Below are 57,671 nucleotides of genomic sequence, written 5' to 3' on the forward strand. Positions count from 1 at the left end.
CATGAGCGCGAAGCTGAAATTATTGCGAATGCTGGTACGAAAGGTGCCGTAACAATCGCGACGAACATGGCTGGTCGTGGTACGGACATTAAACCTGGAGAAGGTGTTTTGGAGCTTGGCGGTTTAGCTGTCATTGGTACAGAGCGTCATGAATCTCGTCGTATTGATAATCAGCTACGTGGTCGTTCTGGTCGTCAAGGGAACCCAGGGATTACGCAATTCTATCTGTCACTAGAAGATGAATTAATGCGTCGTTTTGGCTCCGATAATATGAAGAACATGATGATGAAATTGGGAATGGATGATTCACAGCCATTACAATCAAAAGTTGTTTCAAGAGCAGTGGAGTCAGCTCAAAAACGTGTTGAAGGTAATAACTTCGACGCTCGTAAACGTTTATTACAATATGATGATGTGTTACGTCAGCAACGTGAGATTATTTATCAAGAGCGTTATGACGTATTAGAAACAGAAAACATGCGTGTCCTCGTTGAGTCGATGATTCAAGAAACGATCGACAACGTTGTTGCATTGTATACGCAAGGTGAGCAAAAAGATTGGCACTTAAAAGCAATTGATGACTATGTATCAGCAAACTTATTAGATGAAGGCGTTCTGAAGGTGGAAGATTTCCAAGGTAAATCTGCAGAAGAGATTAACCAATTAATTTCGAACGCTGTCCAAGTACGTTATGATGAAAAAGAAGAACAGCTTACATCAGAGCGTATGCGTGAATTCGAAAAGGTTATTTTACTACGTTCAATTGATACGAAGTGGATTGACCATATTGATGCGATGGATCAGCTACGTCAAGGTATCCATCTTCGTGCCTATGGTCAAAATGACCCGCTTCGTGAGTATCAACAAGAAGGCTTCGCTATGTTTGAAGATATGGTTGCTTCCATTCGCGAAGATGTAGCAAAATATGCGATGAAGGCAGAGATTCATAATAATTTAGAGCGTGAGGAAGTTGCAAAAGGTCAAGCAGTTAATCCGAAAGAGGATGGCGAATCCGCTCCGAAAAAGAAACCTGTCCGTAAAGCTGAAAATATCGGACGTAATGATTTATGCCCATGTGGCAGCGGTAAGAAATTTAAAAACTGCCATGGTGCAGCACAATAAGTGTATGATGACGGAAAAGATCATTTTAACAGTATGTTAAAATGATCTTTTTTTATGTTTTAGGATAATTGCTAGTCAGTCAGCGGGAGAGTGAAGCGAATTTTCAATCAGAGATAAAATAGATTTAAATATTCGAAAATTCAGATAAAAGATACAAAATACTACAACAATAGGTAAAAAGTTCAATGAAAAGGGTAATGTTTATAACTTTTTTCTAATTTATTATAAATTTTATAGTAGTCAAAAAGGTCTGATAGGAGTGATGCATGTGTGTGAAATAAAACCCCCGAGAACCTTCTCGGGGAAATGCATTGGAGTATATCAATATATTTCTTAGTGAATAAAAGGGGGATTGACATGCATAGTGATGACATTATGAGTAGTGAAACGATGCTGTATATACCGGAGTATGATGCCCAAGGAAATCTGTATACACGTGTAATAGAAAGGCATTACGAATATGTATCAAAATTAGCACCGACAAAATTAATAGATTATAATCTCCGGTATTTTGGTTCAAGCTTAAGAGGGGCTTTCGATGGCTCGAGGATGATACTAGGGAAGCTGAATCAGAATCCAATCGTTGTTCATGAACAAAGTAGTATTATATGGTTTCCAAGTAAATCATATGTAAGACCCGAATGTAAATGGTTTGCCGTTCATCATATTAAGGATTACCAAGCAGTCGATAAAAAGAATACAAAAGTAACTTTTTTGAACGGCTATGAAGATTGTGTGGATTTAAGTATCAGATCATTTGAAAATAGAGTCCAAAGAGCGTTTTTACTAAAATATAAGCTGGAGAAACGAACAAAGAATTTGCTAGTTCAATTTGATCAAGGGAAAGTATTCCAACGAGTGGCGAACAACGTTATTTTTGAAGATGAAGCTGAAAAAGGTTGAAATGAAGTCTGTATTGTAAAAAAGTATGTTTTCCGCCGTAAAAACGTTATAATAAAGAGATCGGGGCTTGAAGGAATCGGATTTTTAAACTTCTATCATCGGTTTGCCCCACTAATAATGTTCGGAGGATTTAACAATGATTGAATTAGCAGATGTACGTAACGCGTTAGACACTTCAGCCAAAAAATTGGCGGATTTTAGGGGGTCTCTTTGACTTAGAAAACAAAGAGGCACGTATTCAGGAATTAGATGAAATGATGCTTGAGCCAGGCTTTTGGGATGATCAGCAAGGGGCACAGGTCATCATTAATGAGAGTAATGGCTTAAAGGCAATTGTGAACGAGTATAACGATTTATTGGAAACATACGAGAATCTAGATATGACGCTAGAGCTATTGCGAGAAGAGCCCGATGAAGAATTGCAGGAGGAGCTAGGCAATGAATTAGTAGAATTCCAGCAAAAAATGGGTAATTTTGAGCTGCAATTACTATTAAGCGGTCCATACGATCAAAATAATGCGATTTTAGAGCTACACCCAGGAGCAGGTGGGACGGAATCTCAGGATTGGGGCTCAATGCTGCTACGTATGTACACACGCTGGGCGGAAAAACGTGGCTTTAAAGTCGAGACAGTGGATTATCTTCCGGGCGATGAAGCGGGGATTAAATCTGTCACATTGTCCATTAAGGGGCATAATGCTTACGGCTATTTGCAAGCAGAAAAAGGTGTTCATCGTTTAGTACGTATTTCACCGTTTGACTCTTCAGGTCGTCGTCATACGTCTTTCGTTTCTTGTGATGTTATGCCTGAATTCGATGACAATATTGAAATTGATATTCGTACAGAGGATTTAAAAATTGATACGTATCGTGCAACAGGTGCAGGTGGTCAGCATATTAATACGACAGATTCAGCTGTTCGTATTACGCACGTCCCTACTGGTACAGTCGTACAATGTCAGGCAGAACGTTCGCAAATTAAAAACCGAGAAAAAGCCATGACGATGTTAAAAGGGAAACTCTATCAATTAGAGATTGAAAAGCAGCAGGCGCAGCTTGATGAAATCCGTGGTGAACAGAAGGAAATCGGCTGGGGCTCACAAATTCGTTCATATGTATTCCACCCATATTCAATGGTGAAGGATCATCGTACAAATGAAGAAACAGGTAATGTAGGAGCGGTGATGGATGGTGATGTAGATCCATTCATTCATGCCTATTTACGTTCAAAAATCGGTTAATGTAATCCCCTCAGAAAGCACAGCTAAAATGTGCTTTTGAGGGGGTTTTTTTATGATTCTACATCAATTATTATAACTCGGCATTATTGCGTCCGGAATCGGGTTTGTGCTTAGGCCTTCAAATGTTTTTTGCGCGACAGCAACACGTTTTTATCTGTGCGAAAGCGACAGCAACAACAACAACAAAAACAGCATGATGCAGGCCAGTTAGCTGTTATTGCATGTGATGCTTTTAGGCGAATATCCTTATGAACGCCTTGCCAATTCCGTGACATCCGTCGAAGGCATTACGCCTTTAAGAAGTTAAAAAGGTGGAGGAAAAGGCGTGTCTTGACTAAGCTGCTTACGCTCATTCATGTAATGCTTATAAAGCATCGATGCATTGACAAATTGCTTACTAATCGAAGCATATTGAATAGGCAGTTCAATCTGTTTACCATTTGTCAATGTAACGATACAGCCCATTTTACTTGGTACAATATTTGAAATGGCGTGAAGTCCGATCCAAATATTGTGGATAGAGTTTGGTGAATACGTTGGTAGGAAAATACAAGGATAACCATAATCAAAAGCAACAACAATTGGAAGCTTATGTTGATTACCGAAAAAGCGTTTGGCAGAATGTTTTGCAGCTTCATAGGTTGTTCCTAGTGAAACACAAGATTTTCGTAATATATGCATTGGTTTCCTTGTGACGATCAGTTCATTATGCTTATCAATTACCCGTGTGAAAATTTTTGAGTCATACTGAACCGGCTGAAGTAAATAGGTGTTGAAAGACATTAAATATCCATTGACGTAGTTTGCTGACATCTATGTAAGCCTCCTTTTTCTATTTGTTAAGTGAAGTGTAAAACATAAAATAAAATTCAGAAAATATAAATAAATTCAGAAAACCATTGATATATCAAGTAATTGCATAGAGGAATTGCTTGAAATTGCACAAGATTAATAGTAAATCGAAATGATTTTCAGTTCTTAAGCATTGCATTTTAATTTCAATTTTCTTATAATTTAGAAAAGGATCGAGGTGAGATCGTTGGATAAATATTATTCGTATACAGATTTTCTAAAAGCCGTTGGTCAGTCAAAGAAAGTTGATGAGGCAGAGAAATTATTAAACGAGATTTATTTAGATTTATTTTTAAATCATATCCAGCGTATGCATCGTGAAGAGCAGCTCATGGTTCTGATAGATAGAGCACTCGATGAAAAAGATGAAAAGGCATTTCATCTATACGCAGCCGAACTAGTAGATTTACACCAAGATGCAAGTGAATAATATGACGAGCCCGCTCTCTGTTATTGGAGAGTGGGATTTTTTTGCTAATTTGTGCTAGCTGATCATATCTAGCAGTAACCCGATCAATTTATCACCCAAGCTGATCATATCTAGCAGCAACCCGATCAATTTATCACCAAGCTGATCATATCTAGCGGTAACCCGATCATTTTATCATCCAAGCTGATCATATCTAGCGGTAACCTGATCATTTCCCCATTGATTCAATCAAATCCCCTCTATGTTATGCATTTACATTCGCCCATCTCGATTAGCTAACATTTGGAAAGGGTAATCTATTTATAGATAGGCTGTAATTAAACATTTCGGTACATATGTTCTGTCTGAATCATCTTAAATATAGCAAACGGAAAAACTTTTACAAACATTCGTTCGTTAAATGTTCGAAATTTTAATAATGCTATGCTAAAATATATGTACAAATTGGAAGGAAAGGGCGGGGACATGTGTGCAAACATTTGATTTACAAGCGCCATATCAGCCTAATGGGGATCAGCCACAGGCAATTGCGGAATTAGTAGAGGGTGTACGTGCGGGGAAACGTCATCAAACATTGCTTGGTGCAACAGGAACAGGGAAAACGTTTACGATTTCTAATGTCATTAAACAGGTAAAAAAACCGACACTTATTATGGCACACAATAAAACACTTGCGGGTCAATTATATAGTGAGTTTAAAGAGTTCTTCCCTAATAATGCAGTTGAATACTTTGTTAGCTACTATGATTACTATCAGCCAGAGGCATATGTACCGCAGACGGATACTTATATCGAAAAGGATTCAAGCATTAATGATGAAATTGATAAGTTACGTCACTCTGCAACATCTGCATTATTCGAGCGTGATGATGTCATTATTATTGCATCCGTGTCCTGTATATATGGTTTAGGTTCTCCAGAAGAATATCGTGAAATGGTCGTATCGGTTCGTACTGGAATGGAAATTGAACGCAATGAGTTGCTTAGAAAGTTGGTCGATGTACAGTATGAGCGTAATGATGTAAGTTTTACACGTGGGACGTTTCGAGTACGTGGTGATGTTGTGGAAATTTTCCCGGCATCTCGTGATGAGCATTGTATTCGCGTTGAATTTTTTGGGGACGAGATCGATCGAATTCGCGAGGTGGATGCGCTAACGGGTGAAATATTAGCAGATCGTGAACATATAGCTATTTTCCCAGCATCCCACTTCGTTACGCGAGAAGAAAAAATGCGAAAAGCCATTGAAAATATTGAAAAAGAGTTGGAGGAGCGTTTAGCTCTTTTACGTGCAGAGGATAAATTATTGGAGGCACAGCGGTTAGAGCAACGTACTCGCTATGATTTAGAAATGATGAGTGAAATGGGCTTTTGTTCAGGTATTGAAAACTATTCACGTCATTTGACATTGCGTGAAGCAGGAGCAACACCGTATACGTTACTTGACTACTTCCCTGATGATTTCTTACTTGTTGTTGACGAAAGTCACGTGACATTGCCACAGGTTCGAGGAATGTATAATGGTGACCAAGCACGTAAAGGTATGTTAGTAGAGCATGGATTCCGTTTACCATCAGCACTTGATAACCGACCTTTACGTTTTGAAGAGTTTGAGAAACATATTCATCAAGCTATTTATGTTTCTGCTACACCTGGCCCGTATGAGCTTGAGCATTCTCCAGAGATGGTACAGCAAATTATTCGTCCAACTGGATTGCTAGATCCACAAATTGACGTACGTCCAATAGAAGGTCAAATTGATGATTTAATCGATGAGATTCAAGGTCGTATTGCTCGTAATGAACGAGTGCTTGTGACAACATTGACGAAAAAAATGTCAGAGGATTTATCTGCTTATTTAAAAGAAATGGGCTTAAAGGTCGAGTACTTGCATTCAGAGATTAAGACATTAGAGCGAATTGAAATTATTCGTGAGCTGCGTAAAGGTACGTATGATGTGCTAATCGGCATTAACTTATTGCGAGAAGGACTAGATATACCTGAGGTTTCCCTTGTAGCAATTTTAGATGCTGACAAGGAAGGATTTTTACGTTCAGAGCGTTCATTAATTCAAACGATCGGACGTGCCGCACGTAATGCCAATGGTCATGTCATTATGTACGCAGATAATATGACGGATTCGATGAAAAAGGCGATTGAGGAAACGAAGCGTCGTCGAACATTGCAAATGGCTTATAACGAAGAACATGGCATTACACCGAAAACGATTGTGAAGAAAATTCCTGATGTGATTCGTGCGACACAGGTGGCAGAGGAAGAAGAGTCTTATGTCACGAAGGCAACAAAAGGTAAGAAGCTGACAAAGGCGGAAAGAGAGCAGTTACTCGCTTCTCTAGAAGTAGAAATGAAGGAAGCAGCAAAAGCACTCGATTTCGAACGTGCTGCTGAGCTGCGCGATACAATATTTGAATTGAAGGTAGAAGGGTGAATGGCTTGTGAAAAATACTGAAATCGTCGTGCAAGGCGCACGAGCACATAATTTAAAAAATATCAATGTCACAATTCCACGCGATCAATTAGTCGTGCTAACAGGTTTATCGGGCTCAGGGAAATCATCATTAGCGTTCGATACGATTTATGCCGAGGGGCAACGTCGATATGTAGAATCTCTTTCAGCCTATGCCCGTCAATTCCTTGGTCAAATGGATAAACCAGACGTCGATGCGATAGAGGGATTATCCCCTGCTATTTCAATCGATCAAAAAACGACGAGCCGTAACCCGCGTTCGACAGTTGGGACAGTAACGGAAATCTATGATTATTTACGTTTGCTCTATGCGCGCATTGGGAAGCCTATATGTCCGAATCATGGTATTGAAATTACCTCCCAAACGATTGAGCAAATGGTCGATCGTTTACTATCTTATCCGGAAAGAACGAAAATGCAGTTGCTTGCTCCAATGGTATCAGGACGTAAGGGAACACATGTTAAGCTACTGGAAGATTTAAAAAAGCAAGGATTTGTCCGTGTACGTATCGACGGTGAACTGCGTGATTTAGATGATGCCATTGAACTTGATAAAAACAAAAAGCATTCAATTGAAGTAGTGGTCGATCGTGTTGTGATGAAGGAAGGTGTTGCGGCACGTTTGAGTGATTCCTTAGAGACAGCATTACGTTTGGCAGATGGGCGTGTACTTGTTGATGTCATGGAGCATGAGGAATTATTATTTAGTGAGCACCATGCTTGCCCATTATGTGGATTTTCAATCGGTGAGCTGGAGCCACGCATGTTTTCATTCAATAGTCCATTTGGAGCTTGTCCAAGCTGTGATGGTTTAGGCTCGACACAAGAGGTCGATCTTGACCTAGTAGTGCCTGATTGGGATCGTAGTTTATTAGAGCATGCGATCGCACCGTGGGAGCCAACAAGTTCACAGTATTATCCACAATTATTAAAGGCTGTGTGCGATCATTATGAAATCCCGATGGACGTCCCAGTAAAGGATCTTCCGAAAGAAAAGATGGATAAAATTTTATATGGTTCAGGGAAAGATAAAATCCACTTCCATTATGAAAATGAGTTTGGCAATGTGCGAGATCAAATGATTGAATTCGAAGGTGTTGTACGTAATGTAGAACGTCGTTTTAAGGACACAACGTCTGATTATGTGCGTGAACAAATGGAAAAATATATGGCGCAGCAAGCATGTCCATCTTGTAAAGGCTATCGCTTAAAGCCTGAAACATTAGCTGTAAAACTAGCAGATAAGCATATTGGTGAAGTTACACAGTATTCGATTCAGGACGCTGATACATTTTTCAAAGAGCTGGATTTATCAGAAAAGGATATGAAAATTGCTCGACTTGTGTTACGCGAAATTGAAGAGCGACTGGGTTTCCTTGTCAATGTTGGGTTAGATTATTTAACGTTAAGTCGAGCGGCAGGAACATTGTCAGGGGGAGAAGCTCAACGGATTCGTCTTGCGACACAAATTGGCTCACGCTTAACAGGTGTCCTCTACATTTTAGATGAGCCTTCAATTGGCTTGCACCAACGGGATAATGATCGTCTTATTAGTACGCTGCAAAATATGCGTGATATCGGCAATACGCTGATTGTTGTCGAACACGATGAAGATACAATGCTAGCGGCAGATTATCTCATTGATGTTGGTCCTGGTGCAGGTGTGCATGGTGGTCAAATTGTAGCGGCAGGAACACCGCAGGAAGTCATGGAAAATGAAAAGTCTTTAACGGGGCAATATTTGAGTGGCAAGAAGTTTATTCCCCTGCCAATTGAGCGCCGCAAACCGAATGGGCGCAAATTGTCGATTAAAGGTGCCAAGGAAAATAATCTTAGAAATGTGAAGGTTGATGTACCGCTTGGTTTATTCGTTGCGGTTACAGGGGTTTCGGGGTCAGGCAAATCAACGCTAATTAATGAAATTTTATATAAGTCATTAGCTCAAAAGCTTAATCGTTCAAAGGTGAAGCCTGGCGAACATAAAGAAGTAACGGGCATTGAGGAGCTAGAAAAGGTCATTGATATTGACCAATCACCAATCGGTCGGACACCTCGCTCAAATCCTGCTACGTATACAGGCGTTTTTGATGATATTCGAGATGTTTTTGCAGCAACAAATGAAGCAAAGGTACGCGGCTATAAAAAAGGTCGCTTTAGCTTCAACGTTAAGGGAGGCCGCTGTGAGGCTTGTCGTGGTGACGGTATTATAAAAATTGAAATGCATTTCCTACCAGATGTTTACGTACCATGTGAAGTCTGTCATGGGAAGCGTTATAACCGTGAAACACTTGAAGTGAAATATAAAGATAAGAGCATTGCAGATATTTTAGATATGACGATCGAAAATGCAGTTGTATTTTTCGAAAATATACCGAAAATCCAGCGTAAGTTACAAACGATCGTGGATGTAGGTTTAGGCTATATGAAATTAGGACAACCTGCCACAACTTTATCTGGTGGTGAGGCACAGCGTGTCAAATTAGCCTCAGAATTACACCGTCGTTCAACAGGTAAATCATTCTATATTTTAGATGAACCGACAACCGGTTTACATGCACATGATATTGCACGCCTACTCGTTGTTTTACAACGTCTTGTAGAAAACGGCGATTCAGTACTAGTCATCGAACATAATTTAGATGTCATCAAGACAGCAGACTACATTATCGATTTAGGACCAGAAGGCGGAGACAAAGGTGGTACGATTGTGGCGACAGGTACACCAGAAGAAGTCGCTGAAGCCAGTGGCTCTTATACAGGTAAATACTTAAAGCCAATATTAACAAGAGATCGTGCGCGTATGGAAGCTGCTTTGGCCAAGGCTACTCAATAAAATGAAACTTTAATCAGTGGGGATGTTTCCCCACTGATTATTTTTGTGTGCCCAGCAGGTGGATGTCGATAAAACTCAAATGTTGGGTGATAAAACGTGAAAGTTGGTCGATAAAACTCAAAAGTTGGTCGATAAATCATAAAAGTTAGTCGATAAACTTCAAAAGTTGGATGACATTCTGATAAAACGTATATAATGTGGACAAATTGATTGTAGTGAAGGCTGTGTGCTCTAGCTGGAACGGATAGTGGACCTAAAAAAGATATATTCCCAATTTCTCATTTTTTGGTGAAACTTTTCACAATATGTTTCGTATAAATAATATAACGAACTGAGGGAGGCTATTTTAATTATGCAAAATGAACGTCAACGAATTTTAGAACTTGTGGAAAAAGGAACGATTTCAGCGCAAGAGGCGATTACATTATTAGAAGCATTAGAGCAACCTAGCAAGTCCACTCAAAATGTTATGAATGATGTGTCAAACGAGGGCCAACATTCCCCAACAGAAAAAGAGTCAGTATTTAAAGATAAAAATGACAAAGACGAACAACCGCAAAAAGATGAGGATTTCTCTAAATACGTCCAAGAAGAAATGCGAGATTTCCGTAAAGATTTAACACAAATTGGTTCACTCTTTATGGATATGATGAATACAGCGGTAAAAAAGGTCAAAGAATTTGATGTAACTTCCCCATTTGGTGATAAATTCGAGTTTACACATACGGAAGAAGTTGCAGCTGAGCATATAGAAAAAGTAATTGTTGAATTACCGAATGGCAATTTTGCAGTCGAAACGGCTGAAGGAGATAGCTTCCAAGTCATTTGCAAAGTAAAGGCACCACTTATCAATGATAGCGAAGAAGAAACGCGTGCGAACTTCCTAGAGCAATTCGTTGTGAAGGAAGATGGAGATTCACTACGAATTTTAAGTCAACTTAAGCTTGTTCAAGCAAATGTTAAAGTACTTGTTCCAAAGGATAAATTAGAAAAGTTATCAGTACGTTTAATGAATGGTAGTGTAACTTTACAAGATACGGATTTCGAGCAATTAAAAGTAAAGACATTAAACGGTGCGATTAAAGGCTCTAAATTTAACTTTGGAAAGGCAGAAGTGGATTCATCTAATGGATCGATTGAATTAACAAATGTTCGTGGTAAAGATTTAGAGGCTGAAACAATGAATGGCCGTGTTTATTTAGATGGCGCATTGGATGAAGTTGAAGCAAAATCGGTTAATGGACATGTTGTTGTTACAACTTGCTCAACTAATTCATCGAAAATCAAAGCACAAACGGTCGCAGGAGCTGTTGAATTGTATGTGCCACGTACAATATCGTTAAGCGGTAAAATTGTTACGAATTTTGGTAAAGTAGATGTTGGTATACAAGATGCCTCAAAGATTGAATCGCAAGATCAATTTTTATCAAAAGTAGTACGTTTTGATAAAGAAGTAGAGAATGCTAATCGTCTATTTATCGAAGGTGAATCTAAAACAGGTGCAGTTTTAGTACGCTACACAACAACTGACGAACAGCATGTTTAAGTACAAAAAGCATTCAGGCTATGCGCACTAGCATAGCATTGAATGCTTTTTTGCTGTTTAAAAACGTTAGAAAGGCAGAAATCGACTTTCCTCAAATGGCATCGAATTCTGTTTTTTTGTATGTCGAAATTATAATACTTTTATGGCAATCTGATAACGAAATAACAGGAACTACCATGTAATGAAATGAAACTGTAATAATAAAGGGAGAAATTGAATGCTATAATAGGTAACGAAATACCTCTTACAGGGTAAGAGATTTAGGTGGTTTAGATATGATAGAAATGAAAAATGTGACAAAGAAGTACCCAAATGGCGTTGTTGCGACAAATGGGCTTTCCGTTAACATAAAGCAAGGTGAATTTGTTTATGTTGTAGGTCCCAGTGGTGCAGGTAAATCTACATTCATTAAATTAATGTACCGTGAGGAAAAAGCTACTTCTGGAGAAATTACTGTTAATGGTATAAATTTAGCTGAATTGAAAAATAAAAAAGTGCCTTATTTACGTCGTCAAATTGGCGTTGTTTTCCAAGATTTCAAGCTGCTACCTCGTTTGAGTGTTTATGAAAACGTAGCGTTTGCACTAGAGGTAATCGAGGAAGACCCAATAGAAATTCGCCGTCGTGTAATGGAAGTTTTAGAGCTTGTGGGACTGAAGCAAAAGGCAAGAATGTTCCCTAATGAACTTTCAGGTGGCGAACAGCAGCGTGTGTCGATTGCACGATCTATTGTGAATGTGCCGAAAGTCGTTATTGCGGATGAACCTACTGGGAATCTGGATCCTGAGACATCTTGGGACATTATGAATTTATTCGAAGAAATTAATGCAAGAGGGACAACTATTGTGATGGCCACCCATAACCGCGAAATCGTCAATACGATTCGTCGTCGAGTAATTGCAATTGAAGGCGGAATGATTGTCCGTGATGAGCACGGAGGTGACTACGGCTATGAAATTTAATACATTAAAACGTCACTTCCGAGAAAGTTTTAAGTCCCTTGGCCGTAATAGCTGGATGACTATTGCCTCAGTAAGTGCAGTTACAGTTACATTAATATTAGTAGGCGTATTCGCGCTTATTATGATGAATTTAAATAAAGTCGCATCTGATTTAGAGAACGATGTTGAAATTAAAGTGTTAATTGATGAAACAGCGGACAAAGCTGCTGAAAAAGCGCTCATGGAAAAAATCAAGAAATTGCCAGATGTCGAAGAGATGAACTTTTCGACAAAGGAAAATGAATTAACGAAATTAGTAAAAGACTTTGGGGACGATTTTAAGTTATTTGAGCAAAGTAACCCATTACGTAATGTTATTTATGTGAAGGCTTCTGATCCTCAGCAAACAGCTACTGTTGCTAAAAAAATTGATAAATTTGAGTATACACATGAAGTTATGTATGGTGAAGGCAAAGTAGAAAAGCTGTTTAATTTCATAAATATTAGCCGTAACGTAGGGATAGTTCTTATTTTAGGATTATTATTTACAGCGATCTTCTTAATTTCTAACACGATTCGAATTACTATTATTGCACGTCGTGATGAAATAGAAATTATGAAGCTTGTCGGAGCAACGAATTCATTCGTGCGTATCCCATTTTTATTAGAAGGAATGTGGCTCGGAATTTTAGGTTCTATTATTCCGATTGCGGTCATCGCAACCCTTTACCACAATGTATATAAAATTATTGCGCCTCGATTAAAAGGCGAACTTGTTCAAGTGCTTGATTTCTCACCTCTTGTGTACGAAGTAAGCGGTCTACTATTACTCATCGGTGTATTAATCGGAATTTGGGGAAGTTTCATGTCAGTACGTAAGTTCTTAAAAATTTAGCTTTCGTTTATGACAATCAACCAAAAAACAGTCGAAAAGGAGTTCAATCGGTGAAAAGTATGGCGAAACACTCAATGAAAACACTTGCTGCAGCATCTGCACTATTTCTTTTTATCCAAACTCCATCAGCGTATGCAACTAGTTTATCGGATTTAAAAGATGAAAAAAAACAAATTGAATCAAAGAAAAATGGCTTAAACTCATCCATCAATAATAAATCAAATGCTATTTCTGAGAATGATAATAAGCAACAAAAATTATTAGATCAAATTAAAACACTAAATGCCGAAATTGACAAAACGAATAATAATATTAAAGATGTATGGACAGAAATTCAATCTACAAATAAAGATATAAAAGCGCTAGAAGATTCAATTAATGAGCTTCTGAAAAAAATTGAAGAGCGTGATTTATTGTTAGAGGAGCGTGCTCGTGCCATTCAAGCGGGTGGTTCCGTTAGCTATTTAGACGTATTGCTTGGTTCTAATAGCTTCGTAGATTTTATTGATAGATTCTCTGCGGTAAATACATTGCTTGAAGCGGATCGACAAATTATCCGCGACCAAAAAGAAGACAAGAAAAAATTAGAGGAACAAAAACAAGTCTTAGAAGGAAAACGCCAAAAGCTTGAAGCTAAAAAAGCTGAGCTTGATCGTTTAAAAGCGTCATTGGATGGACAGAAAACTGAGAAAAACAAATTAATTGATCAATTAGAAAAAGAACAAGAAAAGCTGAAATCAGAAAAAGTATTGCTTGAGAAAGAATATTCTGAGGCGCTTGAGATCAGTTCTGAATTACAACAAAAAATCATTAATGAGCAAAATCGTTTAGCTGAAATTGCTCGTCAAGAAGAAGCGAAACGTAAAGCAGCTGCAGCCAAGGCCGCAGCCGCAGCCAAGGCATCTAATTCAAGTAATAAGGGTGGGGGATCTGCTGGGTCTGCTGGATCTGGGTCTTCAACAGTCACTGCTCCACCATCGAGTGGTACTTGGGTTAAACCAACAAATGGTCGTTTAACATCGACTTATGGCTGGCGTGAATTTGGCGGTTCAGAGTTCCATTATGGTATTGATCTTGCCAATAGTATTGGTACTCCAGTTTGGGCAGCCGCTGACGGTGTTGTTTCATATGCTGCACCACTTAGCACGTATGGTAATTGTGTCATCGTTACACATTCTATCAACGGTCAAATCTATACGACAGTGTATGCACACTTAAGTTCCTTTAACGTTGGTGTTGGCACGGTAGTATCCCAAGGTCAACAAATTGCTGCCATGGGTAATACAGGACGTGTAACAGGACCACACTTACACTTTGAAGTGCACATCGGTCCTTGGAGAGGACAAGCTGTCGGAAGCGACAATCCATTAAAATATATTCCAATCTAAAAATTGTGCAAGCTATACATTAGGATTTTTCTAATGTATAGCTTTTTTTATATTTCTGTGTAAATTGAAAGCGACGGATAAAACTACACTTAAATACCTTGTAGGGTATTTCAATAAAATTGCTCATAAAAAGTCTATTTTTTTGATGTTTCAGGGAGATTTTTTGAACACAGTGTAAAATGGCGGTTCCTAGAAAGATTATATGCTATGCTGAACCTATCTTTTCTTGTGGAGGATTTATTAGTTGAATAATACAGAATGGTTCTCTATTCGGACATTAACATTACCGGCAACAGCTGTTGCTCTTCTTGTGGCATTTTTCATTGTATGGCTAGTTTTACGGGTGCAATTTACGAAGAGGTGGGCGGAGGTATATGGGGACGTCGTTTTTACCTTTATTCTCGTTTGGAAATTCAGCATAATTATTACTGATTTTAAAGCTGTTATCGCTCAACCATTTGTGCTCCTTTATTTCAATGGTGGAACAATTGGTGTCTTTTTAGGAACAATCGCAGCATCGCTACAGCTTTGGCGGAAGAACAAAAAAGATCGGTTTGACGCAACTGGAATTACTGCCTGTACTTGGGCGATCATTTTAACGCAATCGATCTATCAATGGCTTGTGGTGTTATTAAATGATAATCAAACAAGTAGCGAATGGATTACTTTAATTGTGCTAAGTACAGTAACAATCCTCATACTATGGAAAATAACAGTGATCAAACGTGCTTTATTTTTATATACGATTGCTCTAATGATTGTTGCCTTCTTTCAGCCACATGGTTTTTGGCAACCGGCTGTTGGGGTGAGCGTCCTATTACTTATAGTAGGTATAGTAATACAGCATTTTGCTGACGTAACTAAATTATTCGGAGGTAAGGAATGAAAAAAAATATTGGACTACTTATCGTCGTGTTATTAGTAGTCGCGATGATTGGTACATATGTTAAACAGCAGATTGATAAGGATCGTGAAATCGAAGCAGCTTCTTTAGGAAAAGAAATGGAAGAGCGAAAAGTTGGATTGAAAAATGGAGATACGCCACCGGATTTTACGTTAACAAGTTTGGATGGCGAAGACATGACCTTGAGTGATTTTCGTGGAAAAAAAGTCGTGTTAAATTTTTGGGCAACCTATTGTCCACCATGTAAAGCTGAAATGCCACATATGCAAAATTATTATGAACAATATGCTAAAAAAGATAATGTAGAAATAATAGCTGTCAATTTAACAACGTCTGAACGAGATGTTACAGAGGACGCAAAAATAGATTCTGTCATGACATTTAGAGATAGTTTCGATTTAACATTTCCTATTTTACTCGATCAGAAAGGCACAGTAGGCTTCGATTATCAAATATTAGTCATTCCTACAACCTATTTTATTGATTCAAATGGATATATTCAACGTGCTATTAAAGGGCCGATGAATGTAGAAATGTTAAAAAGCTATGTAGATGCATTAGACTAACCAAATCATAAATTTCGAAGAATCTGCTCGTTTTCTGGAAGAAACGAAGCAGATTTTTTTTATGTAAATATTTCCTTACATATTAGTACCCGCGAGTTGTGAATGAATACCCGCGGAAGGAAGGTAAATACCCGCGAATGAGGACAGAATACCCGCGGAAGCAGGGTAAATACCCGCGAATGGCGAGAATACCCGCGGAAGGAAGGAAAATACCCGCGAATGTTGATAGAATACCCGCGGAAGGAAGGGAAATACCCGCGACTGTTGATAGAATGCTCACGCAAGGAAGATAAATACTTGTGAATTGCAATAGAATACTCGCGAAACAAAAATCATAGTATTCAACAAATTATTTGAAGCTGAATCTTGTATGTTTGAAAAATAAGATTCATACAGTAAAGAGACGGAGGAGGGAAGGTTTGCGCAAAATAATGGCTGGTTTCGGCGTACTTGCCAGTAGTCTATTGCTAGGTAGTGGGATTTATTTTGACTGGTTTCATTTAGGGGATAAAAAGGAGCCGGTTGTTGCTGAGGTTGATTCGATTAATGAAGCGTTGAATTTAATTGAGAAAAAATCTGTATACAGTACGAAAAAGGATGTTTTAGTGGAGGGCGCGCTTCGTGGTATGGCAGATGCTATTAAGGACCCTTACAGCACCTATTATTCGAAGGAAGAGGCAGAACAACACCGACAAATGTTGGCCGAGGAAAGAGTGGGCATTGGGATCGAGCTAACTGAAAATAACGGGAAATTTATTGTTGTGTCTCCTGTCCGTTCGTCCCCAGCAGATAAAGCAGGAATGCGCTCTCTTGATGAAATTGTACAAGTTGATGGTGTTCGGGTAGATGGTAAAAAGATGAGTGAATTAATGCAATTAATTCAAGGAGAAAAGGGAACGAAAGTAACGATTGTCGTCTATCGTCCAAGTGAAGATAAACATATTAAAATGACGATGGAACGAGCAGCAATTTCCAATAAAACCGTAACGAGCGAAGTAGTGAATGTAGAAAATACGCCGATAGGTTATGTAGAAATCTCACTTTTTGGTGAGAAAACGGCGAATGAGTGGGTTGCCGAAACGAGTAAGTTGCTTCGGAAAGATGTAAAGGGGATCGTCATCGATGTGCGGGATAATCCAGGTGGTTATTTACATAGCGTCGCAGCGCTACTGAGCACAGTATTAGAGAATGGCAAAGTGTTTGCCTATATGCAAAATGCTGAAGGTGCTATGGAACCGTTAAAAACGGAATCAAAAAGCTTTGATGAAAAATATTTGCAAACGATGTACAAAATGCCGATTGTTGTTTTACAGAATGCGGGCAGTGCATCTGCTAGTGAAGTATTGAGTGGTGCTTTAAAAAGCTGGGGACGTGCTTCCCTTGTGGGTGTCAAGAGTTTTGGGAAGGGAACAGTGCAGGAGTCTTGGTCTCTGAAAAATGGTGGGGAGCTTAAATTGTCCACAAATAAATGGCTGACACCAAAGCGCGAATGGATTCATGGGCAAGGTATTGAGGCTAATTTAGTCGTTGAACCGAATGAACTATTCGCTTTCCAAATGCATCCGTTATCTGGAAAGTTTAAAGCGGGCGATATGAGTGAGGAAATTGCTTATACACAAAATGCTTTGAAAAAGCTAGGCTATAAAATTGCTCGTTTAGACGGTTATTTGGATGAATCGACGGAGGAGGCTGTTAAGCTTTATCGTGAAGATAAGAAATTGAAAAAGGCAGAAGGTGATTTTAATATAGACACTACCTTCTTTAACAGCTTAAATGAAACGTTGAAAAAATATAAAGAGGATCGTCAAAATGATTTACAGTTCCAAATGGCGACAAGCTTTTTGTTGCACAATATTGAAGAATAAATACTATTTTTTTGTACAGAGGAAGAGGCTTCTAATGGTTCATCTACACAGCTGAGCAACCATTTCATTTAACATAACACCCGCTGAATACGATAAAAAAGGAAGAATAGCAGCTTTCTACTAGATTGTACTACGCAAGAGTGTAGTCGTTTGATACAATAAATTCATAGTATTCAAGATAGAATGGCGGGTGTTCGTATGGTTAGTGATATATTAATAGAAATTGTAACAGCGATTGGCCGCTTTTTAATTAACCCATTATTGTATATCGCAATTTTATTTGCGGTTTTATTAGGTTATCGTCGTGTAAAGCAGGAGCGGAAATTTTTTAATAGACGTATTGTTTGGGGTTGGACAGAGCTAATTGTTCAATGGAAATATGGTTGGTTAAATGCCCTACTTATTTCATTAATAAGTGTTGGTTTAGGTTTAACTGTACCAAAAACTTTTTTAATGATTTTAATCGTTATTTCTGTGTTGGCGCTATTATTGTTCTTCATCAATGCGCTGTCACCTATTTATACGATGGGGCTTGCGACGCTAGCTATGTGGTTGATGTACCATTATAATTGGACATTTTCTTGGTGGAAAATTTCGTTAGAAGGTGTCAATTTATTAGATGGTTCCATTATAACGATTACGATTTTAGCAGGTCTAGGTGTGATTGCTGAGGCTATGTTCATTCGTCGAACAGCCATGAGGGTCACGACACCGGGGATTGAAAAGACGAAGAGAGGTATGCAGGCAATTGTCTATCGTTCAAGAAATGTATGGGTTTTGCCTATTTTCTTTGTCATACCTGGGGATGTTATACCGGTAGATTTCCCTTATTGGCCACAATTTACATTGGGGGAGAGTAACTTTGCACTCGTACTATTTCCACTTGTTTTAGGCTTTTCAAAGCTTTCTAGAAAAGAATTACCGGCTTTGCAATTGCCTAAAATTGGCCGAGCAGTACTCATACTGGGGCAGTTCATTTTAATAGGTGGACTTGCTGCAGCTTTGGAGCCATTTATCGGCTTTATCACGTTGGCAATTGGTGCGGTGATTCGTATCATTATTTCAATCTACTATGCGTTGCAAGATAAAACGGACATTTATGCGGTTGCTCCTAGTTCAAAGGGAGCTATTATTGCGGCAGTTTTACCTGATTCACCAGCTGAAAAAATGGGCTTGCTAGCAGGTGAATGTATTCGTAAAGTAAACGGTCAGGCCATTTTTACTGAAAATGATTTATACGAGGCTTTGCAATTAAATGCTGCACATTGTCGTCTAGAAGTAGTAGATCGTAACAATGAAATTCGCTTAACCCAGCATGTTATCTATAGCAATGATCATTATCGTATTGGATTATTACTAGCTGAGCAGAGGGATATATGATGGATGTTTTCGGGAAAATGATGTTAGCGTTATTTTTACCAGCATTACTCGTATTATTGTTTACTAGAATTACGTTTAACCGGTATGTTGCTTTCATATTGGCAATTGCGCTTATTGCGGCATCTGTTTATGCGGGATACACTTCACCACCTATTATATTCGTCATCGATGCTTTTTCATTAACAGTAGGCTTTTGGCTAGCCAGTAAAATGAAAAAAAACAAAGGTACAGTTTAAGTTACTATAAAAGGTCAGTCAAAAAGTGATAGTTTTCTCACTTTTACGACTGACCTTTTTACATGAAAAATCTTACGGCTGCCATAATGATAACCCCTGCTACAACTGTAATAGATAAGCTTTTGGTCACAAGTGCAATAATAAGTGTTGGCACAAATGTAATAAATACAGGCCAATCGAGTGAAACAATTTTTCCGCTTTCAGTATCCAGTAAGTTTTCAATTACCAGAGCACTCAAAATACAAACTGGGATAAAGCTTAGCCATTTTAAGACAACCTCTGGTAGTTTGACATTTCGGACGAATATAAACGGAATAATACGTGGTAGCCAGGTAACAAGTGCACAGCCAATGATGAGCCATACCATAGTAGCGGACGTCGTCATTTATCTGTCACCACCCCTATAGTTGCTACAATAACTGTTGAAAGAAGAACAGCCACATGCGAAGGCACGATATAAGAAAGACCATACATAATGACAACCATATAGCCGATTAACATAAGATAATGCATTATTTTATTTTTACCTATACTGCTAAGCTGAAGAACAAGAAGTGCCACAAACATAGCAATCAATGCGAAATCTAAGCCCCATTTCTCAGGAGTTGCTACCCATTGACCTAAATATGCGCCAGTTACACAAGAAAGAATCCAAAATGAATAAGCCGTTATATTCAGGCCATCCATCCATTTGCCATGCAGCTTACCCGTTTGCATTTGCTTTGTAACTGCCACACCAAATGTTTCGTCGGTTAATAACGTACCGAAACCAACATTTCTTAGCATGGAGTAGCGTGTGAAATGAGGGGCTATTGTTAAACTCATTAGTAAATGGCGTAAATTTACAACAAAAATGGTTACAATAATAGCAGAAGCAGGGCTATTTGTTAAAAGAAGTGCACAAAAGATAAATTGTGCGGAACCTGCATAGATGAGTATCGTTAAAAGTGCTATTTCGAGTACAGATAAGCCCGAAGCGGAACCTACAACACCGAAAGCGAGTCCTATACTAATATAACCGAGTAAAGTGGGAATACAATCTTTAACGCCTTGTAAAAAGCTATCATCTGGCGTGTTTACTATGTCCTTCTGAAAATCAGTTGTACTTGTCATAAATAGATCGTCCTTTCTTAAAAATTTCCATGTATACTAATGATGGAATAGTTTGATAGTTCTTGATGTTTATTAAAGTATACATATGTCTTATAAAATAAACAATAGAGATTGGTGAATTAATATGGAACAAATGAGTCGGAATTTAGCATTCCAATTAAAGAAGATCCGGCAGCAGCGCCATTTAAGCTTAGATGATGTTGCCAAGGCTACAGGAGTAAGTAAAGCGCAACTTGCACAAATTGAAAAAGGAGAGGCAAATCCTACAGTATCAACGATTTGGAAAATAGCTGCAGGAATGCGCACTTCATTTTCTTCGCTATTGCAAGCACCGACAGCACATTTCATGAAATATAGTAGTAAGGATGCACCACATGTAGATGAAGATGAAGGACGCTATCGTGTGTATTCCATTATTCCTTATAATCCCGAACGCGGCTGGGAGCTTTATAAGATTGAAATGGAGCCTGGTGCTTTTAGTAGGAGTGAGGCTCATACAGAAGGGGTAGAGGAAACCGTAACTGTCATCCAAGGACAAGCTACCATTTCTGCTGGGGAGATGCATGAATTCCTGGAAGAAGGGGATACACTAGTATTCTCAGGGCATCAGCCACATGAGTATAAAAATACTTCGGAAAAGCTAACGATTTTACATTTAATATTGCAATATAAATAGAGGTGTCGATTGTGAGTGAATGGTTTACTGTAGACAATATTGAGCAAATTGCAGCGCAATATCGAACGCTTGGCCCGGTCATTGGTTTATTACTACCTTTTATAGAAGCGTTTTTACCATTTTTACCTTTGGTCGTGTTCGTTGTTGCCAATGCGAGTGCATTCGGTTTATGGTTAGGTTTTTTATTATCTTGGATAGGTTCTGCAGCTGGTTCTTATGCAGTATTTTTACTTGTCCGTCATTATGGCAAGCATCCAAGGCTTAAATTTGTAACAGGCAGTAAAAAAGTACAGCAGCTAATAAAATGGGTAGATATGAATGGGATTAGTCCGCTGTTTGTGTTACTTTGTTTTCCTTTTACGCCATCAGTCATTGTAAACATTGTAGCGGGGCTATCTCATATTCATAAAAAGTTTTATTTAGTGGTGTTATTGGCTGGGAAGTTCGTTATGATTTTAGGTATGAGTGTGCTTGGTTACGATTTAAAGGCGCTCCTAACAAGCCCTATAAGACTGATTATTGCGGCTGTTGCGATTGTCGTGCTTTGGTGGATTGGCAAGCTAATAGAGAAACGCTTAAACGCGCGTGTAGAGAAAGATTTAAAACAAGCGCGAAAATTGACGAAAAATCATTATCAATGAAAGTTGAATATGCACATCTAACCCCTTTTATCATGTAAAATGAGAGAAGGGGTTTTTTATCTTCATGCAGAAAATATTTTCTGTGTGTCAGATACAATTACGCCAAAGCGAAATTGATTTTACAAAATGGTATGCAATACTCGAAAAACATTGAGTAGCGCTTAGATAAAATATTTAAAATGCATAGGTAGAGTAGGAAAGTGATCGGGGCAATGTGAAAAGTGATCAGGTAGAGTAGGAAAGTGATCGGGGCAATGTGAAAAGTGATCAGGTAGAGCAGCAAAATGATCGGGTTAGTGCAAAAAGTGATCAGGTAGGACCGCAAAGTGATCGGGTCAGTGCGAAAAGTGATCAGGTAGAGCAGCAAAGTGATCGGGTCAGTGCAAAAAACGCTCAGGTAGACCCAGCCAAGCCCAAATGTTCACAACAACTATCACTTTTTTTAAATAGATTTTAACAGGAGGAGAAAAGTACATGACATTGCGAATTGTATCAGGACGTTCAGGGACGGGTAAATCAACGTTTATTCATCAGGAGATTGTCGAGCAACTAAAATCAGATCCGTTAGGTCATCCAATTTTTGTGATTGTACCTGACCAGATGTCGTATTCAACGGAGTATGAGCTTACGAATAAGCATGGTTTACAAGGCTTAATCCGTGCGCAGGTCATGACCTTTAAACGATTAGCATGGCTAGTATTACAGGAAACGGGTGGTATTGCTCGAAAAGAAGTAAACGGCTATGGCTATCGAATGCTTATTCGTAAACTTTTAGAGGAACAAAAAAGTGAGTTTTCGTTATTTCGACAAGCAGCTGGGAAACGGGGCTTTACGGAGGAAATTGAATCGTTATTACGAGAGTTTAGTCGTTATAGTGTAAATAGTACGGTGTTAGCGGACGTGACAGCCTCTTTGCAGGCCATTGATGCGCCTAATACATTGCAAGCGAAGACGAATGATTTACAAGTTGTTTTACAAGCTTTGGAGGAACGACTTGGCACGACATATGTCGATAGTGAGGGATATTATCCAATTTTAACCGAGCAACTAAAACACTCTGAGACGATGAAGCAGGCGTCCATTTATATAGATGGTTTTACAGCATTTACAGTAAGAGAATTAGAGCTTGTAAAAGAGTTATTAAAGGTAACGAAACAGGTAACTGTAGTTCTGCCCTTTGACCATATCGAAGAAGTGTATGATGAGCAATCTTTATTCCATGAAGCCGCTTCTACGAACCAACGTTTACACGACATTGCCTATGAAGAAGGCATTGAAGTGGATGCACCATTGCATTTCTACAATACGTATCGTTTTCAATCGAGGGATTTACAACATATGGAAAATAACTTTGCGGATATGGTGCCTCAAACGAAAGAAACTTCAGGTGATGTCATGGTATTTGAAGCATCTAATCGACGTGCGGAGATACATGCCATTGCCCGGGAAATAACAAAGTTGACAAGAGAGAATGGGTATCGTTATCAAGATATCGTACTTCTTTATAGACAAGCAGAAATCTATGACCCACTTATTACAACAATTTTCCAACAATATGATATTCCTATTTTTACAAATTCGAAAAAGACGATGCTGCATCATCCTTTAATTGAGCTTAGTCGATCTGCTTTAGAGGTTATTACTTCCAATTGGAAATATGAACCGGTTTTTCGTAGTGTGAAAACAGATTTATTTTTCCCGTTACATGCTGAGTTAAATGTTTGGCGAGAACGTGCGGATCGTTTAGAAAATTATTGTTTAGCACAGGGTATCTTTGGTGAGCGCTGGTTTGAGGAGGCTCGCTGGTTTTTCAAAAAGTATCGTGGACTTGAATTCCATTCACGGGTGCAAACGGACGAAGAACGGGCGATGCAGGCAGAAATCGAGGCTATTCGTGATGAAGTTCGTCAACCGCTTAAAGTATTACAGGACAAGCTGGAAGTAGCGACAACATGCCGAGACGTAGCGACAGCTTTATTTGAGTTGATTGAGGGTTTAAATGTTTATGAAAAGCTTCAAGCAATGAAGGACCGTGAACTTGATCGGGGAGACGCATTAGCTGCAAGTGAGCATGATCAAGCGTGGAAAGAATGGATTGCAGTACTCGATCAATTTGTTTATATGTTTGGTGAGCAGGAGATGTCCGTAGAGGAAGCGGCGAAAATTTTAGATGAGGGCTTTGATACATTAGAATTTTCGCGTATCCCGCCTACATTAGATGAGGTTATGGTAGCGACAGTTGATTTAGCTCGTTTATCGAATATAAAAGTCGCTTTTGTCTTAGGGATGAATGATGGAGTCTATCCAACACGTATGGATTATGAGGGATTGCTATCAGATACTGAACGTGAATGGTTTAGTCAAATTGGTTATGAGCTTGCGCCAACATCTAAAAATCGTTTGCTGCAGGAAAATTTCTTGTTATATCGTGCTTTAACGACACCCTCCGATAAATTATATATGTCCTACCCAACGGCAGATGAAGAGGGCAAGGCGCTATTGTCCTCACTCTATATCAAGAAAATTATCGGCAACGATAAAACGGCAGGCCTATTGAGCGGTGTTGAAGTCGAGCGAGTGGTGATGGATCCAATTGAATTACTGGATGAAAATGCTATGCCGTATATTCGTCATCCTCGTACAGCTTTGGCACATTTAATGGTGCAAAAACGCCAAGCTGAACATAGCAGGGAGCTAGCGCCAGAGTGGCTTGCTTTACAAAAATTTTATAAACAGGACCCTTATTGGGCACTTGTTTATGAACGAGTGTTACATCCAATCACACATAAAAATGAAGCAGAGCCATTAGAAAACTACATTACGCAGGAATTGTATGGTCAAAAGTTAACTTCGAGTGTGTCGCGTATTGAGAAATATTTCCGATGCCCATTCTCACATTTTACAACGTATGGGCTTCATCTAGAAGAGCGGGCAGAGTACAGACTAGAAACATTTGCAATGGGTGATTTATTCCATGAGGCATTGAAATGGATTACTGAAGAGACCCACCGTCTGCAACTATCATGGATTCGTTTAACACAGCAGCAAATTAAACAATTAGCACGACAAGCCGTAGAGCAAATTGTGCCGGTATTTTCACATCAAATCTTACTGTCAAGTGCGCGTTATCGTTACATTCAACGCAAGCTTATTCGTATTGTCGAGCGAACAATGACGGCACTTACGCAGCATGCCAATGTATCTCACTTTAAGCCAATTGCCATTGAGGCATCATTTGGGCCGGGACAAAATGAACAGCTACCACCACTTGAAATTGATTTAACAGGTGGTCAGAAAATGTTTATGCGGGGTCGTATTGATAGGGTGGATAGTGCGTCTATTGATGACCGCTCTTATTTACGGATCGTCGATTATAAATCATCAGCACGTGATTTAGATTTGAATGAGGTTTACCACGGATTGTCTCTACAAGTACTAACGTATTTAGATGTAGCAATGGAAAATGCCTCTTATTGGCTACCAGGTGAAACGGAGCCAGCTGGGGTTCTGTATGTACATGTACACAACCCAATGCTTAAGCTTGATAAGGATTTAAGCGACAGCGAAATTGAGGAAGATCGTTTAAAACAATACAAAATGAAAGGTCTTTTGTCAGAAAATGCGGAGGCCATTTTATCGATGGACGAGCAATTAGAGGAATCGAGTGGGCATTCAAAAATTATTCCTGTCTATATGAAAAAAGATGGGACACCGTCAGAATCTCAGTCACGCATCGTCCCTGTTAATGATATGAAAAATCTACAGCATTTTGTACGACGCAAGCATCAAGAAGCTGGGGATGGGATATTAGCAGGGGATACCTCTATTAGTCCTTATAAACTGAAAACAAAAACAGCCTGTGACTACTGTCAATTTACAGCTGTTTGTCAATTTGACCCATCTGATGGTAAGCAAAGCTATCGTCAGTTACAACAAGCAAAACCGAATGATATCGTCGAGAAAATTCGGAAGGAGATGAAGTAAGTTGGTACAAAAAATACCTGAAAAGCCAGCGGAAGTGACATGGACTGACGATCAGTGGAAGGCCATCTATGCAAGTGGTCAGGATACACTTGTATCGGCTGCGGCAGGCTCCGGTAAAACGGCAGTACTCATTAATCGCATGATTGAAAAGGTTGTTGCCACAGAGAACCCTATCAATGTGGACGAGTTACTTGTCGTAACCTTTACAAATGCATCCGCTGCTGAGATGCGTCACCGTATGGCGGAGGCACTTGAGAAGGCTATTGCAGAAAATCCAACTTCCAACCATTTGCGACGTCAGCTAAGCCTCGTTAATAAAGCGCAAATTTCAACGTTGCATTCCTTCTGTTTAGCCATTGTTAAGCAGTATGCCTATATGCTAGATATTGACCCAGGCTTTCGTATAGCGAATGAGGCAGAGGTTGCTTTGCTAAGGGATGATATATTAGCAGAGGTTTTAGAGGATGCTTACGATTCTGAAGATGAGGCACAGGTTCAGGCAATCTATCGTCTTGTTGATAGTTTTACATCGGATCGTGATGATCAAGCAATAGAAACATTAATAAGCAAGCTTTATGATACGTCCCGTGTGCATGCAGAGCCTCAAAAATGGCTTCGTAGTCTACCAGAGACATATGACTTAGCAGCGGACGTGACAATTGATGATTTAGAGCTGTCGAAATATGTGAAGTTAACAGTCAAGCATAGTCTTGAGGAGGCATTCGTATTAATTTCAGAAATGCGTGCGATTACACTACAGCCCGAGGGACCTGCACCATATGCTGAAACCGCCGAAATGGATTTTACCATGATTCAGGAAGGTATTCGCATTAGTCGTGAAGGAACGTGGCAAGAACTTTTTGATTATTTTGGAACGGTAAAATGGTCAACTTTAAAGCGTGTATCAAAGGATGCTTTAGTGGATGTGGAGCTACAGGAGCTTGCCAAGAAAAAACGTGAAGCAGCTAAAAAAATTGTGAACAAGCTTAAAGAGACTTATTTCGTTCGGACTCCTGCGCGCTTGCTTGAAGAAATTCGATTAATGGGTCCGACGATCGGAACGTTAGTCGAATTGACCAATGTGTTTAGTGAACAGTTCCGCATGGCAAAGTTAGAACGAGGAATTATTGATTTTTCAGATTTAGAGCATTTTGCCTTGCAAATATTAACTGTAGAAGTCGAAGGCGAATTACAGCCTTCACCGGTTGCTCTTGATTTAAAGCACCATTTTAAAGAAGTTCTTGTTGATGAATATCAAGATACAAATATGCTTCAAGAAACCATCTTACAGCTTGTGAAAACAGGTAGTGAGCAAGATGGAAATCTTTTTATGGTTGGGGACGTCAAGCAAAGTATCTACCGTTTCCGTTTAGCAGAACCGAAGCTTTTTATGCGCAAGTATAGTGAGTTTCTAGAAGCACCAGATTTAACGGGAATGCGTATAGATTTAAACGCTAATTTCCGTAGTCGAAAAGAAGTGTTGAACGCTACAAATTATGTATTTGCACAAATTATGGGTGAGCGTGTAGGGGAAATTCTTTATGATGAAAATGCTTCATTAAAGCCGGCAGCACCCTATGACGACCAAGAAGTTCCGGTAGAGCTAGTCATCATGCATCCTCCTGAAGACGAGGAGCTGGATGAAGAGCAAGAAGATACTGTAAGTGACGCCTCTGAATTAGAGGAATTAAAAAAATCACAGTATGAGGCACGTTTTATTATTGAGCGTATTCGGCAGATGATGGAGGAAGGAACAACCGTTTTCGATACAAAAACGAAGACAGAACGCCCGTTAAAATATAGTGATATTGTAATTTTAATGCGTTCCATGACATGGTCCACAGACTTAGTCGAGGAATTTAAGCTTGCGGGAATCCCGCTCTATGCGGAATCCTCTAAAGGATATTTTGATGCGCTTGAAGTCATGATTATGTTGAATGTACTAAAGGTTGTCGATAATCCATATCAGGATATTCCTTTAGCATCAGTGCTGCGCGCTCCATTCGTTGGCTTAACAGAAAATGAGTTAGCCAAAATTCGACTAGCTGATAAAAAAGCGCCATTTTATGATGCATTACGGCAATTTATTCGCAGTGATGGGCATGGTGTGCAGTCTGACACTTTTGTGAAGCTTCAACGATTTATGCTAGCCTTTGAAAACTGGCGGGATTTGGCACGACGTGGTTCACTGTCAGATTTAATTTGGAAAATTTATTTAGACACGCATTATTATGAGATGGTTGGGGCGATGCCGAATGGTAAGCAGCGTCAGGCTAACCTACGCATTTTGCATGACCGCGCCTTAATGTATGAAAAAACAGCTTTTCGTGGACTATTTCGTTTTTTACGTTTTATTGATCGTATGCGTACGCGTGGGGATGATTTAGGAACAGCTAAATCGATTGGAGAAAAGGATGATGTTGTCCGTCTCGTAACGATCCACTCTTCAAAAGGTTTGGAATACCCAGTTGTCTTTGTTGCTGGGATGGGGAGACCGTTTAATAAAATGGATTTCCATAATCCATATTTATTCGATCAAGATTTTGGCCTTGCTGTGAAGGCGATTGATCCAGAAAACCGTATTACGTATACATCCCTACCATTTTTAGCGCTAAAGGAGAAAAAGGAGCTTGAAATGCGTGCGGAGGAAATGCGTGTCTTATACGTAGCGATGACACGTGCGAAGGAGAGACTTATTTTAGTAGGCTCCGTGAAAAATTGGCGTAAAACGCTCGATAACTGGCAAGATGCTCAAAGTTTACCAACAGATGCCCCTTTACAGGAGTATTTACGCGCGAGAGCGAATAGTTATTTTGATTGGCTTGGACCTGCAGTTGCTAGACATGAAGATTTTGCATCGATTACTTCTTCCGCTTATAAGCCATGTGAAGACGTATCGCATTGGTGGGTACGTGCTGTTGATACAAGTCATTATGCGTATGATATACAGGCGTTAGAGGATGAGGTACAGCCGTTGCTAGAAACGCCAGAGGACGAAGCTTTGCTGTCAGAAATTACGATGCGCTTTCAAGCACAATATGCATTTCAAAAATCAACACAAAAACGCTCAAAAACATCTGTCAGTGAAATAAAGCGTTTAGAAAATCTACAGCGACAGGAGGAGCCGGAATATTACTTTTCAGTTCCTTCTAAGCAAAAAGCGACAACTGTTGCACCCCGTCCAACGTTTTTACAGGACAAACAGCTGACAGGTGCAGAAATGGGAACAGCTGTCCATACAGTCATGCAGCATGTACCACAAAACGGCTTTATGAATGTACAGGAGGTTCAGGAGTTTGTCACTGATTTAGTAGCAAGGCAACTTCTGACCGAGGCCGAGGGGAAGGTCGTTCCGTGTAAAAAGGTATATAATTTCTTTACGACAGACATTGGACAACGTTTTAAAAATGCGAAAACAATCCGGAGAGAACTACCATTTACGATTAGTAGAGTAGATGAAGATGGCGACGCTCAAATTGTACAAGGGATTATTGATTGCTTATGTGAGGATGACAATGGTGAATGGATCTTGCTTGATTATAAGACAGATCGTATCCAATCCCATTTTGCGGAGGAACCAGCATTAACGAAGGAACTTATAAACCGATATGGTGTCCAACTCAGAGTTTATAGTGAAGCGATTGAATCTATCCTTCACATCAAAGTGAGTGATAAGGTTCTATATTTATTCGATATTGAACAGGCTTTATATGCATAAGTGCACTCGGTGAAACAGGGCTACTTCTTAACGCCCTGTTTTCACCATATTGTTATAAGATAGGGAGGCTATTTTGTGGAGTTAAAACCAACAATGTTGCAGGAACGCAACGCAACATTAGATATTTTACGAGGTATTAGCTTGCTAGGCATTTTACTCGTTAATATGTTTGCCTTTTATTTGCCAATGCCATATATTGATTTGGCATCATGGTTTACAACACCGTCAGATATAGTGTGGCAGCAAAATTTGGATATTTATGTACAAAGTAGCTTTTATCCACTGTTTGCCATGTTATTTGGCTATGGGCTTGCGATGCAATGGCAGAAAGCACAAAGTCGTGAACAAAATTTTTATACGATAGGACTACGAAGACTTTCTGTTTTATTTGTATTTGGGTTGATCCATGCCGTGCTCATTTGGTGGGGCGATATTTTGATGATGTATGCATTTTGCGGCATATTTTTACTGCTTTTACTACGTTTACAACCGGTTTGGCTATTATCAATCGGTATTATGATTAGCGGTGTTATGCAAGTGTTTATGTTATTTTTTGTAGGGTATATTCATTTTACGATGAAAATAGATGAGTATTTAGATATTACTTCGGTAGAGCAAGCGATAACTGCTTACGGAACAGGGAGCTGGATGGATGCGTTTATGCAACGTTTAACCGATTTATCTGTTCAGGCTGGGATCGGCATGTGGTTCGTGGCATTATTTACAATTTTACCATTTATGTTGATTGGTGCTGCGGCCTCTAAATGGCGTTTAGTGGAGCGAGCGAGGGAATTAAAATGGCTTTGGCTAGTATTAGCAATAGCTGGGTTAGCAGCTGGTATTTTTATTAAGAGCTTACCGGTCTTGTTTACGCGTACGTATTTATTTGACTACTTGAAGGTATACATAGGTGGTCCGATTTTAGCAGTTGGCTATACGGGCCTTATTGTTGTACTTTGTTTACTTCCATTTGTATCAAAGTTATTAAGTCCTTTTGCCAAAATGGGGCGCATGTCGTTAACGATGTACATCCTTCAATCGATCATTGGCACATGTTTATTTTATCAATTTGGATTTGGCTGGTATGGAAAAGTAAGCGTCACAACAGGCGTGTTAATTGCAGTCAGTATCATTATTGTCCAAATGATTGTAGCAGAAATTTGGCTAGCGAAATGGCAACAAGGCCCGTTAGAGGCTTTATGGCGCAAGTTAACTTATAAGGCGAAAACTAAAGCAAGTTAATTATTTTCAGCGTGCCGGCAACATATAGTTACTGAATACGTCTTGTATAATTAAGAATATACAGTTTGGCTCATTATAAAAAGTTTGGGATAGCATTTGTAAATAAGTTGATTGTAGTGGAGACTGGGCGACTCCTCGGGGATTAGCAATAGAGGAACGAAGGCTAAGAGCATCACATCCTGTGATAACGCCTTCGTGACCAACATCGTGTTGCCCCGAGACCCTGGAGCGAGCAACGCGAGTGAAGCGGCTCATTGGACGCCACCAGGAAGCTCTGCTCTGCGCGAAAGCGAAGCGTCAGCGGCAAAGCGCCCAGTCGGAACGAAATCAACCACACGTTACGGTGAAGAGCCTACAAATTATTATGAATTAAAATAGTTATCGCAAAAGTAAGGCAATTTCTATAATTTTGTTGTATTATGTAAAAAAAAGAAGGAGCTCTGAAAATCATGAAAATTTTATCGTTTAAATTAGGTGGACATGTAAGCTTTGGACCAAAAGTAAAAAAAGAAGAAGCGGTATGGGATGTACTCGCTATTCAAAATGAACTTCAAGTTCTCCCTTCTTTTTCAAGTTCAATTGTAGATGGTATTGCACTAGGCTTTGATTTTGTTGAACAGATTCGTAAATTAGTAGAAGCCGCTGAAAAATCAGATCGTGCTGATAGCTTCAAACGTGAATTTACAGCAATCGAGTGGCTATCACCGATTCCACGTACGCCAAAAAACATTATGTGTATTGGGAAAAACTATGATGAACATGCTAAAGAAATGGGTGCAGAGGCAGCACCGATAGATTTAATGGTATTTACAAAATCTCCGACTGCTATTGCTGCAGATGGGCAAACAATTTCTATCCATGCTGATCTTTCATCGAAAATGGATTATGAAGGTGAATTAGCCGTTGTCATTGGCAAACGTGGTAAAAATATTCCGAAAAACTTAGCATACGATTATGTATTTGGTTATACGATTGCTAATGATGTAACAGCTCGTGATTTACAAGACAAACATAAGCAATTCTTCTTAGGAAAAAGCTTGGATGGAACTTGTCCACTTGGACCTTACCTTGTAACAAAAGATGAAATTCCGAACCCACAAGATTTAACAGTGGTAACAAAAGTGAATGACGAAGTACGTCAAAACGGCTCAACGAAAGATATGATGTTCTCTGTAGAATCATTAGTATCGATTTTATCTCAGCACGTAACATTAGAGCCAGGCGATGTTATTTTAACGGGTACTCCAGCGGGTGTTGGCAAAGGCATGAATCCGCCACAATTCTTAAAAGCTGGTGATACTGTGAAAGTATCTATCCAAGGCATCGGCACGTTAGTGAATCATTTCGAATAATTTTTTCAAATCCGCGTGAGTGTGTCTCCGCGGATTTTTAACTTATTACAGCTGATTCGGACGTAATTATGCCGAGGGAATTAATGTATATTATATGAACACTATTGTAATGTTTGAAACCCTTTCCATCACATGGTAGGATAGAGTTTGATAGAAAAAAGAATATGAGGTGGGACAATAATGAGTTTCTTAACTAGCCAAACGCATTTGCATATTACTACTTGGGTAGTTGCAATCGTAATCTTTTTAATTGCAGCATTAATGGGCAAGCAGTCAAAAGGCTTACATATGACATTACGTTTATTCTACATTTTAATTATCATTACTGGTGGGGCACTATTCATTAAAGGCATGGATTTCAATATGGGTATGCTCTACGGCTTTAAATTCCTAGGTGGTATTTTAGTTATTGGTATGATGGAAATGGTTTTAGTTCGACAAAAGAAAAATAAACCAACAGGCATGTTTTGGATTTTATTTGCAGTATTCTTATTCATTACATTGTTCCTAGGCTTCAAATTACCAATGGGTCAAGATTTCTTAGCATAATTGTTTGAAAAAGTCGTGAAGATTTCGCTTCACGGCTTTTATTTTTTGAGGAAGGTAAACTGATCAGGTAAGCCGAAGAAGCGCTCGGGTAGACCAGAAAAGTGATCGGGTACGCTGGAGAAGCGCTCGGGTAGACCAGAAAAGTGATCGGGTTAGCCGAAGAAGAGCTTAGGTAGGTCAGAAAAGTGATCGGGTTAACCGGAAAAGTGCTCAGGTAGGTCAGAGAAGTGATCGGGTTAACCAGAAAAGCGCTCGGGTAGACGAGAAAAGTGATCGGGTACGCCAGAAAAGCGCTCGGGTACACCAAAAACTGATCAGGTACGTCAGAAAAGTGATCAGATCGGTCGAAGAAGTGCTCAGGTAACTCGAAAACTGCTAAAGCCCCCCGACCAAGCCTCCGAATGAATTTATAGGAGAAGTTGACACCTTTTTGCCGTAATTCATTTTGCAATTTCAGAAAATATTTTGAAATCATAGCGACGCGACTATTTTATTTGGTAAAATGACGTTGGATTGGTTTGAAAGAGAGGGAATAAAAGTGAAATTCAAGAAGTGGATAAGTGCGACAGCTGCATCGCTGTTACTAGCAACTTCGTTAGTAAGTGCTACACCAGTTGCACATGCTGATGAAGCGTCGACAAGAACGATTGCAGAAGAAAGCATCTATGATTTACTCGTTGACCGTTTCTTTAATGGTTCGGGCACTAACGATTTTGATACAAATACGAAAGACCCTACTAAATTTGCAGGAGGCGATTTTGCAGGTTTACAGGATAAACTTAAATTTATCGGTGAGATGGGCTTTACAATCGCTTCCATTGGTCCGATCTTTGCTACAGAAAAATATGATGGGTCGATGCCGACGAGCTATTCTACAATTGAGCGTCATTTTGGGACATCTGATGAGTTTCAGAGTGTCATCGAGGCCTATAAAGCTAAAAATGTATCGATTATGGTTGATTTTCCACTAAACAATGTAAGTCCGAATCATGAGTGGGCAAAGGATCCAGCGAAAAAAGACTGGATTACTTCAACAAATAATGGACAAGTACAGTGGGACTTAGCAAACAAAGATGTACAAGATGCACTTATTAAATCAGCAACAGATTTTGTCTCTACATATGATGTTGGGGGAGTACGTTTAACAAATATTGCTGGGGCTGATAAAGAATTTATCAATGCGGTAATTAAGGCATTAAAAGATACGAAGAAATCGCTCTATGTGATTTCTAATGAAGAAAGCGATGCAAACTTTGATGCAAGCTTTTCTAAAGCTTCAGCGGATATTTACCGTAATATCTTTAAAAATGTTGATATGGATTCTTCTAAATTGATGGAACCTGTTTCAGGTGAGAAACCCACTCAGATTATGGTTGATTCGCTAGAAACGCGTCGTTTTACATTTGATTCAGCTGCAGAAAATATGTTTCCACCAACACGTTTAAAAATGGCAATGGGTGCTTTATTTATGATGCCGGGAATTCCTGTTGTGCAATATGGAACAGAAATTGCGATGAACGGGGAAACAAAGCCAGATACGCACCAAATGTTCAATTTTAAAACAGATGATGAATTAATCGAATATATTAAAAATGTTCAATCTTTACGTAATAAATCTGCGACATTGCGCAACGGTGATTTTGAAGTTATTACAAATGAAAATGGCCTACTTGTATTTACACGTACCTCTGATAAAGAGAAATGGGTCATCATGGTTAACAACACTAGTAAAACACAGCGCGTTGATTTAACACCTGCTCAGCTTGGGGAAGGTAAAATGTTAAATGGTATTATACATGAAGAAAAAGTTCGTATTAATGAAAAAGACGTTTATCCGGTTATATTGAATCGTGAAATGGTAGAAATTTATCAAGTTAGAGATGATGAAGGATTTAATATACCTTATATGGTAGCGCTAGGATTAGTATGGGTTCTATTCATAGGATTTGTAGTTGTTATTATTAGACGAGGTAAAGTACGACGTAAAGAGCAAGATGCTTCATAAACCATTAGTTAGTGGAGGCTCCACTGATTAGTAAACCCCCTCAACACATGAAGTGCGGAGGGGGTTTTTGTTAAGCTTGATAGCTTTTATTCGTAAAGAAGATGGCAATTGTACCTGGACCTACGTGTGAGCCGATAGCTGATCCAATCATTGTTACTTGAATGGCCATTGGTGAAAATCTTTCTTGGATAGAAGCTTTTACTTCGTTGGCAAATTCCACATCATCACTATGGCTAATCCCAACAATTTTCTCAGAAAAATTATCTCCACGTTCTTGCATTAAATCTAACATGCGAGCGATGGCTTTTTTGCGTCCGCGGGATTTTTCAATCGGCACAAGCTTACCGTCCTCAACATTTAAAATAGGCTTAATGCTTAGAAGCCCCCCAAGGAATGCACTTGCCTTTGATACACGGCCACCTTTAGCGAGGTAATCTAAATCCTCAACTGTAAATAGATGTTCTATTTGTGGGGCAAGAGCTGTAATTTTTGCTTCGAGTTCCTCTAATGAAGCACCTGTATTTCGAAGTCGAACAGCTTCTTCGACTACTAGGCCAAAACCAAGTGAAGCGCATTTAGAATCGATGATCGCTAATTTAAGGGATGGATATTGCTCTTGTACTTGATTGCGAATCATGACTGCCGTATTATAGGTGCCCGATAATTCTGATGAAAAGGCAATATAGATTCCTTCTTCATCATTTTTTGCTAGATTTTCAAAATGCTTAAGAAAAAGCTCTGGTGATACTTGGGATGTTTTTGGGCGAGCACCTTGACGAATCGCATCGTAAATTTCTTTGGAATCAATTGAAATAACATCATCATATTCATTATTGTTCAATTGCACTCGTAGTGGAAGTAGTTCAATATTGTTTTCTTCATAGTAAGACTTTGGTAAATCGCATCCACTATCAGTAAAAATTTTCATCATTTGTCCCCCTAATTTAACATTCTTATACCTATACTACATAACAGGTGAAAAAGTGTCGAGCTTTCACTTTCAACGATGTTATGCTGATTGTTTCCTAATAAAATGTTATATAGATATATTATCATATAGCGTTTCAGTATAATTGCAAACCAGGAATAATGAAAAATGTCAACTTTATACAATAGGTACCCATTCTAGGTCTGTTTAAAGGTAAACTAAAAAAATGACTCATCACTATAATGTATGGTTGATTTTCGTTTTTACTGAGCGCTTTCATAGGGGAGTAGGATGAGCCGCTTGAGCCAAAAGGATGTTGATCATAGTCTCTAATCCACTTCCATACATGCCCACAACTTTTACTTAATTAGGTTAATTTTAAGCGATCAATGAGTATTTTAGCGATCCCATCGTCGTTATTAGTTGTGGTAATTTCATTGGCAATATTTTTTAAAGCAGGAATGCCATTGCCCATCGCTACACCGATGCCAGCGTAATCAATCATTTCTAAATCGTTATCTTCATCGCCGAATGCAATAATACGGTCGCGTGGGATACCTAAATCTTTTGCTACATGAGCGATTCCCACTGCTTTATTTAAGCCGCGGCGAACAATCTCTATAATGTGAAGTGGAGCTCCCCAGCGACGATGTTCAATGACCTCAGCATGAACAGCCTGTAAATGATCACGAATAATCATGGAATTTGCTTCATTAGCTTGAATGAGTAAACTAGTTGGGTTATCAAGTAAATGGGTATAGAGATCTCCAAGAGTAATTTTTGGATTCCCCATATTAAAAATATTTAATATCCGTTCATCTTCTGTATGCACATAAATATCGTCTTTAACCTCTGCAATAATATTTTCGTATTCATAGCTATTGATGGAATCGACGACATTATGCACTACGCCTAAATCAATAGGAGTATGCATAGTCTGCCAAGCAGCATTCTTTGGATGGTGGACGTAAGCACCATTAAAATTCACGATGGGCGTTGTAAGGCCAAGCTCGTGATAGTATATATCACTCGCACGATAAGGACGACCTGTAGCAATCATAACTTGATGGCCTTGTTCTTTTGCCTGCAATAATGTTTTTTTAGTTTTAGCTGAAATTTGTTGTTGGTCCGTTAATAACGTACCATCTAAGTCCAAAACGATTAAATGCGGTTTCATAGCTTATTGCCCCTTTCTATAATTTGAATAGTATCGCTTTGTAAACCATTCGTCAAAATTTTGTCACAGTGAGAAAAGTTTGCTAACATAAAGATGAGACAAAAATTGGGAGTGACAAAGATGATTGTTGAGAAAGAATTGTGGGGAAATATTCCTTTATTACATATACATACGGAAAATATGAATGAAGAAACCCCGGTAGTGATTTTTTTACACGGTTTCACGAGTGCAAAAGAACATAACTTACATTATGCATATCAATTAGTAGGCAGAGGGGTGCGTGTCCTATTACCAGATGCAAAATTACATGGCGACCGTAGTGAAGGCCTATCTGAGATGCAACTTAGCTTACATTTTTGGGATATTGTTTTAAATTCTATTCATGAAGTGGAACAATTATATAATGAATTAAAGAATAAAAAATTATTAGTGAATGATAAAATTGGCGTAGCTGGTACATCGATGGGCGGAATTGTAACATCGGGCTGTTTAAAACGTTATGATTGGATTCAAACAGCAGCTGTATGTATGGGTGCACCAGGTTTTCTTAAATTAGCGGAATATCAATTACAGCAATTCGCTAAAAGCGGTGTGAATTTGCCGATGTCCGAAGAAAAAGTACAACAAACGAATGAGCTTCTAGCTAAATACGATATCAGCCTAACACCAGAAAAATTTGCAGGACGACCTGTCCTATTTTGGCACGGGGAATTAGATAAAACTGTACCTTTCAATGATACGTATCATTTTTATTTAACTTTACAAAAATATTATAAAACAAATCCAGAAAACTTAAAATTCTTAGCTAATCAAAAAGCGGGCCATGCTGTGTCACGAGATGGTATGTTAGCAGCAACTGAATGGCTTGCTCAGCATTTGGCATAATAAGATGCATCTGCTATGATTAAGTTAACACTGTGACGGAAGGAGAAATACAGATGGATCAAGATATGAAAGACAGCATGCTAGGTGCATTAGAAAATGTAATTGACCCTGAGCTTGGTATTGATATCGTCAACTTAGGTTTAGTATATGATGTAGAGTTAGATGAAGAAGGTGTAGCAACGGTTACAATGACGTTAACTTCTATGGGTTGCCCGCTAGGACCTGTTATTGTTGATCAAGTAAATACAGCTTTAGGTGAGCTTCCAGAGGTAAAAAGTACAAATGTCAACATTGTATGGAATCCACCTTGGTCAAAAGATAGAATGTCACGCTATGCAAAAATGGCATTAGGTGTACGCTAAGTCCACTTAAAGCACAATAGAAAATCCCCGCTTGCAACAGTAAGCGGGGATTTTTGCTGTCGAAAAACTATTGAGTATGGTGTTGTATAAACATATGACTTTCGGCAAAGTGAGGGGGTGATTTCCGTTCTTGCTGGGCGCTTTAACAAAATGACAACCAACATTTTAGTTTGAGCGGGACCTTTTCAGGAGTTATCGCCCAACTTTTAAATTTTATCTACCAACTTGCACGTTTTATCTACCAACTTCTGAATTTTATCGACCAACTTTCGCGTTTTATCACCTAACTTTTAATTTTTATCGACATCCACCTTCCGAAGAGCAAAAAAAAGGATTCATACACAAAACTGTGTGTGAATCCTTTTACTTTATAATGTTGCCAGTCTCCATTCCAATCAACTTATCCGCATGACATACGTTTTAACAAAATGACATCTAACTTTTAGTTGAGCGGGACCTTTTCAGGAGTTATCGCTCAACTTTTAAAATTTATCTACCAACTTTTAAATTTTATCGCCCAACTTTCAAGTTTTATCTACCAACTTCTGAATTTTATCTACCAACTTTCACGTTTTATCACCTAACTTTTAATTTTTATCGACATCCATCTTCCGAAGAGCAAAAAAAGGATTCATACACAAAACTGTGTGTGAATCCTCTTACTTTATAATAGTGTTCATTCTTAATTGCACAAATTGGAGTGGAGGCTACTCGACTCCCGTGCGAAAGCAAAGCGACAGCAACAAATGTTTTCTATAGCGAAAGCGAAGCGTCAGCTACAATGTTTTATCTGTGCGAAAGCGAAGCGACAGCAACAATGTTTTATCTGTGCGAAAGCGAAGCGACAGCAACAATGTTTTATCTGTGCGAAAGCGAAGCGACAGCAACAAAGCGAGTAGCCTGGAACAAAATCAACCCCTTGCTTTGCTGAAGAGCATGCTTTAATGGCACAAAATCCCCACCTATAACTCAGAGGTGGGGATTTTGTGTTTAGTTATTAATCAATACGACATATTTGTAACGGACAATTTTCACAGGCGATTTCATCCTTTAAAAATTGTAGATCGTGAATGGTAATGTACCCTTTTTCAAAAGATAGGATATTGTGCTTCTTTAAGTCATTAAGCATGCGATTAATCATCTCTCGACTCGTCGCACATAAATTAGCGATTTCTGTATTTGTTAACGGGAAGTCAATATAAATAGTGTCATTTTCTAAAGGCTTTCCATAAGTATTCGAAAGACGGATGAGTGTTGAAAATAAAGCACCCTTTTTACCATTTAAAACTAAATCGCGCAAACGACTTTGGTGCTTTAAATTTTCGGTTTGTAACCACTTCATATATTCCACCATTAGATTAGGTTGTTCTACTAATAAAAGTTCTAGTGATTCTCGGCTTAGAACATATAAACTAGAGGGTTCTAATACTTTTGCTGTCATGGAATTAAACGTCAGGTTACAAAATAATGAGCCCTCTCCAATCATACTATCTGGACCACAAATGCGAATGGTTAATTCCTTCCCATTCGCCGTTTCTTGGCTAATCGAGATAGCCCCTGTTTTTATATAATAAATTTCTTTCGCGCGTTCGCCCTCTAAAAAAATTTTACTATCCTTATTCACTTTAATAAAAACACCGTGCTTTTGAAATAGATCGTGAAATTTTTCTTGTATATTATTCATTATTATCATTCCCAACACATCGCTTTCTTTTTGTAAAAATTACATAATTATTACAAAAGGATGGTGAACAATTTCGATACTAATTCTAAGAAACATACTTTTATTATAACGTAATTTTCCAGTTATAAGTGAAGAAATTTTAGGGTTAATTCTTTGCGAAGGTTTGTCGGATGTTGTAAAATAAAGTTAGTCAAAAAAGGTCAAACATTCTTTCGAGAAACAGAATGGCAAACAGGATTCCGCTGAACATTATTGAAAAGGAGTGCTAACTATGCAATTTCAACAAACAGATGATAAAAAACCATTAGAACAGTTTGGACGTAATTTAATTGAAGAAGTAAAAAACGGTAAAATGGATCCAGTTATCGGCCGTGATGAAGAAATTCGTAATGTTATTCGTATTTTAACACGCAAAACGAAAAATAATCCTGTTTTAATAGGTGAGCCAGGAGTTGGTAAAACAGCTATTGTAGAAGGATTAGCCCAACGTATCGTAAAGGGTGATGTTCCTGAGGGATTAAAGGATTGTATACTATATGAACTAGACATGAGTGCCTTAATAGCAGGTGCTAGTTACCGTGGACAATTTGAAGAACGCTTAAAAGGTGTTTTAAAAGAGGTAAAGGACTCAGAAGGGCGTATTATTTTATTTATAGATGAAATTCATACAATTGTTGGTGCAGGTAAAACGGATGGTGCGATGGATGCTGGGAATATGCTAAAGCCAATGCTTGCACGGGGTGAGTTGCATTGTATCGGGGCTACAACATTAGATGAATACCGTATGTATATTGAGAAAGATCCTGCTTTAGAGCGTCGTTTCCAACAAGTGCTTGTACGTGAGCCATCGATTGAAGATACTGTGTCTATTTTACGAGGCTTGAAAGAACGCTTCGAGTTACATCATGCGGTACGTATTCATGACCGTGCAATTGTCGCTGCAGCTGAACTTTCAAATCGCTATATTACAGAGCGCTTCCTGCCGGATAAGGCCATCGATTTAATCGACGAAGCTTGTGCGATGATTCGTACAGAAATTGATTCCATGCCGCAGGAACTGGATGCCGTAACACGTCGTATTATGCAGCTCGAAATCGAGGAGCAAGCATTGCGCAAAGAAAAAGACGAAGCAAGTAAAAAGCGCCTAGAGCAACTCAGTGAGGAATTAACAAAGCTTAAAGAATCCTCTGAGGGCATGCGTAAACAGTGGGAAACTGAAAAAGAAGCGTTACACGGCATTCAGAAAAAACGTGAAAAACTTGATAAATACCGACGTGACTTAGATGAAGCAGAAAGTAAGTATGATTTAAATAAAGCAGCCGAATTACGTCATGGCAAAATTCCTACACTTGAAAAGGATATTCAAGAGATGGAAAAACAACTAGAGAATGGTACGGAGTCACGTATTTTACGTGAAGAGGTAACAGCTGAAGAAATTGCATCGATCGTTTCACGCTGGACAGGAATACCAGTGACGAAATTAGTAGAAGGTGAGCGTGAAAAATTATTGCGCTTAAAAGATACATTGCATGAGCGTGTAGTCGGACAAGATAATGCTGTACAGCTTGTTACAGAAGCGGTATGGCGTGCTCGAGCTGGTATTAAAGACCCGCATCGACCAATTGGTAGCTTTTTATTCCTAGGGCCAACAGGTGTTGGTAAAACAGAGCTAGCAAAGGCATTAGCGGCACAGCTATTTGATTCTGAGGAACATTTTATTCGCATTGATATGAGTGAATACATGGAGAAGCATAGCGTATCACGTCTTGTAGGAGCACCTCCAGGCTATATTGGTTATGAAGAAGGTGGGCAATTAACAGAAGCTGTTCGCCGAAATCCCTATTCAGTTGTATTATTAGATGAAATTGAAAAAGCCCATCCTGATGTTGCGAATATTTTACTGCAAATTTTAGATGATGGACGCATTACGGACAGCCAAGGGCGTATGGTTAATTTTACGAACACGGTGGTCATTTTAACCTCTAACATTGGCTCAAGCTATTTAATGGAAGCTAAAGAAGACGATGCAGCTGTGGAGGATTTAGTGATGACTGCGCTGCGTCAACACTTTAAACCAGAGCTCTTAAATCGTATGGATGATATTATTATGTTCCATGCACTATCAGATGAGCACTTTACTGCGATTGCTTGGAAATATGTCGAACAGCTTGTCAAACGAGTGGCAGAGCAAGATATTACTTTACAAGTCGATCAAAATGTAATTGACTGGGTTGTAGAACAAGGAGCAGATGCTCAGTTCGGGGCAAGACCACTAAAACGCTTCGTACAACGTTATATTGAAACAGCGGTTGCAAAAGAATTGCTTCGAGGTGAGGTATTGCCAGGAGAAACATTGCACATTAGAATGCATGAAGGTCAATGTATCGTAGAAAAATAACAAAAAAACCTGTTCCGCATGAAGCGAAACAGGTTTTTTCTAGTTGAATTAATGATTGTCTGCAGCTTCTGGAGTTGACTCGTTTGGAATAACCGCACCGATAATGAAAACAAGAATTGTAAATACAACTGATGTGACAACAGCAGTTTGGAAATCAAACGTTGCACCAAGTACAGAGCTTACTACGTAGTTTAACATTGAAACTAGTAGGAATGACCATATGAATGTTACGATATATTGCATTAATTTCACCTCAACCGAACTTTTTTATATCATAAAGTTTTACTACATATTCATTATCATATCATAACATAAATCGAAAAAAAAAGAACCTTTTCTGTGAAAATGGCGAATTTGTCACAACGATAACATTTCTTTTATGATTTCGAGGTCATCTCAATCTTAATTGTGGTTGTCGGCGCTTTTCTGAGGATGTCGGGCCAACAGATGTTTTTTCGCAAAAGCGTAGAAAGTTTAGTAAAAAGATTGATCTTTATAACAAAGATTGATCAATAAAATAAAGCTACAAAAAGTTTTTGAAACCAAACGTTCTGTTAAAACCATCTAATAACTGAAAAGGAAAAATAACAGACAGTGACAATTTAGGAGGGTTTGCCAAAGATGAACATGTGCAAACCAATATGGGGAAATTGGCATTAGACAAAGGAAGGTTAGGATGAATGAAATAAAGCTTGTCAAAAAAGCTAAAAAAGGTGACGATACGGCTTTTGAAGAATTGATATGCCTCTATAAAGATCAACTTTATCGCACTGCTTATTTATATGTACAAAACAAAGAGGATGCGTTAGATGTTGTTCAGGAAACGGCTTATAAAGCTTATTTATCTTTAGGACAATTAAAAAACTCAAATTATTTTAAGACATGGTTGATACGCATTCTAATACATAATGCGAACGAGTTGCTGCGTGCAAAGAAGAAAGTTGTAAAGTTCGAAGAGATAAGTAAATACGAAACCAACGAGGGCCCGACTAACCAAACAAATCAAATGGTGCAAAACATTGATTTAAAGACAGCGATTCAACAATTGGACGAAAGGTATCAGACGGTAGTTATTTTATATTATTACCATGATTTAGCTGTTCACCAAATTGCTTGGTACATGCATATACCTGAAGGAACAGTGAAAACGTATTTGCATCGGGCGAGAAAATCTTTAAAAAAATTATTAGAGGGAAGTGATCAAACATGGATAAACAGCAGTTTAAAGATGAAATAAACGATATAGAGGTTCCCCAACTCGATGTTTGTACAGCCATAAAGAAAGGAATCGTAAAAGCACAAAAAGAAAAACCGATAAAGCGAAAAACAAAACTACTAGCGATACCATTAATTGCTTCTACTCTTTTGATTGGTTTTTTTAGTTCAGGATTTATTTTTCCACAAATGAGTCGTGTATTGGCGGACGTACCTTTAATAGGGAAAATTTATTCGTCGTTTGATGATTCAATTGGTGAAAATCTTGCAGCCAGTAAACTTGTGACGGAATTAAATCAAAAAGCAATCAGTAACGGTGTGGGCGTAACCGTGAACAGTGTTTATTATGATGGAGGTAGAATCAGTGTAACGTTTAAAGTGGATCATTTTAATGCGAGATCAAACGAATTTATGTTTGACATCGGAAACATCGGAGACGGGAGCGACAAATGGATGAATGCGGCTCAATTTGATGGGGTGGTAACATCCGACGGGGACCACATCGGTCAAATTATAATTGATTATCCTGATAAAGAATTTCCGAAAGATATGACTTTGCCTATAACATTGAAAGCTATTAATGAGACAAAAGGAGAGTGGAGATTTGATATCCCGATTCACCAATTGCCAAATCATAAAGTAAATGTTGGACAGGCATCTACAAGTGATGATAAAGAACATGCATTGAATTTTGAAACTATTACAGTAGGAAGAGAATCAGCCGTGCTTGACTACAAAGCCATTTATCCACTGACTGGTAAGGACGATATGGCTCGGATTGATAAAGTAATAGATGATCAGGGAAATGAAATTAGTGTACTCAGTTCAGGTACTGAATTCAGTAGAAAAAAGATAGGTAATAGAATTGAATCCGATGAGCGCACCATTATCGGAAAAATACCTAATCATGCTAAGTTTATCAAGGTTTATCCTTATATTAGGCAGTCTGAAAAATCATTACCGCCGATAAAGGTTTATTTAAATAGATGATTAACTGCTTTATAAAAGGGCGCTTTAATAATCCAATATTTAGTTAGAGTAATGAACTCCGTTTTGATTAATCTTTTTTCAAAATGGAGTTTTTGCATTTGCTGATAAATAAAGGATGAAGGAAATTTTTTAAATCATTCTTTATTCTACGTATCCCCAAGGAGTCGCCCAATTTTCACTCCAATAAATGTATTTACAAAGTATAAGTTTTAAGCATTATTTTAATTCATCTTGCACCTCTCGTTCATTATGAGTTATAATTATGACCAGTTACTAATAATTGATAGTAAGAAAGCAGAGGGGTTGCTATATGAACGCTGGTATTATAGGGATTGGCAAATACGTTCCGGAGAAGGTCGTTACAAATTTTGATTTAGAAAAAATGATGGATACTTCGGATGAATGGATTCGAACTCGCACAGGGATTGAAGAACGCCATTTTGCCGCAGATGATCAGGAAACGTCAGATTTAGCGGTAGCTGCTGCAAAGGAAGCTATTGCTAAAGCAGGTATTACGCCAGAGGAAATTGGTTTAATCCTTGTAGCAACAGTCACTCAAGATCAAACGTTTCCAAGTGTAGCATGTATGGTTCAGGAGCAAATCGGAGCAGTTAATGCAGCTGCAATGGATCAAGCGGCTGCTTGTGCAGGATTTATATATAGTTTAGTGACAGCAAAGCAATTTGTAGAATCGAATGCTTATAAATATGTCTTAGTAGTAGGTGTTGAAAAGCTGTCGAAAGTACTTGATTGGGAAGATCGCAATACGGCTGTATTATTCGGTGACGGTGCAAGTGCAGCGATTGTTGGTCCAGTATCAGAAGGTAGAGGAATTTTATCATTTGAGCTTGGAGCTGACGGTACAGGTGGAAAGAACTTGTATTTAACACAGCAGGATACAATCGCTATGAATGGCCGTGAAGTATTTAAGTTTGCTGTTCGCCAAATGGGTGAATCTGCAGTAAACGTTTTAGAAAAAGCTGGTTTAACAAAAGAAGACGTAGATTTTTTAGTGCCGCATCAGGCGAATATTCGAATTATGGAATCAGCGCGTGAACGTCTAGAACTACCACCGGAAAAAATGTCAAAAACGATTCATAAATATGGTAATACGTCGGCGGCATCTATTGGTATTTCCTTGGTAGATGAGCTTGAAGCAGGTAAGATAAAAGATGATGATTTATTAGTACTTGTTGGATTTGGTGGCGGCTTAACATGGGGTGCCGTTGCAATGAGATGGGGAAAATAAAAACGAAAAATGCTTGAGGGGAGTAAGACAATGAGTAAACGACGAGTAGTAATTACAGGAATTGGCGCAGTTACACCACTAGGAAATAGCATCGAAGAAACATGGGCTAACATAAAAGATGGAAAATCAGGAATTGGCGAGTTAACACGTTTGAATAAAGATCTTTTCGCAGCAAAAATTGCCGCTGAGGTGAAAGACTTCAATATTGAAAAGTATATTGAACGTAAAGAAGCTCGTAAAATGGATCGCTTTACACAGTATGCTTTAGCAGCGTCTATCATGGCGATGGAAGATGCACAATTAACAATTGATGAAGAATTAGCACCACGAGCAGGTGTCTGGATTGGCTCTGGAATCGGTGGTATGGAAACATACGAACAGCAATTTTTAACATTCCAAGAGCGTGGAGCAAGACGTGTAAGTCCATTCTTTATTCCAATGATGATTCCAGATATGGCTTCTGGCCAAGTGTCGATTCACTTTGGGGCAAAGGGCATTAACTCTTGTTCAGTAACTGCTTGTGCTTCAGGTACAAACTCTATTGGGGATGCTTTTAAAGTAATTGAACGTGGCGATGCAGATGTGATGATTTCAGGTGGTGCTGAGTCACCAATCGTTACGATGGCAGTAGCAGGCTTCTGCGCAAATACTGCATTATCTTTAAATACAGATCCAGAAACAGCTTGTCGCCCATTCGATAAAAATCGCGATGGTTTCATTATCGGTGAAGGTGCGGGTATTGTTATTTTGGAAGAGTATGAGCATGCAAAAGCACGCGGTGCAAAAATCTACGCAGAAGTTCTTGGCTATGGTGCAACAGGGGATGCGCATCATATTACCGCTCCAGCTCCAGAAGGGGAAGGTGCTTCTCGTGCAATGAAGCAAGCTTTAACTGATGGCGGCGTAGAAGCTTCACAAGTAGACTATATTAACGCGCATGGAACAAGTACACCTTATAATGATTTATTTGAAACACAGGCAGTAAAAACAGTCTTCGGTGAACATGCCTATAAGCTTGCAATGAGTTCTACAAAATCAATGACAGGTCACTTATTAGGTGCAGCTGGTGGTGTTGAAGCGATCTTCACAGCGCTAGCACTGAAAGAAGGCATTTTACCACCGACAATTAATTTAACAGATCCAGATCCAGATTGTGATTTAGATTATGTACCGAATGAAGCTCGACATGCAGATATTAAATATGCAATGAGTAACTCACTTGGATTTGGTGGACACAACGCTAGTCTACTATTCAAAAAAATCGAGGAATAATAAAGTGAAATTTTAATTTCTTTCAGCAAATGACTCGGATAGAGAACTGGCGACATAATAAAGTAAAAGGATTTATACACAGTTTTTTGTGTATGAATCCTTTTTTTACTCTTCTGAAGGTGGATGTCGATAAAAATTTAAAGTTAGGTGATAAAACGCGAAAGTTGGTCGATAAAATTCAGAAGTTGGTAGATAAAATGTGAAAGTTGGTAGATAAAAATTAAAAGTTGGGCGATAACTCGTGAAAAGGTCTCGCTCAAACTAAAAAGTTGGATGTCATTTTGTTAAAACGTATGTCATGCGGATAAGTTGATTGGAGTGGAGGCTAGGCGACTCCTTGGGGATCAGCGATATTGAGGAACGAAGGCTAAAAGCATCACATCCTGTGATAACGCCTTCGTGACCAACCTCGGTGCTGTTGCTGTCGCTACGCTTTCGCACAAACAAAACCCTCTGCTGCCGCTACGTTAGCACTACGCTTTCGCGCAAAAGACATCTGTTGGCCCGAGACCCTGCAGCGAAGCGAAAAGGGGAACGAAGGCTAAGAGCATCACGTCCTGTGATAACGCCTTCGTGACCAACATCCTGTTGCCCCGACGCCCCCAGGAAGCTCTGCTCTGCGCGAAAGCGAAGCGTCAGCGGCAATGTTTTATCTGTAGCGAAAGCAAGGCGTCAGCTACAAAGCGCCTAGCCGGAACGGAAATCAACCCCTCGTTTTGAAGAAGAACCTTACATTTATATGATCAACTTAAAAAACGTCAGCTTAATTTACGTGGCTGACGTCTTTTTTTATAGTTTTGTGAATAGATGATAAGTAAGAAGAAATAGAAAGGATGCCCTTATTTTGTTCCGACTCTTTTTATTTTTAATGAGCTATGGCTTATTGATTCTCTCAGTAGGGAATCTCATCTTGTATTTGAATTATCGGACACTCGGATATTCCTGGATAGTGGTTTTTAAGTTCATGGCACAAACATCAGCATTTTATATGGCTATTGGATCAGCCGTTGTGTTATGCGCTGTTGTGCTTGATCTTGGTTATGATAGAACTTTACATGAAAAAGATAAGATGTAACTCTTAAGTTACTCTCTTTTTGGCCAAGCTCTTACGATCATCTTTATGATAAAGTTTTTTTTTTAGCGACGTGCACGACCAAGGCCCATTGCTTCTTCCATACGTTTTAATGTAGCACTTGCAATTGCATTTGCTTTTTCAGCACCTGCGTCTAAAATAATATCTAATTCTGAGGATTCTACCAAATTGTAGAACTTCTCTTGAATTGGTGTTAGGTGATCAATAACCGCTGCTGCAACACCTTGTTTGAAACCACCATAGCCAACGCCTTCGTATTTTTTTACAAGGTCGTCAATAGCTACGCCTGAAATGGCAGATTCGATTGTTAGTAAATTAGAAACACCAGGTTTATTTTCCACATCAAATGCCACAATACCATCGGAGTCAGTAACAGCAGACTTAATTTTTTTCTCAATCTCTTTTGCTGTATCTAAAAGCTTGATTGTCGCTTTTGTATTTGGATCAGATTTACTCATTTTCTTGGTAGGTTCTTGTAGTGATTTGATACGAGCCCCTGCTTTTGGTAATTGAATTTCAGGAATCGTTAAAACATCACCATAGCGTTTATTAAAACGCTCTGCTAGATCACGAGTTAGCTCAATATGCTGCTTTTGATCATCACCGACAGGAACAATGTTTGTATTATATAAAAGGATGTCTGCTGCCATTAATGGTGGATATGTTAGTAGAGCGGCAGATACGCTTTCCTTACCGTGAGATTTATCCTTAAACTGTGTCATACGTTCAAGTTCACCAATCGATGCGACACATTGTAGCATCCAGCCTGCTTGTGCGTGAGCTGGCACTTCTGATTGAATGAATAATGTAGATTTTTTAGGATCGATCCCAGTAGCGATATACGTTGCTGCTAGGTTGCGAATATTTTGACGTAGTTCCTTTGGATCTTGTGCTACTGTTATTGCATGCTGATCGACGATACAATAAACGGCATCTCCTTCATCTTGTAATGCTGGGAATTGCTTAAATGCACCTAAATAATTCCCTAGAGTTACAATACCTGTTGGCTGTACACCTGAAAAAATAGTTGTCATGGTCATTTCCTCCTTGAATTTCGTCCCTTTTACATAAGTAAAATAAAAAAACATCATGCGTCCTCATTAGTAATCTAATGAAGGGACGAATGATGTTTGAATCCGCGGTACCACCCAGCTTGCCTAAATTGGCCACTCTACTTCGTAACGTGAAGGAACGAGCTTTGCTAATTGACTCCAGTAAGGAAACTAAAGACGTTCACAAAGCTAACTCGGAAGTCCATTCCAAATGCTTACACGATCTGTTTGCAGCGACCACAGACTCTCTAAACGTGTAAATGCAATTGTACTACTCTTCGTCAGCGTTTTTTATTTAGCTCAATTACCGTCGAGGTGGAACTCACCAAAGACATAATTGACTTATTTCAAAAAATTATATTATAAAGGCTCGGTGAAATGCAAGTGAGTAAAGTCAGACTTTTGGCGGTGTTCTTTCTTGGAAAAAAATTATATGATATTTTCGCTACTTTGTTTATCGCTATTCAGTAAATGTTTTATTTATATGAAACCAATATTAGTAAATAAACGTCCATATTGTACACACGGAATTGACAATATTCTCGTTTAATTTTTTTAAATGAGAAAAAAACAATCCAGAAATGCATGTTTAAATTACCTTGCGAATGGGAATAATAATAGTAGTTCGTTAGACATGCCAAGAAGTAACTACACTTTAAGTTATATAAAAAAACAGAAAATTTCGTGTGATAAAGGGTTATTCTTTTTTTTATTGGAACTATATTCAAACATCACAGAGTACTGTATAATGGTATGTAGATTACATTACATTAATTCTAATTTAACACACTGGTTTATAGATAATGATTAAAAGGAAAGGATGTGTCAGTATGATAGTAACTTTATTTACATCACCAAGTTGTACGTCTTGCCGAAAAGCGAAAGCATGGTTAGAGGAGCATGAAATCCCATATACAGAACGCAATATATTTTCCGAACCATTGAGCATTAGTGAAATTAAAGAAATTTTGCGTATGACAGAGGATGGTACGGATGAAATTATTTCAACTCGATCAAAGATTTTCCAAAAATTGAATGTTGATGTTGAAAGCTTACCATTGCAACGTTTATATGAGCTAATTCAAGAGTACCCAGGCTTATTACGTCGTCCAATTATTTTAGATGAGAAACGGTTACAAGTTGGCTACAATGAGGATGAAATTCGTCGTTTCCTACCTCGTAAGGTTCGTGCTTATCAATTGCAAGAAGCACAGCGCATGGTGAACTAATAGCTACGTTATCTGCATAGAATAAGTATTAGATGTTACATATGCAACAAGCATATTGTGGCATCTATTTTTTTTGTGTTTTACTTATGTAAAACCTTCTATATAAAGTATAATAAATAGTAGGGAAAAGTCATATATTTCCGTAAAGTATGTTAAACTTGATTTTAACTTAATAGTTTACTACAATTTCAATAATTCAAATATCTTCTGTGAAACGGTGTATATCCTTTTCATTTTATGACAGAACAGCATACAATATAAGTAGAGACAACTGTGGACAATTAATTTTTTATTTCGGTTGCTCGACGGTTTTACTGTAGTGTGGTCAAAGGTTGAAAAACAAAAATGGAGTATGAGGTTAAAAACAATGAATAAAAGCATACTAATGAAACAAAACTGTTTTTCGACAAATGACAGTGAAGGGAGATGAGGTCTAGTGGACATCGAACGTGTAAACGAAAATACACTCAAGCTCTTTATTACGTACAATGATATAGAGGATCGCGGCTATAGTCGTGAAGAAATTTGGTACAATCGAGCGAAGGGTGAACAACTTTTTTGGGATATGATTGATGAAGTAAACACGGAGGATTATTTTGATGTAGAAGGTCCGATTTGGATTCATATCAATGCGTCTGAAGTAGGCTTAGAAATCATAGTCACACGTGCACATATTTTAAAAGACGGTGAAACCTTAGATGGTTCTTCGCATTTTGATGAACACAAAGAGATGTTTGCCCCATTCGAGGACGTTGGAGAGGATCTTCTCAGTCAACTAACTCAATTTGGTGACATGGATGAGTCAGAGTTATTCATGGATACAGACATTTATGTTTATAAATTTAAAGATATTGATGAGTTAATCCCTGTAGCGAAACGCATGACAGATGAATTAGTGGATTCCTCATTATTTAAATATGAAAATTGGTACTACTTGGTAGTTGACTTCGCAAATGCAGATGAAGAGATCAATCATCACGATAGAAATGCCGTAATTAAAGAATTTTTAATACCATCGAATTTCACGATCCATCGCTTAGAGGAATATGGTGAAAAAATTATGGAATTTAATTGCTTTGAAACAGTACGAAAATATTTTATTTAAAATAATGAGTATTTGATTCAGTGTCTAGACTGTAAACAAACTTGGTGAAAATCAAGTTTATTTACAGTCTTTTTATTTGGGAAAAAACAATTTAAAAGATAGCATATTTTAAATTTCAAGAAAAAGCCGTACTTTATTTGTTGCTATCAAAACACTCCTTTACAATTAGTCAAAAAGGAGCTGATTTTATGCTGATGGCCTATAACGAGCAGCAACAGATTTTCCTCCCATATCAACATACAAGGGAAGCTTTACAACAATATAGGCGACAGATGAAATTTTATTGTCCCCAATGCCAACAGCCTGTCCAATTAAAGATCGGTAAATATAATATCCCTCATTTCGCTCATATGGCTTGTAATAGCTGTGTACAGTTATTTGCAGAGGGTGAATCAAAACTTCATTTACAAGGAAAAGTCCAATTATTTGAATGGCTAAGAAAACTCGGTCATACAGTAAAGCTGGAGCCTTATTTACGGAAACTTTCACAGCGACCAGATATGCTCCTGATAAAGGAGAAAAAGCAAATTGCCATTGAATTTCAATGTAGTACAATTTCTCATGAAAAGTGGCAATTGCGTACAGCTGGATATGAGAAAAATTCTATACAGCCATTATGGCTTTTTCAAACACCTCAAAGACAATCTACACAAGGTATTCAAAAAATTTCTATTTCTCCAATTATGCAAAAGGTGATCATTGCCACAGCACAAGGATTAGCTTATTTAGTGACCTATGATGCAAACACATCAAGATTTATTTATTGGACGAATCTTCTTTATGTTCATGGGCATACTTTTATAGGTAAAGTACAAGAACTAACTGTTCATAAACAGCATTTTCCTTTTTATGAGCCTAAGTCCATTACGAAAGAGGAATTTCATCTTTATTGGCAGCTTTATAAGAAGCATTGTAAGCAATTCGTTTACCATCGATTATTACATAGTAAAAATGGGGTGCAAGATTCATTTTTACGAAGTAGTTATGAGTTACGTTTTGCTTTGACTGCTATGCCTGATTACGTAGGTATTCCAGTGGAAAATGCAGAAGCGATACCAATGTTTTCTATTGAGTGGCAAACGATTTTGCATCATTTTTGTCGTCGTTTACAAGTAGAACCTCATGAATTAGACGAGAGAAATATTCGATCGTTTTTAATCCAAGAAAATGTGGAGATTACAAATCAAGCAGTACAAGCGATTAAAAATTATGGAATGGTACTGGCGAAAAGTAAGCAAAAAAATGGGTGCTTTTCGGATATTCGTGAGCAAGTGTATGCACATTTATTTGCAATTGCCGCAATATGCTGAGAAAATATGAGAGTATAGGAAAAACTCACATATAAAGGGGGCTGGCACATGGCTAGTAATCAAGTTTTAGTAAGAAATGAAGTTCCAGAAGAGTTAACTTGGCGTTTGGAGGATATATTTGCAACGGATGCTCTATGGGAAGAAGAGTATAAGGAAGTTGCAGAACTTGCCAAAAAGGCGTCTAGCTTTGCAGGTACTTTAAAAAATGGTGCAGATGCATTATTAGCAGTTCTAACTTATCACGATGATATTTATGAACGTACAATGAAGCTTTACACGTATGCTCATATGCGTAATGACCAAGATACGACAAATAGCTTTTACCAAGATATGAATAGTCGTATTCAAACATTAGCTACTAGTATCTCAGCTGCCCTATCGTTTATAACACCTGAGATTTTATCATTGAGTGAAGAAACGATAGAACGTTACTTAGCAGAAAATCAAGACTTACAATTGTATTCGCAATCTTTAAAAGAAATAACGATGGCACGTCCGCATGTATTACCAGCAGAACAGGAAGCATTACTTGCACAAATGTCTGAGGTAACAGGTACTGCTTCCAATACATTTAGTATGTTAAACAACGCCGACATGGTCTTCCCTAAAGTGAAGAATGAAGACGGCGAAGAAGTACAGCTAACACATGGCAACTATATTAAGTTTTTAGAAAGTAAAGATCGTACTGTTCGTGAAAATGCGTTTAAAGCAGTATACGAAACTTACGGAAACTTTAAAAATACGTTTTCGGCTACACTAACTGGCAATGTTAAAAAGCATAATGTCAGCGCACGTATCCGTAATTATGATTCTGCTCGCCACGCAGCAATGTCTAACAACTTCATCCCTGAAAGTGTTTATGATCAATTAGTAGAAACAATCCATAAGCATTTACCAGCTATGCAGCGCTATATTTCATTGCGTAAGAAGCTTTTAGGTGTGGATGAACTGCATATGTGGGATTTATTTGCCCCACTTGTGAAGGAAGTTGATATGAAAATCACTTACGATGAAGCGAAGGATATTTTAGTCAAGGCTTTAGCGCCACTAGGTGAGGAATACCAAGGCATTGTTCAAAGTGGTCTTGATAATCGTTGGGTGGATGTCTTAGAAAACAAAGGGAAACGCAGCGGTGCGTACTCTTCAGGTGCATACGGAACAAATCCATACATTTTAATGAACTGGCAAGACAATGTTAATAATCTGTTTACACTTGCTCATGAGTTCGGCCATAGTGTACACAGTTATTATTCACGTAAAAATCAGCCGTTCGTTTATGGCGACTATTCTATTTTTGTTGCTGAAGTAGCTTCGACATGTAATGAAGAATTGTTAAATGATTATTTATTGAAAACAATTGAAGATCCACAACAGAAAATTTATTTATTAAATCATTGGTTAGATGGCTTCAGAAGTACTGTTTTCAGACAAACAATGTTTGCTGAATTTGAACACCTAATCCACCAAATGGATAAGAATGGTGAATCTTTAACAGCGGAGCGTTTAACAGAGGTTTACTATGATTTAAATAAAAAGTATTTCGGTGAGGATATTGTGGTAGATGAGGAAATCGGCTTAGAATGGGCTCGTATCCCTCACTTCTACTATAATTACTATGTGTATCAATATGCTACAGGTAAATCAGCTGCAACAGCATTAAGTAAACAGATTTTAGAAGAGGGTGCTCCAGCTGTAGAACGTTATATTAATAACTTCTTAAAAGCAGGTTGCTCCGATTTCCCAATTGAGGTATTAAAATCAGCAGGCGTTGATATGAACGTTGCAAAGCCGATTGATGATGCATGTAAAGTATTTGAAGAACGTTTAAATGAGTTAGAAAAATTATTGTTGAATAATTAATTTAGAAGGCTGTAGGAATTTCACTACAGCCTTTTTTCTATGATTCATTGACTGATAAAAAATGAAAGCATAATGATTTTCTTTGATTTCTAAATGTTTAAAAGTGCGTATCTTGAAAAAATACTGTTTGTAATCGCTTTCTATTTGACAAATTTGTGAATCTAGCATCGGATATATTGCTATATTTATTATTCCGTGATAAAGTGATTCATGTGAAATAAATCACAAAAACAAACATACACCCCTTTGTTTGAACGTGAACATTTCTCCCATCCCCTTTGTGAAAGAGAGGCGTCACTATCTGTCGAGGATAGTGGCGCTTCTTTTATTTTTTGTTTTGTTATCAAAGGAAGATGTCATATTACATAAAGTATGGTTTTCGGCAAAGCAAGGGGTTGATTTCCGTTCCGATGGGCGATTTGTAGCTGCCGCTACGCTTTCGCACAGAGCAAAGCTTCCTGGGGCAACAGATGTTATTGCGCGGAAGCAGCACGCTGATTGCTGATAACATCAAGAAAATCGCTGATAAAATACCGAGAATCGCTGATAACAACATAGAAATCGCTGATAAAGTTTCGAGAACCGCCGATAGGTTATTTCACCATTTAGAAAATTATTTAATTAAGTTACATAAGCAAGGGAAAATTCCAAACGGGAACTTTAAATATACTGCGAATTTTTTCTATTCTTTGCTGTCGTCAATCTTAGTTTTCCAGTTGACATTACCATATATAAATGAGTATATTAATCCGGATATTGATGAAATGATAGATGAGGTTGTGCATTTATTTACAGTTAGTTTGTATAATCCGAGAGAACGTAACAAAAGCAAGTGAAGTTTATCTTCACTTGCTTTTGTTTCAGGGGCATCTTGGACAAGTCCCTATTGTATAGAATAATAGTATAATTGCATTATTTAATACGCCACAGTGTAGCGTGATCTGTCTGAATTCGTTCAATTTTTTGTTGTAGCATACGCTTTTTTAATTCGCGTTCAGCTGTTTGTTCTGTTAACGAGTAAATGAAAGCTACTTCATTTGTTGAAAGGGTATGAAATTTATCAAATAACTCTTCTACTGTTGGTAATGGTTGACGCACAAGTTGTTCATCCATCATTTCTTGTAAAATATGTTCATAAACTTCATAGGAATAGCTACCACTAACTTTTAGACCCTCATCTTCAATACATTCATTGAAAAATACAATGCTCGGTACTTCATCCACTTCCATTTCACGTTTAATATATAAATCGCATTGGAAGGCACGCGCTGCTTCCTTTGAACCAAAGTCTGCAGAAAATTCATTCATGTCTAATTGAACATCTTCTGCAATTTTCAACAGCGTAGCATAAGAATTGACATCTTGTTGATTTAATAATACATATTCTTGTAGTTTCGACAAATAGCGTGCTCCTACACGTTTGCCCTGTAACTCAGCCGCTTTAATAGCGATAGATGGTAGAACAGGGTGATTAATGTCGAGCTCAATACCTGATAAGCAACCCTTTACACGTTTACTTAAACAATTCAAAGAGGCAAGCTCTGTGCTTAGTACAAAGCGCCATGTAAAGTAATGGTTGTACTCAAGATGTAACTTACGAAGAATGGCTTGCATATTATACGCTTCTGGACAAAGTGGATCTACGAAAATATATAATTCAATAGGCTTATTGGCAGTAGAAATCACAGGAGTTGGCTCTTGCAGCATTTGAATATTATTCACGTAACAATTCCCCCTCATCGTCATTAGGTGTATTAATCATGTGATGAGCTGTTAATACTAAACGTTGGTAATAAGTTTCGCGGAACTTTCCTTCCAACCCAACTTCATCCATCGCTTCGGACATGCATTCAAGCCAAGCTTGAGCACGATCAGGTGTAATCGGAAAATTCATATGGCGTGCACGCATCATTGGATGTCCATGCTCCTCAGTAAAAAGATTTGGTCCACCTAAATACTGTGTTTGAAATTGAATTTGCTTGCGGGCTGTCTCTGTCAAATCTTTTGGAAAGATTGGCATAAGATCAGGATGCTTAGCAACTCTTTTATAAAACGCATGGATTAGCTCTGAAAGCTTTTCAGCCCCCAGCTCCTCATAAGGAACAGTGTATTTTCGGCTCATAAGTTAAATGCCCCTTTAATTCTTTATATCGTAAAGTATATTTTTTATACTTGGTCATCTTTACAAATGTGAATTTCTTGTGACTACCTTCATTCTATCAACGTCTTTTAGTTAACACAAACAAAGCGCTCTTCCAAAATGTTTTCGCTAGAAAAGCACAAATTTCACCACATGGGTGAAATTTGCCGAAAAAGACTGTATTAACAATGTTTCTGCGATTTAAACGGTGTAGTAATTCATCACTTTTTTGACATAATTCTGTGTTTCTTTGAAAGGAGGAATGCCACCATATTTTGTAACACGTGAAGCTCCAGCGTTATAAGCAGCTAACGCTAATTTAGGATCATTATCAAATTTATCAAGCAGTTGGCGCAAGTATTTTGCCCCTGCCATAATATTTTGCTCAGGATCAAAGGCATTTGTAACCCCTAAATATTGGGCTGTTTTTGGCATTAATTGCATTAATCCTTGTGCTCCAGCATGACTAACCACGTTTGAATTAAAATTAGACTCTTGCTTAATCACTGCAGCGATGAGTTTCTCAGGTACATTATATGTATTTGCTGCCTTTTGAATAATCGAAGCGTATTGGTTCGCACCTGCTAACGCATTGGCATACGCTGTTGAACCAATTACTTTATCCGAAACATAGGAGTCGAGTTTTGTACTTGATTGTGTGCTTGCTAATGCCGTCTGTACATCTGAAGGTATAAAGACGTTATTAGAACCCTTATAAAGTAATGATTGAAGCGCATTATTTTGCATATTGTCAGATAACCCAAACTGGTTCATCAATGACGAAGCGTAAGATACACCTCCGAGCATACTAGATAATTTTGCACTGTTAGTAGTAGTTGAGTCGCCTAGCAA

48 protein-coding genes and 1 other annotated feature (2 of these 49 cut by a window edge) are annotated in these 57,671 nt (G+C 38.4%); of the genes, 37 read left to right on the plus strand and 11 right to left on the minus strand.

From position 1 onward, the window contains the following. The 3 genes from secA to prfB all read left to right on the plus strand — a co-directional run. On the plus strand, window positions 1-1,122 hold the final stretch of the coding sequence (gene secA / locus MWJ95_RS05890; protein WP_249073437.1) for a preprotein translocase subunit SecA. 1,389 nt of this gene lie to the left of the window's left edge; the window shows 1,122 of its 2,511 coding nt (coding positions 1,390-2,511); the start codon falls outside the window, past its left edge; it ends in the stop codon at window positions 1,120-1,122. 357 nt (window positions 1,123-1,479) lie between these two features. After that, the gene (locus tag MWJ95_RS05895; protein WP_249104745.1) at window positions 1,480-2,025 is read left to right on the plus strand and encodes a competence protein ComK; all 546 of its coding nucleotides are present in this window, start codon (window positions 1,480-1,482) and stop codon (window positions 2,023-2,025) included. Between the two features lie 136 nt (window positions 2,026-2,161). After that, window positions 2,162-3,266, plus strand: a protein-coding gene (gene prfB / locus MWJ95_RS05900) for a peptide chain release factor 2 (protein WP_283164646.1) whose coding sequence is annotated in 2 segments (ribosomal slippage) — window positions 2,162-2,236 and window positions 2,238-3,266 — 1,104 coding nt in all. Because the reading frame shifts where the segments join, the coding sequence is not laid out codon by codon here. A 303-nt stretch (window positions 3,267-3,569) separates the two neighbouring features. Here prfB and MWJ95_RS05905 read toward each other — a convergent pair. Continuing rightward, window positions 3,570-4,079, minus strand: a complete 510-nt coding sequence (locus MWJ95_RS05905) for a competence protein ComK (protein ID WP_249073435.1) — start codon at window positions 4,077-4,079, stop codon at window positions 3,570-3,572. 226 nt (window positions 4,080-4,305) lie between these two features. Between MWJ95_RS05905 and MWJ95_RS05910 the strand changes: the two genes are divergently transcribed. The 12 genes from MWJ95_RS05910 (at window position 4,306) to MWJ95_RS05965 (ending at window position 19,590) form a co-directional block, all read left to right on the plus strand. Further along, a complete protein-coding gene (locus MWJ95_RS05910; RefSeq protein WP_249073434.1) occupies window positions 4,306-4,548 on the plus strand; it encodes an IDEAL domain-containing protein in 243 nt (80 codons plus the stop codon). Between the two features lie 469 nt (window positions 4,549-5,017). Then, window positions 5,018-6,997: an excinuclease ABC subunit UvrB gene (uvrB, locus tag MWJ95_RS05915; RefSeq protein ID WP_249073433.1), complete on the plus strand. Its 1,980-nt coding sequence runs from the start codon at window positions 5,018-5,020 to the stop codon at window positions 6,995-6,997. A 7-nt stretch (window positions 6,998-7,004) separates the two neighbouring features. Next, entirely contained in the window at window positions 7,005-9,869 is a 2,865-nt protein-coding gene (uvrA, locus tag MWJ95_RS05920) for an excinuclease ABC subunit UvrA (protein ID WP_249073432.1), read from the plus strand. Between the two features lie 352 nt (window positions 9,870-10,221). Continuing rightward, on the plus strand, window positions 10,222-11,415 hold the full coding sequence (locus MWJ95_RS05925) for a DUF4097 family beta strand repeat-containing protein (protein ID WP_249073431.1): 1,194 nt from the start codon (window positions 10,222-10,224) through the stop codon (window positions 11,413-11,415). A 275-nt stretch (window positions 11,416-11,690) separates the two neighbouring features. Further along, complete coding sequence (ftsE, locus tag MWJ95_RS05930; protein WP_249073430.1) at window positions 11,691-12,377, plus strand: cell division ATP-binding protein FtsE; 687 nt, start codon at window positions 11,691-11,693, stop codon at window positions 12,375-12,377. Further along, complete coding sequence (ftsX, locus tag MWJ95_RS05935; RefSeq protein WP_249073429.1) at window positions 12,367-13,251, plus strand: permease-like cell division protein FtsX; 885 nt, start codon at window positions 12,367-12,369, stop codon at window positions 13,249-13,251. The genes ftsE and ftsX overlap by 11 nt, the downstream gene beginning before the upstream one ends. 50 nt (window positions 13,252-13,301) lie before the next feature. Continuing rightward, on the plus strand, window positions 13,302-14,639 hold the full coding sequence (locus MWJ95_RS05940) for a murein hydrolase activator EnvC family protein (RefSeq protein ID WP_249104747.1): 1,338 nt from the start codon (window positions 13,302-13,304) through the stop codon (window positions 14,637-14,639). 244 nt (window positions 14,640-14,883) lie between these two features. Continuing rightward, window positions 14,884-15,525: a hypothetical protein gene (locus tag MWJ95_RS05945; RefSeq protein ID WP_249104749.1), complete on the plus strand. Its 642-nt coding sequence runs from the start codon at window positions 14,884-14,886 to the stop codon at window positions 15,523-15,525. Then, window positions 15,522-16,109: a redoxin domain-containing protein gene (locus MWJ95_RS05950; RefSeq protein WP_249073426.1), complete on the plus strand. Its 588-nt coding sequence runs from the start codon at window positions 15,522-15,524 to the stop codon at window positions 16,107-16,109. Before MWJ95_RS05945 ends, MWJ95_RS05950 begins: the two co-directional genes overlap by 4 nt. Window positions 16,110-16,528: 419 nt before the next feature. After that, entirely contained in the window at window positions 16,529-17,974 is a 1,446-nt protein-coding gene (locus MWJ95_RS05955) for a S41 family peptidase (RefSeq protein WP_249073425.1), read from the plus strand. A 198-nt stretch (window positions 17,975-18,172) separates the two neighbouring features. Then, entirely contained in the window at window positions 18,173-19,354 is a 1,182-nt protein-coding gene (locus tag MWJ95_RS05960) for a PDZ domain-containing protein (protein ID WP_249073424.1), read from the plus strand. Beyond that, on the plus strand, window positions 19,354-19,590 hold the full coding sequence (locus MWJ95_RS05965) for a DUF2198 family protein (RefSeq protein WP_249073423.1): 237 nt from the start codon (window positions 19,354-19,356) through the stop codon (window positions 19,588-19,590). The genes MWJ95_RS05960 and MWJ95_RS05965 overlap by 1 nt, the downstream gene beginning before the upstream one ends. A gap of 58 nt (window positions 19,591-19,648) precedes the next feature. Here the strand turns inward: MWJ95_RS05965 and MWJ95_RS05970 are convergent, their stop codons facing one another. After that, window positions 19,649-19,975 carry an AzlD domain-containing protein gene (locus tag MWJ95_RS05970; protein WP_249073422.1) on the minus strand — a complete coding sequence of 109 codons (327 nt, stop codon included), beginning with the start codon at window positions 19,973-19,975 and terminating at the stop codon, window positions 19,649-19,651. Further along, entirely contained in the window at window positions 19,972-20,703 is a 732-nt protein-coding gene (locus MWJ95_RS05975) for an AzlC family ABC transporter permease (RefSeq protein ID WP_249073421.1), read from the minus strand. The genes MWJ95_RS05970 and MWJ95_RS05975 overlap by 4 nt, the downstream gene beginning before the upstream one ends. A 124-nt stretch (window positions 20,704-20,827) precedes the next feature. Between MWJ95_RS05975 and MWJ95_RS05980 the strand changes: the two genes are divergently transcribed. The 9 genes from MWJ95_RS05980 (at window position 20,828) to MWJ95_RS06020 (ending at window position 34,870) form a co-directional block, all read left to right on the plus strand. Further along, window positions 20,828-21,379, plus strand: a complete 552-nt coding sequence (locus tag MWJ95_RS05980; protein ID WP_249073420.1) for a helix-turn-helix domain-containing protein — start codon at window positions 20,828-20,830, stop codon at window positions 21,377-21,379. An 11-nt stretch (window positions 21,380-21,390) separates the two neighbouring features. Beyond that, the gene (locus tag MWJ95_RS05985) at window positions 21,391-22,020 is read left to right on the plus strand and encodes a TVP38/TMEM64 family protein (protein ID WP_249073419.1); all 630 of its coding nucleotides are present in this window, start codon (window positions 21,391-21,393) and stop codon (window positions 22,018-22,020) included. 474 nt (window positions 22,021-22,494) lie between these two features. Further along, entirely contained in the window at window positions 22,495-26,004 is a 3,510-nt protein-coding gene (gene addB, locus MWJ95_RS05990) for a helicase-exonuclease AddAB subunit AddB (RefSeq protein WP_249104750.1), read from the plus strand. 1 nt (window position 26,005) lies between these two features. Next, window positions 26,006-29,722: a helicase-exonuclease AddAB subunit AddA gene (gene addA, locus MWJ95_RS05995; protein WP_249104752.1), complete on the plus strand. Its 3,717-nt coding sequence runs from the start codon at window positions 26,006-26,008 to the stop codon at window positions 29,720-29,722. Window positions 29,723-29,797: 75 nt separating this feature from the next. Continuing rightward, window positions 29,798-30,964: a DUF418 domain-containing protein gene (locus tag MWJ95_RS06000; RefSeq protein ID WP_249104754.1), complete on the plus strand. Its 1,167-nt coding sequence runs from the start codon at window positions 29,798-29,800 to the stop codon at window positions 30,962-30,964. Window positions 30,965-31,159: 195 nt separating this feature from the next. Further along, complete coding sequence (locus MWJ95_RS06005; protein WP_249104756.1) at window positions 31,160-31,342, plus strand: hypothetical protein; 183 nt, start codon at window positions 31,160-31,162, stop codon at window positions 31,340-31,342. Window positions 31,343-31,413: 71 nt separating this feature from the next. Beyond that, window positions 31,414-32,316, plus strand: a complete 903-nt coding sequence (locus tag MWJ95_RS06010; RefSeq protein WP_249104758.1) for a fumarylacetoacetate hydrolase family protein — start codon at window positions 31,414-31,416, stop codon at window positions 32,314-32,316. Window positions 32,317-32,496: 180 nt separating this feature from the next. Further along, the gene (locus MWJ95_RS06015) at window positions 32,497-32,865 is read left to right on the plus strand and encodes a YisL family protein (RefSeq protein ID WP_249104760.1); all 369 of its coding nucleotides are present in this window, start codon (window positions 32,497-32,499) and stop codon (window positions 32,863-32,865) included. Window positions 32,866-33,403: 538 nt separating this feature from the next. Further along, a complete protein-coding gene (locus tag MWJ95_RS06020; RefSeq protein ID WP_249073413.1) occupies window positions 33,404-34,870 on the plus strand; it encodes an alpha-amylase family glycosyl hydrolase in 1,467 nt (488 codons plus the stop codon). A gap of 70 nt (window positions 34,871-34,940) precedes the next feature. On the opposite strand, the gene MWJ95_RS06025 is transcribed toward MWJ95_RS06020, so the two are convergent. Together MWJ95_RS06025 and MWJ95_RS06030 are read right to left on the minus strand one after the other, a co-directional pair. Then, entirely contained in the window at window positions 34,941-35,798 is an 858-nt protein-coding gene (locus MWJ95_RS06025) for a DegV family protein (RefSeq protein ID WP_249073412.1), read from the minus strand. A gap of 367 nt (window positions 35,799-36,165) precedes the next feature. Beyond that, window positions 36,166-36,975, minus strand: a complete 810-nt coding sequence (locus MWJ95_RS06030; RefSeq protein WP_249073411.1) for a Cof-type HAD-IIB family hydrolase — start codon at window positions 36,973-36,975, stop codon at window positions 36,166-36,168. A 120-nt stretch (window positions 36,976-37,095) separates the two neighbouring features. On the opposite strand from MWJ95_RS06030, the gene MWJ95_RS06035 reads away from it, so the two are divergent. The 3 genes from MWJ95_RS06035 to MWJ95_RS06045 all read left to right on the plus strand — a co-directional run bounded on the left by MWJ95_RS06035 (window position 37,096) and on the right by MWJ95_RS06045 (window position 39,121). Then, window positions 37,096-37,860, plus strand: a complete 765-nt coding sequence (locus MWJ95_RS06035; protein ID WP_249104762.1) for a prolyl oligopeptidase family serine peptidase — start codon at window positions 37,096-37,098, stop codon at window positions 37,858-37,860. 53 nt (window positions 37,861-37,913) lie between these two features. After that, window positions 37,914-38,222: a metal-sulfur cluster assembly factor gene (locus tag MWJ95_RS06040; protein WP_249073409.1), complete on the plus strand. Its 309-nt coding sequence runs from the start codon at window positions 37,914-37,916 to the stop codon at window positions 38,220-38,222. 686 nt (window positions 38,223-38,908) lie between these two features. After that, complete coding sequence (locus tag MWJ95_RS06045) at window positions 38,909-39,121, plus strand: hypothetical protein (RefSeq protein WP_249104764.1); 213 nt, start codon at window positions 38,909-38,911, stop codon at window positions 39,119-39,121. 98 nt (window positions 39,122-39,219) lie between these two features. On the opposite strand, the gene MWJ95_RS06050 is transcribed toward MWJ95_RS06045, so the two are convergent. Then, entirely contained in the window at window positions 39,220-39,906 is a 687-nt protein-coding gene (locus tag MWJ95_RS06050) for a Crp/Fnr family transcriptional regulator (protein WP_249104767.1), read from the minus strand. Between the two features lie 271 nt (window positions 39,907-40,177). On the opposite strand from MWJ95_RS06050, the gene MWJ95_RS06055 reads away from it, so the two are divergent. Next, a complete protein-coding gene (locus MWJ95_RS06055; protein WP_249104768.1) occupies window positions 40,178-42,304 on the plus strand; it encodes an ATP-dependent Clp protease ATP-binding subunit in 2,127 nt (708 codons plus the stop codon). 48 nt (window positions 42,305-42,352) lie between these two features. On the opposite strand, the gene MWJ95_RS06060 is transcribed toward MWJ95_RS06055, so the two are convergent. Next, entirely contained in the window at window positions 42,353-42,547 is a 195-nt protein-coding gene (locus MWJ95_RS06060; protein WP_249073406.1) for a YjzD family protein, read from the minus strand. 433 nt (window positions 42,548-42,980) lie between these two features. On the opposite strand from MWJ95_RS06060, the gene MWJ95_RS06065 reads away from it, so the two are divergent. From MWJ95_RS06065 to fabF, 4 genes are all read left to right on the plus strand, one after another. Continuing rightward, the gene (locus MWJ95_RS06065; protein WP_249073405.1) at window positions 42,981-43,541 is read left to right on the plus strand and encodes a sigma-70 family RNA polymerase sigma factor; all 561 of its coding nucleotides are present in this window, start codon (window positions 42,981-42,983) and stop codon (window positions 43,539-43,541) included. Continuing rightward, window positions 43,511-44,509, plus strand: coding sequence for a DUF4179 domain-containing protein (locus MWJ95_RS06070; RefSeq protein WP_249104770.1), 999 nt, complete (start codon window positions 43,511-43,513; stop codon window positions 44,507-44,509). Before MWJ95_RS06065 ends, MWJ95_RS06070 begins: the two co-directional genes overlap by 31 nt. Before the next feature lie 310 nt (window positions 44,510-44,819). Continuing rightward, a complete protein-coding gene (locus tag MWJ95_RS06075; RefSeq protein ID WP_249073403.1) occupies window positions 44,820-45,758 on the plus strand; it encodes a beta-ketoacyl-ACP synthase III in 939 nt (312 codons plus the stop codon). A gap of 30 nt (window positions 45,759-45,788) precedes the next feature. Further along, the gene (gene fabF / locus MWJ95_RS06080) at window positions 45,789-47,030 is read left to right on the plus strand and encodes a beta-ketoacyl-ACP synthase II (RefSeq protein ID WP_249073402.1); all 1,242 of its coding nucleotides are present in this window, start codon (window positions 45,789-45,791) and stop codon (window positions 47,028-47,030) included. A 1,137-nt stretch (window positions 47,031-48,167) separates the two neighbouring features. On the opposite strand, the gene trpS is transcribed toward fabF, so the two are convergent. Then, window positions 48,168-49,157 (minus strand): tryptophan--tRNA ligase, encoded by a 990-nt coding sequence (gene trpS, locus MWJ95_RS06085; protein ID WP_249104772.1) that lies wholly within the window; start codon window positions 49,155-49,157, stop codon window positions 48,168-48,170. A 78-nt stretch (window positions 49,158-49,235) separates the two neighbouring features. After that, window positions 49,236-49,469 (minus strand) — a binding site (T-box leader). Window positions 49,470-50,008: 539 nt separating this feature from the next. On the opposite strand from trpS, the gene spxA reads away from it, so the two are divergent. The 5 genes from spxA (at window position 50,009) to MWJ95_RS06110 (ending at window position 55,515) form a co-directional block, all read left to right on the plus strand. Further along, a complete protein-coding gene (gene spxA, locus MWJ95_RS06090) occupies window positions 50,009-50,404 on the plus strand; it encodes a transcriptional regulator SpxA (protein WP_024362527.1) in 396 nt (131 codons plus the stop codon). 436 nt (window positions 50,405-50,840) lie between these two features. Then, window positions 50,841-51,509 (plus strand): adaptor protein MecA, encoded by a 669-nt coding sequence (mecA, locus tag MWJ95_RS06095; protein ID WP_249073400.1) that lies wholly within the window; start codon window positions 50,841-50,843, stop codon window positions 51,507-51,509. 188 nt (window positions 51,510-51,697) lie between these two features. Next, window positions 51,698-52,819, plus strand: a complete 1,122-nt coding sequence (locus tag MWJ95_RS06100; protein WP_249104774.1) for a competence protein CoiA — start codon at window positions 51,698-51,700, stop codon at window positions 52,817-52,819. A gap of 48 nt (window positions 52,820-52,867) precedes the next feature. Next, window positions 52,868-54,679 (plus strand): oligoendopeptidase F, encoded by a 1,812-nt coding sequence (gene pepF, locus MWJ95_RS06105; protein WP_249073398.1) that lies wholly within the window; start codon window positions 52,868-52,870, stop codon window positions 54,677-54,679. Window positions 54,680-55,149: 470 nt separating this feature from the next. Then, window positions 55,150-55,515 carry a hypothetical protein gene (locus tag MWJ95_RS06110; RefSeq protein WP_249104776.1) on the plus strand — a complete coding sequence of 122 codons (366 nt, stop codon included), beginning with the start codon at window positions 55,150-55,152 and terminating at the stop codon, window positions 55,513-55,515. 76 nt (window positions 55,516-55,591) lie between these two features. On the opposite strand, the gene MWJ95_RS06115 is transcribed toward MWJ95_RS06110, so the two are convergent. The 3 genes from MWJ95_RS06115 to MWJ95_RS06125 form a co-directional block, all read right to left on the minus strand. Further along, the gene (locus MWJ95_RS06115) at window positions 55,592-56,401 is read right to left on the minus strand and encodes a DsbA family protein (RefSeq protein ID WP_249104778.1); all 810 of its coding nucleotides are present in this window, start codon (window positions 56,399-56,401) and stop codon (window positions 55,592-55,594) included. Beyond that, window positions 56,394-56,801, minus strand: a complete 408-nt coding sequence (locus MWJ95_RS06120; RefSeq protein WP_249073396.1) for a globin domain-containing protein — start codon at window positions 56,799-56,801, stop codon at window positions 56,394-56,396. The genes MWJ95_RS06115 and MWJ95_RS06120 overlap by 8 nt, the downstream gene beginning before the upstream one ends. Window positions 56,802-57,020: 219 nt before the next feature. Beyond that, a protein-coding gene (locus MWJ95_RS06125; RefSeq protein ID WP_249073395.1) for a lytic transglycosylase domain-containing protein crosses the window boundary here: on the minus strand, window positions 57,021-57,671 show its 3' portion. Its footprint extends 126 nt past the window's final position; 651 of the gene's 777 nt are visible here — the last part of the coding sequence; the start codon falls outside the window, past its right edge; its stop codon occupies window positions 57,021-57,023.

It is taken from the genome of Lysinibacillus sp. Bpr_S20, from assembly GCF_023337835.1.
Lineage (GTDB): Bacteria > Bacillota > Bacilli > Bacillales_A > Planococcaceae > Lysinibacillus.

Coding starts and splice junctions, on each gene's coding strand:
- MWJ95_RS05895 (WP_249104745.1), top strand. CDS start 1,480: ATGCATAGTGATGACATTATGAGTAGTGAAACGATGCTGTATATACCG.
- MWJ95_RS05905 (WP_249073435.1), bottom strand. CDS start 4,079: ATGTCAGCAAACTACGTCAATGGATATTTAATGTCTTTCAACACCTAT.
- MWJ95_RS05925 (WP_249073431.1), top strand. CDS start 10,222: ATGCAAAATGAACGTCAACGAATTTTAGAACTTGTGGAAAAAGGAACG.
- ftsE (WP_249073430.1), top strand. CDS start 11,691: ATGATAGAAATGAAAAATGTGACAAAGAAGTACCCAAATGGCGTTGTT.
- ftsX (WP_249073429.1), top strand. CDS start 12,367: ATGAAATTTAATACATTAAAACGTCACTTCCGAGAAAGTTTTAAGTCC.
- MWJ95_RS05950 (WP_249073426.1), top strand. CDS start 15,522: ATGAAAAAAAATATTGGACTACTTATCGTCGTGTTATTAGTAGTCGCG.
- MWJ95_RS05960 (WP_249073424.1), top strand. CDS start 18,173: ATGGTTAGTGATATATTAATAGAAATTGTAACAGCGATTGGCCGCTTT.
- MWJ95_RS05965 (WP_249073423.1), top strand. CDS start 19,354: ATGGATGTTTTCGGGAAAATGATGTTAGCGTTATTTTTACCAGCATTA.
- MWJ95_RS05970 (WP_249073422.1), bottom strand. CDS start 19,975: ATGACGACGTCCGCTACTATGGTATGGCTCATCATTGGCTGTGCACTT.
- MWJ95_RS05975 (WP_249073421.1), bottom strand. CDS start 20,703: ATGACAAGTACAACTGATTTTCAGAAGGACATAGTAAACACGCCAGAT.
- MWJ95_RS05980 (WP_249073420.1), top strand. CDS start 20,828: ATGGAACAAATGAGTCGGAATTTAGCATTCCAATTAAAGAAGATCCGG.
- addB (WP_249104750.1), top strand. CDS start 22,495: ATGACATTGCGAATTGTATCAGGACGTTCAGGGACGGGTAAATCAACG.
- MWJ95_RS06010 (WP_249104758.1), top strand. CDS start 31,414: ATGAAAATTTTATCGTTTAAATTAGGTGGACATGTAAGCTTTGGACCA.
- MWJ95_RS06015 (WP_249104760.1), top strand. CDS start 32,497: ATGAGTTTCTTAACTAGCCAAACGCATTTGCATATTACTACTTGGGTA.
- MWJ95_RS06025 (WP_249073412.1), bottom strand. CDS start 35,798: ATGAAAATTTTTACTGATAGTGGATGCGATTTACCAAAGTCTTACTAT.
- MWJ95_RS06030 (WP_249073411.1), bottom strand. CDS start 36,975: ATGAAACCGCATTTAATCGTTTTGGACTTAGATGGTACGTTATTAACG.
- MWJ95_RS06035 (WP_249104762.1), top strand. CDS start 37,096: ATGATTGTTGAGAAAGAATTGTGGGGAAATATTCCTTTATTACATATA.
- MWJ95_RS06040 (WP_249073409.1), top strand. CDS start 37,914: ATGGATCAAGATATGAAAGACAGCATGCTAGGTGCATTAGAAAATGTA.
- MWJ95_RS06050 (WP_249104767.1), bottom strand. CDS start 39,906: ATGAATAATATACAAGAAAAATTTCACGATCTATTTCAAAAGCACGGT.
- MWJ95_RS06055 (WP_249104768.1), top strand. CDS start 40,178: ATGCAATTTCAACAAACAGATGATAAAAAACCATTAGAACAGTTTGGA.
- MWJ95_RS06060 (WP_249073406.1), bottom strand. CDS start 42,547: ATGCAATATATCGTAACATTCATATGGTCATTCCTACTAGTTTCAATG.
- MWJ95_RS06065 (WP_249073405.1), top strand. CDS start 42,981: ATGAATGAAATAAAGCTTGTCAAAAAAGCTAAAAAAGGTGACGATACG.
- MWJ95_RS06070 (WP_249104770.1), top strand. CDS start 43,511: ATGGATAAACAGCAGTTTAAAGATGAAATAAACGATATAGAGGTTCCC.
- MWJ95_RS06075 (WP_249073403.1), top strand. CDS start 44,820: ATGAACGCTGGTATTATAGGGATTGGCAAATACGTTCCGGAGAAGGTC.
- fabF (WP_249073402.1), top strand. CDS start 45,789: ATGAGTAAACGACGAGTAGTAATTACAGGAATTGGCGCAGTTACACCA.
- trpS (WP_249104772.1), bottom strand. CDS start 49,157: ATGACAACTATTTTTTCAGGTGTACAGCCAACAGGTATTGTAACTCTA.
- MWJ95_RS06100 (WP_249104774.1), top strand. CDS start 51,698: ATGCTGATGGCCTATAACGAGCAGCAACAGATTTTCCTCCCATATCAA.
- pepF (WP_249073398.1), top strand. CDS start 52,868: ATGGCTAGTAATCAAGTTTTAGTAAGAAATGAAGTTCCAGAAGAGTTA.
- MWJ95_RS06110 (WP_249104776.1), top strand. CDS start 55,150: ATGTTATTGCGCGGAAGCAGCACGCTGATTGCTGATAACATCAAGAAA.
- MWJ95_RS06120 (WP_249073396.1), bottom strand. CDS start 56,801: ATGAGCCGAAAATACACTGTTCCTTATGAGGAGCTGGGGGCTGAAAAG.